General features: G+C 59.2%; 52 protein-coding genes and 1 pseudogene (2 of these 53 cut by a window edge). 13 read left to right on the top strand and 40 right to left on the bottom strand.

The window, feature by feature from the left end:
* Positions 1-888: the 3' portion of a dihydroorotase gene (locus AC1DVF_RS11500; protein ID WP_460089331.1), read on the top strand. It extends 444 nt beyond the left edge of the window; only the last 888 of its 1,332 coding nucleotides appear in the window; its start codon lies beyond the left edge, outside the window; it ends in the stop codon at positions 886-888.
* Positions 889-981: 93 nt separating this feature from the next.
* On the opposite strand, the gene AC1DVF_RS11505 is transcribed toward AC1DVF_RS11500, so the two are convergent.
* Entirely contained in the window at positions 982-1,500 is a 519-nt protein-coding gene (locus AC1DVF_RS11505; protein WP_034152149.1) for a DUF3617 domain-containing protein, read from the bottom strand.
* A 131-nt stretch (positions 1,501-1,631) separates the two neighbouring features.
* Between AC1DVF_RS11505 and cls the strand changes: the two genes are divergently transcribed.
* Positions 1,632-3,071, top strand: a complete 1,440-nt coding sequence (cls, locus tag AC1DVF_RS11510) for a cardiolipin synthase (protein ID WP_194935720.1) — start codon at positions 1,632-1,634, stop codon at positions 3,069-3,071.
* A 35-nt stretch (positions 3,072-3,106) separates the two neighbouring features.
* Here the strand turns inward: cls and cfaB are convergent, their stop codons facing one another.
* From cfaB to hflK (AC1DVF_RS11550), 8 genes are all read right to left on the bottom strand, one after another.
* Positions 3,107-4,294, bottom strand: a complete 1,188-nt coding sequence (gene cfaB / locus AC1DVF_RS11515) for a C17 cyclopropane fatty acid synthase CfaB (protein WP_477782475.1) — start codon at positions 4,292-4,294, stop codon at positions 3,107-3,109.
* Positions 4,295-4,378: 84 nt separating this feature from the next.
* On the bottom strand, positions 4,379-5,167 hold the full coding sequence (locus tag AC1DVF_RS11520) for an HvfC/BufC family peptide modification chaperone (protein WP_477782476.1): 789 nt from the start codon (positions 5,165-5,167) through the stop codon (positions 4,379-4,381).
* On the bottom strand, positions 5,158-6,003 hold the full coding sequence (bufB, locus tag AC1DVF_RS11525) for an MNIO family bufferin maturase (RefSeq protein WP_093429582.1): 846 nt from the start codon (positions 6,001-6,003) through the stop codon (positions 5,158-5,160). The genes AC1DVF_RS11520 and bufB overlap by 10 nt, the downstream gene beginning before the upstream one ends.
* 65 nt (positions 6,004-6,068) lie before the next feature.
* The gene (gene bufA2, locus AC1DVF_RS11530; protein WP_093429581.1) at positions 6,069-6,320 is read right to left on the bottom strand and encodes a BufA2 family periplasmic bufferin-type metallophore; all 252 of its coding nucleotides are present in this window, start codon (positions 6,318-6,320) and stop codon (positions 6,069-6,071) included.
* Positions 6,321-6,430: 110 nt separating this feature from the next.
* On the bottom strand, positions 6,431-8,338 hold the full coding sequence (locus tag AC1DVF_RS11535; protein ID WP_095049604.1) for a heavy metal translocating P-type ATPase: 1,908 nt from the start codon (positions 8,336-8,338) through the stop codon (positions 6,431-6,433).
* Positions 8,335-9,384, bottom strand: a complete 1,050-nt coding sequence (gene hflK, locus AC1DVF_RS11540) for a protease modulator HflK (RefSeq protein WP_093429579.1) — start codon at positions 9,382-9,384, stop codon at positions 8,335-8,337. Before hflK (AC1DVF_RS11540) ends, AC1DVF_RS11535 begins: the two co-directional genes overlap by 4 nt.
* Positions 9,381-10,427 (bottom strand): protease modulator HflC, encoded by a 1,047-nt coding sequence (hflC, locus tag AC1DVF_RS11545; RefSeq protein WP_093429578.1) that lies wholly within the window; start codon positions 10,425-10,427, stop codon positions 9,381-9,383. The genes hflK (AC1DVF_RS11540) and hflC overlap by 4 nt, the downstream gene beginning before the upstream one ends.
* A complete protein-coding gene (gene hflK / locus AC1DVF_RS11550) occupies positions 10,424-12,385 on the bottom strand; it encodes a protease modulator HflK (protein ID WP_477782477.1) in 1,962 nt (653 codons plus the stop codon). The genes hflC and hflK (AC1DVF_RS11550) overlap by 4 nt, the downstream gene beginning before the upstream one ends.
* A 210-nt stretch (positions 12,386-12,595) precedes the next feature.
* Between hflK (AC1DVF_RS11550) and lpdA the strand changes: the two genes are divergently transcribed.
* Positions 12,596-13,996 carry a dihydrolipoyl dehydrogenase gene (gene lpdA / locus AC1DVF_RS11555; RefSeq protein ID WP_099757579.1) on the top strand — a complete coding sequence of 467 codons (1,401 nt, stop codon included), beginning with the start codon at positions 12,596-12,598 and terminating at the stop codon, positions 13,994-13,996.
* 130 nt (positions 13,997-14,126) lie between these two features.
* Here lpdA and AC1DVF_RS11560 read toward each other — a convergent pair whose 3' ends face one another.
* Positions 14,127-14,600 carry an Lrp/AsnC family transcriptional regulator gene (locus AC1DVF_RS11560; RefSeq protein WP_095119717.1) on the bottom strand — a complete coding sequence of 158 codons (474 nt, stop codon included), beginning with the start codon at positions 14,598-14,600 and terminating at the stop codon, positions 14,127-14,129.
* A 144-nt stretch (positions 14,601-14,744) separates the two neighbouring features.
* Between AC1DVF_RS11560 and AC1DVF_RS11565 the strand changes: the two genes are divergently transcribed.
* On the top strand, positions 14,745-15,374 hold the full coding sequence (locus tag AC1DVF_RS11565; RefSeq protein ID WP_194935711.1) for a LysE family translocator: 630 nt from the start codon (positions 14,745-14,747) through the stop codon (positions 15,372-15,374).
* On the opposite strand, the gene AC1DVF_RS11570 is transcribed toward AC1DVF_RS11565, so the two are convergent.
* From AC1DVF_RS11570 to AC1DVF_RS11595, 6 genes are all read right to left on the bottom strand, one after another.
* Positions 15,371-17,509 (bottom strand): hypothetical protein, encoded by a 2,139-nt coding sequence (locus AC1DVF_RS11570; RefSeq protein WP_477782478.1) that lies wholly within the window; start codon positions 17,507-17,509, stop codon positions 15,371-15,373. The two genes, AC1DVF_RS11565 and AC1DVF_RS11570, sit on opposite strands and share 4 nt — an antisense overlap.
* Positions 17,496-18,680 (bottom strand): DUF3142 domain-containing protein, encoded by a 1,185-nt coding sequence (locus tag AC1DVF_RS11575; protein WP_186620289.1) that lies wholly within the window; start codon positions 18,678-18,680, stop codon positions 17,496-17,498. The genes AC1DVF_RS11570 and AC1DVF_RS11575 overlap by 14 nt, the downstream gene beginning before the upstream one ends.
* A gap of 135 nt (positions 18,681-18,815) precedes the next feature.
* The gene (locus AC1DVF_RS11580; protein ID WP_186620291.1) at positions 18,816-19,655 is read right to left on the bottom strand and encodes a class I SAM-dependent methyltransferase; all 840 of its coding nucleotides are present in this window, start codon (positions 19,653-19,655) and stop codon (positions 18,816-18,818) included.
* The gene (locus tag AC1DVF_RS11585; RefSeq protein WP_186620293.1) at positions 19,649-20,803 is read right to left on the bottom strand and encodes an acyltransferase family protein; all 1,155 of its coding nucleotides are present in this window, start codon (positions 20,801-20,803) and stop codon (positions 19,649-19,651) included. The genes AC1DVF_RS11580 and AC1DVF_RS11585 overlap by 7 nt, the downstream gene beginning before the upstream one ends.
* Positions 20,800-22,101, bottom strand: coding sequence for a glycosyltransferase (locus AC1DVF_RS11590; protein ID WP_477782479.1), 1,302 nt, complete (start codon positions 22,099-22,101; stop codon positions 20,800-20,802). The genes AC1DVF_RS11585 and AC1DVF_RS11590 overlap by 4 nt, the downstream gene beginning before the upstream one ends.
* Positions 22,095-23,672 (bottom strand): glycosyltransferase, encoded by a 1,578-nt coding sequence (locus tag AC1DVF_RS11595; RefSeq protein ID WP_225919955.1) that lies wholly within the window; start codon positions 23,670-23,672, stop codon positions 22,095-22,097. The genes AC1DVF_RS11590 and AC1DVF_RS11595 overlap by 7 nt, the downstream gene beginning before the upstream one ends.
* A gap of 426 nt (positions 23,673-24,098) precedes the next feature.
* Here AC1DVF_RS11595 and AC1DVF_RS11600 point away from each other — a divergent pair, with 426 nt between their 5' ends.
* The 8 genes from AC1DVF_RS11600 to AC1DVF_RS11635 are packed head-to-tail and all read left to right on the top strand — an operon-like array spanning position 24,099 to position 33,087.
* Positions 24,099-25,013, top strand: coding sequence for a GDP-mannose 4,6-dehydratase (locus tag AC1DVF_RS11600; protein WP_186620299.1), 915 nt, complete (start codon positions 24,099-24,101; stop codon positions 25,011-25,013).
* Positions 25,010-25,981 (top strand): GDP-mannose 4,6-dehydratase, encoded by a 972-nt coding sequence (gene gmd / locus AC1DVF_RS11605; RefSeq protein ID WP_093429566.1) that lies wholly within the window; start codon positions 25,010-25,012, stop codon positions 25,979-25,981. The genes AC1DVF_RS11600 and gmd overlap by 4 nt, the downstream gene beginning before the upstream one ends.
* Positions 25,982-25,984: 3 nt before the next feature.
* Positions 25,985-27,427 carry a mannose-1-phosphate guanylyltransferase/mannose-6-phosphate isomerase gene (locus tag AC1DVF_RS11610; RefSeq protein WP_477782480.1) on the top strand — a complete coding sequence of 481 codons (1,443 nt, stop codon included), beginning with the start codon at positions 25,985-25,987 and terminating at the stop codon, positions 27,425-27,427.
* Entirely contained in the window at positions 27,428-28,225 is a 798-nt protein-coding gene (locus AC1DVF_RS11615; protein WP_093429564.1) for an ABC transporter permease, read from the top strand.
* The gene (locus AC1DVF_RS11620) at positions 28,225-29,478 is read left to right on the top strand and encodes an ABC transporter ATP-binding protein (protein ID WP_477782481.1); all 1,254 of its coding nucleotides are present in this window, start codon (positions 28,225-28,227) and stop codon (positions 29,476-29,478) included. Before AC1DVF_RS11615 ends, AC1DVF_RS11620 begins: the two co-directional genes overlap by 1 nt.
* Positions 29,475-30,842 carry a glycosyltransferase family 4 protein gene (locus AC1DVF_RS11625; protein ID WP_477782482.1) on the top strand — a complete coding sequence of 456 codons (1,368 nt, stop codon included), beginning with the start codon at positions 29,475-29,477 and terminating at the stop codon, positions 30,840-30,842. The genes AC1DVF_RS11620 and AC1DVF_RS11625 overlap by 4 nt, the downstream gene beginning before the upstream one ends.
* Positions 30,826-31,956, top strand: a complete 1,131-nt coding sequence (locus AC1DVF_RS11630; protein WP_477782483.1) for a glycosyltransferase family 4 protein — start codon at positions 30,826-30,828, stop codon at positions 31,954-31,956. Before AC1DVF_RS11625 ends, AC1DVF_RS11630 begins: the two co-directional genes overlap by 17 nt.
* Positions 31,957-33,087, top strand: coding sequence for a glycosyltransferase family 4 protein (locus tag AC1DVF_RS11635; RefSeq protein WP_477782484.1), 1,131 nt, complete (start codon positions 31,957-31,959; stop codon positions 33,085-33,087).
* On the opposite strand, the gene AC1DVF_RS11640 is transcribed toward AC1DVF_RS11635, so the two are convergent.
* From AC1DVF_RS11640 to rpmH, 24 genes and pseudogenes are all read right to left on the bottom strand, one after another.
* Positions 33,008-35,053 carry a pyridoxamine 5'-phosphate oxidase family protein gene (locus tag AC1DVF_RS11640; protein WP_477782485.1) on the bottom strand — a complete coding sequence of 682 codons (2,046 nt, stop codon included), beginning with the start codon at positions 35,051-35,053 and terminating at the stop codon, positions 33,008-33,010. The two genes, AC1DVF_RS11635 and AC1DVF_RS11640, sit on opposite strands and share 80 nt — an antisense overlap.
* Before the next feature lie 45 nt (positions 35,054-35,098).
* Positions 35,099-35,725, bottom strand: a complete 627-nt coding sequence (locus tag AC1DVF_RS11645) for a glutathione S-transferase family protein (RefSeq protein WP_093429558.1) — start codon at positions 35,723-35,725, stop codon at positions 35,099-35,101.
* 105 nt (positions 35,726-35,830) lie between these two features.
* A complete protein-coding gene (locus tag AC1DVF_RS11650; RefSeq protein ID WP_093429557.1) occupies positions 35,831-36,757 on the bottom strand; it encodes a LysR family transcriptional regulator in 927 nt (308 codons plus the stop codon).
* 73 nt (positions 36,758-36,830) lie between these two features.
* Positions 36,831-38,663, bottom strand: a complete 1,833-nt coding sequence (gene glmS, locus AC1DVF_RS11655) for a glutamine--fructose-6-phosphate transaminase (isomerizing) (protein WP_460130457.1) — start codon at positions 38,661-38,663, stop codon at positions 36,831-36,833.
* Between the two features lie 2 nt (positions 38,664-38,665).
* On the bottom strand, positions 38,666-39,442 hold the full coding sequence (locus AC1DVF_RS11660) for a DeoR/GlpR family DNA-binding transcription regulator (protein ID WP_007911964.1): 777 nt from the start codon (positions 39,440-39,442) through the stop codon (positions 38,666-38,668).
* A gap of 149 nt (positions 39,443-39,591) precedes the next feature.
* Positions 39,592-40,953 (bottom strand): annotated as a pseudogene (glmU, locus tag AC1DVF_RS11665) (bifunctional UDP-N-acetylglucosamine diphosphorylase/glucosamine-1-phosphate N-acetyltransferase GlmU); the annotation flags it as partial.
* Positions 40,954-41,070: 117 nt separating this feature from the next.
* Positions 41,071-41,496 (bottom strand): F0F1 ATP synthase subunit epsilon, encoded by a 426-nt coding sequence (locus tag AC1DVF_RS11670; protein WP_093429554.1) that lies wholly within the window; start codon positions 41,494-41,496, stop codon positions 41,071-41,073.
* Between the two features lie 45 nt (positions 41,497-41,541).
* Positions 41,542-42,921: a F0F1 ATP synthase subunit beta gene (gene atpD, locus AC1DVF_RS11675; protein WP_007911961.1), complete on the bottom strand. Its 1,380-nt coding sequence runs from the start codon at positions 42,919-42,921 to the stop codon at positions 41,542-41,544.
* 27 nt (positions 42,922-42,948) lie between these two features.
* A complete protein-coding gene (gene atpG, locus AC1DVF_RS11680; RefSeq protein WP_008084419.1) occupies positions 42,949-43,809 on the bottom strand; it encodes a F0F1 ATP synthase subunit gamma in 861 nt (286 codons plus the stop codon).
* Positions 43,810-43,859: 50 nt separating this feature from the next.
* Positions 43,860-45,404, bottom strand: coding sequence for a F0F1 ATP synthase subunit alpha (gene atpA / locus AC1DVF_RS11685; protein ID WP_016984064.1), 1,545 nt, complete (start codon positions 45,402-45,404; stop codon positions 43,860-43,862).
* Between the two features lie 21 nt (positions 45,405-45,425).
* Positions 45,426-45,962 carry a F0F1 ATP synthase subunit delta gene (locus tag AC1DVF_RS11690; protein ID WP_007911956.1) on the bottom strand — a complete coding sequence of 179 codons (537 nt, stop codon included), beginning with the start codon at positions 45,960-45,962 and terminating at the stop codon, positions 45,426-45,428.
* 12 nt (positions 45,963-45,974) lie between these two features.
* Positions 45,975-46,445, bottom strand: coding sequence for a F0F1 ATP synthase subunit B (locus tag AC1DVF_RS11695; RefSeq protein WP_003229781.1), 471 nt, complete (start codon positions 46,443-46,445; stop codon positions 45,975-45,977).
* 59 nt (positions 46,446-46,504) lie between these two features.
* A complete protein-coding gene (atpE, locus tag AC1DVF_RS11700) occupies positions 46,505-46,762 on the bottom strand; it encodes a F0F1 ATP synthase subunit C (protein WP_003097235.1) in 258 nt (85 codons plus the stop codon).
* A 133-nt stretch (positions 46,763-46,895) separates the two neighbouring features.
* The gene (gene atpB, locus AC1DVF_RS11705) at positions 46,896-47,765 is read right to left on the bottom strand and encodes a F0F1 ATP synthase subunit A (protein WP_093429553.1); all 870 of its coding nucleotides are present in this window, start codon (positions 47,763-47,765) and stop codon (positions 46,896-46,898) included.
* A 16-nt stretch (positions 47,766-47,781) separates the two neighbouring features.
* Entirely contained in the window at positions 47,782-48,189 is a 408-nt protein-coding gene (locus tag AC1DVF_RS11710) for a F0F1 ATP synthase subunit I (protein WP_003229783.1), read from the bottom strand.
* Positions 48,190-48,337: 148 nt separating this feature from the next.
* Positions 48,338-49,210, bottom strand: coding sequence for a ParB/RepB/Spo0J family partition protein (locus AC1DVF_RS11715; RefSeq protein WP_034152184.1), 873 nt, complete (start codon positions 49,208-49,210; stop codon positions 48,338-48,340).
* Positions 49,211-49,219: 9 nt separating this feature from the next.
* Positions 49,220-50,017, bottom strand: coding sequence for a ParA family protein (locus AC1DVF_RS11720; RefSeq protein WP_008084406.1), 798 nt, complete (start codon positions 50,015-50,017; stop codon positions 49,220-49,222).
* Positions 50,018-50,035: 18 nt separating this feature from the next.
* Positions 50,036-50,680 (bottom strand): 16S rRNA (guanine(527)-N(7))-methyltransferase RsmG, encoded by a 645-nt coding sequence (gene rsmG, locus AC1DVF_RS11725; RefSeq protein WP_038359549.1) that lies wholly within the window; start codon positions 50,678-50,680, stop codon positions 50,036-50,038.
* Complete coding sequence (gene mnmG, locus AC1DVF_RS11730; RefSeq protein ID WP_093429552.1) at positions 50,677-52,575, bottom strand: tRNA uridine-5-carboxymethylaminomethyl(34) synthesis enzyme MnmG; 1,899 nt, start codon at positions 52,573-52,575, stop codon at positions 50,677-50,679. The genes rsmG and mnmG overlap by 4 nt, the downstream gene beginning before the upstream one ends.
* 552 nt (positions 52,576-53,127) lie before the next feature.
* A complete protein-coding gene (mnmE, locus tag AC1DVF_RS11735; protein WP_093429551.1) occupies positions 53,128-54,498 on the bottom strand; it encodes a tRNA uridine-5-carboxymethylaminomethyl(34) synthesis GTPase MnmE in 1,371 nt (456 codons plus the stop codon).
* 79 nt (positions 54,499-54,577) lie between these two features.
* Positions 54,578-56,257, bottom strand: a complete 1,680-nt coding sequence (yidC, locus tag AC1DVF_RS11740) for a membrane protein insertase YidC (RefSeq protein WP_477782486.1) — start codon at positions 56,255-56,257, stop codon at positions 54,578-54,580.
* Between the two features lie 2 nt (positions 56,258-56,259).
* Positions 56,260-56,505 (bottom strand): membrane protein insertion efficiency factor YidD, encoded by a 246-nt coding sequence (gene yidD / locus AC1DVF_RS11745; protein WP_010465488.1) that lies wholly within the window; start codon positions 56,503-56,505, stop codon positions 56,260-56,262.
* A complete protein-coding gene (gene rnpA / locus AC1DVF_RS11750; protein ID WP_042704971.1) occupies positions 56,498-56,899 on the bottom strand; it encodes a ribonuclease P protein component in 402 nt (133 codons plus the stop codon). The genes yidD and rnpA overlap by 8 nt, the downstream gene beginning before the upstream one ends.
* Before the next feature lie 16 nt (positions 56,900-56,915).
* On the bottom strand, positions 56,916-57,050 hold the full coding sequence (gene rpmH, locus AC1DVF_RS11755) for a 50S ribosomal protein L34 (RefSeq protein WP_003213577.1): 135 nt from the start codon (positions 57,048-57,050) through the stop codon (positions 56,916-56,918).
* Between the two features lie 566 nt (positions 57,051-57,616).
* On the opposite strand from rpmH, the gene dnaA reads away from it, so the two are divergent.
* Positions 57,617-57,671 carry the 5' portion of a chromosomal replication initiator protein DnaA gene (gene dnaA / locus AC1DVF_RS11760; protein WP_093429550.1) on the top strand. The gene runs 1,472 nt beyond the window's last position, so 55 of the gene's 1,527 nt are visible here — the first part of the coding sequence; the start codon lies at positions 57,617-57,619; its stop codon lies beyond the right edge, outside the window.

Consider the following 57,671-nt stretch of genomic DNA (forward strand, 5'->3'; position numbering starts at 1 on the left):
ATGGGCGCATCGACCGGCAACATGCTGGTGGACGATCCGAAGATCCTCGAGCGACTGTTCGCCGAGGTGCCGACGATCCTCTTGGCTCACTGCGAGCACACGCCCAGCATCAACGCCAATGCCGCCAACTTGCATGAGCTGTTCGGTGATCGTTTGCCCCCGGCTGCCCATGCGTTGATCCGTAATGCCGTGACCTGTTATCGCTCTTCTTCAATGGCGGTTGATCTGGCGAAACGTCACGGCACGCGCCTGCATGTTTTGCACCTGACCACGGCGCGTGAAGTGGCGTTGTTCGAGGACAAACCGCTGGCGCAAAAACACATCACGGCGGAAGTTTGCCTGCACCATTTGCTGTTTGATGATCGCGACTATCCCCACCTCGGCAACCTGATCAAATGCAATCCGGCGATCAAAACCCAATCCGATCGCGATGCACTACGCGCGGCACTGAACAGCAATCGACTCGATGTGATCGGCAGTGACCATGCACCGCATACCTGGGCTGAAAAACAGCGACCTTATGCGCAGGCACCTGCGGGTTTACCATTGGTGCAGCACGCTTTACCGGCACTGCTGGAGTTAGTGGCGGACGATGTGCTGCCAATCACTACGCTGGTGGCGAAGACCAGCCACAGAGTCGCGGATCTTTTTGCGATTCCCGATCGTGGGTATCTACGTGAGGGCTACTGGGCGGATCTGGTGCTGGTTGAGGCGCAGACGCTGGAGGTCGATCGGCAACCCATTCTGTCGCAGTGCGGATGGACGCCGTTTGCCGGGCGCAGCTTTCGGCATCGGGTGAATGCGACGATGGTGTCGGGGCAGATTGCCTGGCGGGAGGGTCGGGTGAACGAGGGATGTCGGGGGCTGGCGCTGAGGTTTATGCGCTGAATACGAAGACGCTTTCGCGAGCAGGCTCCCACATTAGACTGCATTTCAAAGGTGGGAGCGACGGTACGACGATTCGACCTGCTCGCGAAGCTTTTAAGCTCTTGGCTTCACAGCGCCGCAGTCCTGACCCAACCAAACCGCGCGAGTCTCCAGACTGCCCTTCTGATTGATCCCGATCGCATTGAACGTGCCGTTGGCCACGGTGGTGAATTCACGATCACTGAGGAACGTCGCCACCCCGGTACCCTGCGCTTTCGGGCAACTGAAACGGAATTTCCACTGGTTGCCCGTGCGGTCGGTAATCTGCTGTTTGCAGCCCGATTGCGGGTCGGCCAATGGAATATCGTTGGTCGCCACCTGCTCCGGCGTCAGACAGGCACGAATGCCCTTGCCGCCGATATTGATCCCGTTCTTCTCCAGCGCAGCACGCTGTTGCGGGGTCATCTGGCCTTGCAACTGGCCGAGGATCGATTGCACATCCATCGGCTGGTCATCGACCTTGACGTTGCTCGATGTCATTTCCCACAGCCCCGGCTGCAGCATCTGCGCCTGCGCAACCACCGGCAATGCCAAACCCAGGCCCAGCGCCAAACCCAGCAGACGAACGTTCATCGAAAAACTCCTGATCAGTAGTGGCCGTTAGACGTCGGCCGATTGCTTCGGTTCATGCCCCAATTAAATAGCGACATTCGCGGCAGAACATGGTCTGTTAAGCATTGAATCTTCCGGAGCAAGGCTGCCCCATGGATTATTTTGGACCGCACATTTTCGGTTATCTGATCGCCCTGATACACACCCTCGGTCTGATCGCCGCAATTCACGCGGTGCTCACCGTGCGCACGGCTCAAGGCTCGATCGCCTGGGCATTGTCGCTGATCTTCATTCCCTATCTCACGCTAATTCCGTACCTGGTGTTCGGGCGCAGCACCTTTGATGGTTACATCCAGGCACGACGCCAGGCCAACGAACAGATGCGTCAGGCCATCTCCGAGTTGAACTGGCGTCCGTGGGTGGAAGAAGCCCTGACCGCGCGTGCCTCGAATGCCTACGCTTCGTTACGCGCAATGCCCAAACTCGGACGCATGCCGTGTCTGGCGAATAACGAAGTGCAATTACTGGTCAACGGTGCAGCCACGTTCGAGGCGATTTTCCACGCCATCGATCAAGCCAGAGAAGCCGTGCTGATTCAGTTTTTCATCATCCACGATGATAGGCTCGGTCAGGGTTTGCGTGATCTGCTACTGAAGAAGGCCGCTGAAGGCGTATCCATCCATCTGCTTTACGACCGCATCGGCAGCCATGCCCTGCCCCACAGCTATGTGCAGACGTTGCGTGATGGCGGCGTCGAGGTCAAAGCCTTCGCCACACGCAGTGGCTGGCTCAATCGCTTTCAGGTCAACTTCCGTAATCACCGCAAGATCGTCGTGGTCGATGGAGTGGTCGGGTTTGTCGGCGGGCATAACGTTGGCGATGAATACATGGGTGAAAAACCACCGCTGGCACCTTGGCGCGATACGCATGTGAAGGTACGTGGCCCGGTGGTCGCCTGCATGCAGGAATCCTTTGCCGAAGACTGGTTCTGGGCTGCGCGCGCACTGCCGCCACTGATCCTGCCTGACGAGTACCCGGATGACGGCGTGCTCTGCCAATTGCTCGCCAGCGGCCCGGCGGATGCCTACGAAACCTGCTCGTTGTTCTTTGTCGAAGCGATCCACGCGGCGACCGAACGGGTGTGGATCACCAGCCCGTATTTCATTCCGGACGAAGCCGTATTCGCCGCACTGAGGCTGGCCGTATTGCGTGGCGTCGACGTGCGATTGCTGCTGCCGTCGCGTCCCGATCACCGCATCGTTTACGCCGCGTCCAGTCTCTACGCCTTTGAAGCCGTGCGCGCCGGCGTACGGGTATTCCGCTACGAACCCGGTTTCCTGCATCAGAAAGTGGTGTTGATCGACAGCGAGATCAGCGCGATCGGCAGCGCCAATCTGGACAACCGTTCGTTCCGGCTGAATTTCGAAGTGATGCTGCTGACCGTCGACAGTGACTTCGCCGCCAGCGTGGAGAACATGCTCAGCGCCGATTTCGCGCAAGCCTACGAGGTCGCCAAAGAAGAAAGCCGGGAGATCCACCGCCTGCAACAGGTCGGCATGCGGATCGCCCGGCTTATTTCACCGATTCTATGAAAGCCCTCACCGGTAAGAAAAGGACTGCTTAGCGGTTAAGGGTTGTAGATATCGTCGCGCGTCCACGGCAGTTCATGGCTGCCATCCGCATGCGCCTTCACCGCGAGGATCTGGTGCAGATTGATCCAGCCGCGCGCAAACGCATAAGCGCAGCCGGCCAGGTACAGACGCCAGATACGCAGCGCTTGATCCGGCACCAGTTTGCCAGCGGCTTCCAGGTTGTCCTCCAGCCGCTCACTCCAGTGGTCCAGCGTGCGCGCGTAGTGCAGGCGCAGGCTTTCGACGTCGACAATCTCCAGACCGGCTTCGCTGATCTCGGCCGATATCATCGCCAGGTGCGGTAATTCGCCGTTGGGGAAGACGTATTTCTCAATGAAATCCCCGGCACCACGTCCCACCGGGCGGCCGTCGGTGTGCTTGGCGGTGATGCCATGGTTCATCACCAGACCGCCCTCCTTCACCGCGCCAAACAGGGTTTTGCAGTACTCGGCCAGGTTGGCATGGCCAACGTGTTCGAACATGCCGACGCTGACTACCTTGTCGAAACGCCCGTCCTGAGGCAGGTCGCGATAGTCGAGCAATTGCAGTTCGACCTGGTCCTCCAGGCCTTCGGCTTTGACCCGTTCGCGGGCCAGTTCCAGTTGTTCCTTGCTCAGGGTGATGCCGAACACTTTCGCCCCGAACTCCCGCGCGGCATACCTGGCCAGCCCACCCCAGCCGCAACCGACATCCAGCAGATAGTCACCCGGCTGCAAACGCAGCTTGCGGCAAAGGTGGCGGAATTTGGCTTGTTGCGCCTGCTCGAGGGATTCGCTGCCGGTTTCGAAATACGCGCAGGAGTAGGCCATGTCGCTGTCCAGCCAGAGCTGGTAGAACGCATTCGACAGGTCGTAATGGTAGGAAATGGCTTTGGCGTCGGTTTCCTTGTCGTGCAAGGTACGCACTGGCTGACTGTCGTCATCTTCGCCGAGCAACGCGTTGCTCAATTCGTCGCAGACCCGGATGACCTCGCTGATCGAGCCCTCCAGTTCCAGCTTGCCTTCAACGAATGCCGCTCCGAGCGTGTCGAGGCTTGGATGGGTAAACTGGGTGACCATCGTCGGGTCCTTGACCACGATGGTGACGCTGGGCGCCGGCCCCAGATTGAACTCATGGCCATCCCAGAGTCGCAGGCGCAGCGGAAGCTGCAGATTCTTTAAGGCCGGTGGAAGTTGCGCGAGCATGGAAAATCCCCCTTGTTTCAGACGTCAGATCTGAGGGTAGACCATCCCGAAAAAATAGCAGGCTATCGATTTGATTAACCTTGTCTATCGTTGCAGACGCTCCAGCAAACCATCCTGTATCCACTGTTTCAACCAGGTAACCGCTTGAAGTGGCGCGCCCTCACCATAAGTGACTGCTAACTCGGCGCACAGTTCGGCGAAATTCCAGCCACCGTTGAGTATGCCCATGAGAGCTGTGGCTTCGGCTGGATCCAGGCTGCGGTAACTGCAGATCAATTGGTTGCGCCAGATCAGACAGATCTGTGGGATTTCGAACGGCGCGCTTTCAGGGAATTGCGCTTCTTCCTTTACCGAGCGCCATAAAGAAAGGCTGTTGAAACGGCACTCCAGCCGTTGCATGGACGGCACCGCTCTGACGCGTAATTCGGGCCACTCCTCCGGAGCCAAAGCCGCCATGGCCTCAATTGTCAGCGGCTCAGCGGCAGGTGCATCGAAAGCCAGGGTGAAGGCCCATTCGAGCGCAATCAGCTCGGCCAGCGGCGCGCTCTGTTCCGGCACCAGATGCTCGCGGACGAAGCCTTCGAAGCCTTTACCCAACCAGCGCAGGCTGAAGTGCGCAGACGGATACCGATAGATGTAAGCCATTGCGAGGCGGTCGAATTCCTCATCGCCCAGCCAGTGCAGGCTCGTGGGAAAGTCATTGCGCAACACGTCCAGCAAACGCGCCTTGTAAGCATTGTGGTAGATCGCCAGTCCCGTGCCGACATCCAGTGTCGGGCCACCGATCAGGCTCTCGCTCAACGTCGGATTCGCGTTGGGGTCTTCTTCGAGCAGAAACGCTTCAAACGCCAGTTGCCAGTCTTTCAGGAGCATGGTTGCCTCCGCGCAAGAACCTTGTTCCCGAGCTGACGGGCCGTTTGTAGTTCATCAAGCAGCGCTTCGAAGGGCGGAAAATGATCGTCGCGTTCCAGCAACGTGGCCACCGGGCCGAAATGTTCGAGTGTGCGTTGATAGAGCGCCCAGACCGGATCGCTCACCGGATGGTCGTGGGTGTCGATCACGTAATCGCCGTAATCGCTGTGCCCCGCCAGATGCAGTTGGCGGACTTTATCAACGGGCAGGCTGCTGATGAAGTCCCATGGATCGAAGCCATGATTACGTGAACTGACGTAGACATTGTTCACATCCAGCAGTAATTCGCAGCCGCTCACATGGCTGAGCAAAGCAAGAAACTCCCACTCGGTGAATTCGTCAGAGGCGCCGCGCACGTAACTGGAGACGTTTTCCAGCACCAACGGGCGCTGCAGAATGTCCTGAACCTGCATCACCCGAGCAGCAATGTGGACCAGGCTTTCTTCGGTGTAAGGCAACGGCAGCAAATCGTGTAGCTGATGGGCATTGCCGCGGCTCCAGCACAGGTGATCAGAAATCCATGCCGGTCGGACGCGTTCGGCCAATTGTTTGAGTTGTTTGAGGTAGTCAGGATCGAGGGCATGCGGCCCGCCGATGGACAACGATACGCCGTGCATCACCAACGGATAGCGTTCGGCGAAGGCATCGAGGTAATACAGAGCCTTGCCGCCCTGCACCATGAAGTTTTCCGAGACCACTTCGAACCAGTCGACATCCGGCGACTGCTCAAGGATCTGTTGATAATAAGCACTGCGTAAACCCAGGCCATAACCCAGAAAAGGAAAAGAGGCGGACATGTGCGGACTCCTGATAAAAAGTGGCCGCAGTGGCGCAAACCACTGCGGCAACACTTGCCGGTCAGTTATTCGCCGACCTTGCCACCGGCTTTTTCGCACGCCGCCTGAGTCATTGCCTTGAAGCCCTGGCCTTTGCAGGCGCCCATGCCTTTACAGGCGTGGTCTTTGGTTTTGCAGTCGTTCTGGCCTTTGCAAGCGGTCACGCCGTAGCAGTGAACGTTGGCATCGGCGGCCATCGCGTTGGAGGCAACACCGGCAAACATTGTGGCGGCAGCCAAAGCGAGAGCGGCACCAGCAGCAGCGGTCTTGATGGTCATTTTTCTTATCCTCGGTAATCGTCAGGGGTGTCGGCTGGAAGGTTGTTCAGTCCCGACATAGCACTAGAGAGAGCGGCCCCGACGGCGTTACAGAGGATCGAAAAATAATTTCAAAGATCGTTCTTGAGCTTGAGCAACGGCTCCTGAAAGCGCAGCAAGCGCCCGGCATTCCCGAGGACCAGCAACGTGCTGAGGTTGTGCAGCAGCGCGGCGATCATCGCCCCGGCGGCACCCAGCCAACCGAAAGCGGCAAACACGACAATGGCCAGCGTCCAGCCCAGGCCGATGATCACATTGACCTGCAACGTCCTGCGGCACTGGCGGCTAAGCCGCACACATGTACCGAGACGGCGCAGGTCACTGCCGATCAACACGATGTCGGCTGAGGCCAGCGCGATGTCCGCTCCGCCCGCGCCCATCGCTACACCGACCACGCCCGCCTTCAGTGCGAGGGAATCGTTGATACCGTCACCGACTACCATCGGCCGGAAACCATTGTTGATTTCCTTGAGTACGTGATTGAGTTTGTCCTCGGGCAGGGCTTGGGCTTGCACCTCATGCAAGCCGACCTCGCTGGCCAGCGATTGCGCCACGCTTTGGCGATCGCCGGTCAGCAGCAATTGCCGGCCAAGACCCAACTCGCGCAATTCGTCGAGGGCAAAACGCGCTTCCGGTTTAACCGTGTCGGCAAGCAACAACCAAGCGAGGAATGCACCGTTCAATGCCAACCCGGCAATCGGACCGTCGTGATCGGGAACCGTCGTCGTGGTGATGCCCAGTTGCGCGAACAACTCCGGTCGGCCCAACGCGGCTTCGCCTTGCGCGGTCATGGCCACTACGCCGAGGCCCTGACGTTCGTGGATATCACTGAGTGCCAAACATTCTTCCTGACTGACCAACCCTGCGAGCGCACGACTGACCGGATGACTGCTTGCCGCGCCAAGGCTGGCGGCAAGCGCGATGATCACGGACGAATCTGCACACGGATTATTGATCGACTGCAGGCGCAGGGTGCCGAAAGTCAGGGTGCCGGTCTTGTCGACCACCAGCGAAGTCAGGTCGGCCAGTTCTTCAAGGAACGCCGAACTGCGGATCAGTATGCCGTGACGTGCGGCCACCGCCACACCCGCAATCGCCGTGGCCGGAGCCGACAGCACCAACGCACACGGACAAGCGGCGACCAATACCGCAAGCATCGCTTGCGCATCGTGAGTGATAAACCAGGTCACTGCCGCCAGCAGCAAGACCAGCACCATATAGCTGCCAGCGTAACGTTCGAGCAACCGGGTGATTGGCGGTTTCGAGCGCTCGGCGTTCTGCATCAACGCAATGACCTTGCCCAGCGTCGACTCGCCACCGGTGCGCGTCACTTCAATACGCAACAGACCGTCGAGGTTGATCGCACCGCCGAACACCGACATGCCGACACCCGCCTCGACCGGCACCGATTCACCGGTAATCGATGCAGTGTCGAGACTGGCCTGACCGGATAACACTCGACCATCTGCGGGAATCCGATCACCGGCGCGCACTTCAACGGTGTCGCCGGCTTTCAACGTGCCGTTGTCCACTTCGATGATCGAGCCATCCACTTGCACCTTGCGCGCATGGCTGCGCGTCAGTTGGCCAAGGGCATGGATCGCCTCTTGCGAGCCGATGACGCTGCGCTCCTCCAGCACATGGCCGAAGATCATGATGATCGGCAGCAACGCCGCTGTCAGCAAGTCACCAGTCGCCCATGCACCGAGCATAGCCAGGGCAATCAGTTGATCGGTGATGCCGTGCAAGCTCGGATAGCGCAGGCTGTACCACGCCGAGCGCATTACCGGCACGCCAACCAATAAAGATGCAAACCCAAGCAGCAACTGACTGACACCGGTTTGCTCGGGCATCTGCCAGCGCCAGATCAGACCCAGACCAAGCAGGCCCAGCGCAAGCATGGCCAAGGTCAGTTGCCGTGCAGCACGGCGTTGTTCTGCCGAAGACAACAGGCTCGGTGCGGCGGTGGTCGCAGTCATTTACTGGCTCCCTGAATGATCAGACGGGAATCGTCTTTCGGGTCGACCGTGGTCACCGATCCGGCCTGGCCGAGTATTTTCGGCATGCGCTCGCGGTACAGGCGCAGGAGCATTTGCGGGTCGGTAGTGTTGGCCAGACTCAACACCGTGGCTGTGTCGGCTGAGGCTTTGGCCAAGCGCTCACCAGCCTGCGCGTGAGCGACTTGTAGCGTGCGGTCGGCCTGTTCATTGGCGGTCTGGGTGAGTTTTTCGGCGTCGGTGCGTGCATTGGCCACAGCTTTGTCGGCCTGCTGACTAGCGGTCAATACCGCGTTGAAAGCACTGACCGCCGGATCGGGCAGACTCGATTGCACATCCACCCGCGCCACTTCGATGCCGATGCCCTGCCCGCCTGCCTTCAACTCGGCCAAGCGTTTGTTGATGCCTTGCACCAGATCGCCACGCAGTTTTTCCCGACGTTCCGCAGCTTGATTGTCGGCGCCGATCAACTCCGGTCGAGCGACCAGAATGGTGTCCAGATCGCGTGCGGCCGTCAGCGCGACCGCGCTGCGCGTCACCAGACGATCCAGCGCCGGCAAGACATGCTCGCCCTGCAACACGAAGTCGTAAGGGTCAGTGACTTTGTAGAACACCCGCACATCCAGTTGCACCACGCCGGCATCACCGGTCAATAAATAACCGGATCCGGCCAGCGCATCACTCAGGGGGGTGGCAAAGGAAGCGACCCGATCGGCCTTCAGCGCCTCATCACTGCGCAACAGATTCTCGACGCGACGCTCGATCACCCGATCGGCTGCCGGCAGCAAAATCACCTGTTCGAATGGCTGCGGCCAAGCCAATAGCAGACCGGCATTCTGGATGCGATCCAGCGCGCCGAAATGCAAAACCACTGCGCGATTTTGCGGATCGATTTGCCGCACATTGGAAAACACCCAAACTAATGCCGCCAGGATCGTCACCGCGTACAAGGCAAAAAACGCCAAGCGCCCAGCTTGAATCCACGGACTGTTCAGCGAATGTGTTCCACGTGGAACTTCGTCATTCATGGCTGCGATCCGGTTTTGCTGTCGAGTGTCGGCGGGCCGTCGACCAATACTCGAAATGGCGCGGCGTCTGTACGCAGAATCAGTTTGGTGTCCGGCGTAACGATGGTGCCGAGGGTGTCCAGCGAGCGCAGCAAATTGTAGAGCTGCGGTGAGCTGGCGTAAGCACGGCCATAAATCTGCGCCGCTTCGACACGAGACTGCGCTTCGATCTCTGCCGCTTTTACCGTCGCGTCAGCCTGCACAATTCGCGCATCGCGCTCAGCTGCGGAACGGATTTGCGCGGCCTCACGTTTGCCGACCGCCGTGCGTTCAGTGGCAATTGTTTCACGCTCGGCGCGCATGCGATCGACCGTGGCAGTGAGTGTCACCGACGGCAAGGTCAAACGCTCGATGCCGACTTGCACAACCCGCACGCCATACGTCGCGAGCAATTGCTGATCGATCTGCTGGCGCAACTGCGCTTCGAAATCGGCGATACGCACCTGACTGGCATCGGTGTTCACCAGATTCGCCAGATCAAAACTGCTCGCGGTGGTTTCCAGCGCCGAGCCGACAAAGGTCCGAATCTGCCGCGCCGCTTCGTCCGGCTGATTCTGCACCGCACGCATGAAACGCTGCACATTGTCCGCATCGCCCTGCACCTGCCACGCGACGTAGGCCTGCACAATGATGCGCAAGCCGTCACGGGTGCCGACATCCTGCAAGCCACTGGACGTCGTGCGCAAACGCAAGTCGACCGGAATCGCCGCCTCGAACGGCGCTGGCCAACGCCAGCTCAAACCCGGATCAAGCAACACCCGCGCAGGGTTACCAAAACGCGTGATGACCGTGGCCTCGCCCGAGCGCACTTGCACCAGGCTTGCCGCCGCGATGGCGAACGCCACCAGCAATAGGGCCCAACTCATGCGTCGCCACGGGAAAGGCCCTGCCTCTTCCGGCGCACCGTGGTGATGGTGATGATGCCCATGATGATGGTGATGTCCGCCGTTGCCATGATCGTGGCCGCTGTGATCATGCGGTTCGTGAGTATGCGACTGGCTCAATGGGCGACTCCTGGTTGAGCGGTGGTACGCGCGGGCGTCGGGTCAGCCGGCAGCGTGAAGGTCCGCAAGTCGATGGTCGGCGCATTGCTGCTGCCCCCGAGACGATGGTCGAGTACCAGCAACTTGGCCTTGCTCAGCCCTTGGCTGAGCTGACCGAGGTATTGCTCCAGCACGAAAGCCTGGCCGGCACTGGCGTAAGCTTTTTGCTCGGCGCTGAATTTCAGATCCGCCGCCTGCGCAGTAGCATTGATTTCCCGAGCATTGGCGCTGGCCTGATCGTGAGCCAGGCTGGCCTGCAATTGCGCCTGATTACTCGCCTCGGCCGCCGCGCCACGCTCGCGGGAGATCAATGCCTGCGCGCCGATCTGCGCGGCTTGCACGCTGTGATAGGCATTGGCAGCACCGGCCGGCGGGTGAATGGCTTCGACGACCGTGGCGAGAATCTCCACGCCACTGTTGAGTGTTTGCAGATCACGCTGCACCGCGCGACCAATCTCATCGCCCAGCCCTACCCGGTCTTGACCAAGTAAGCCGTCCAGCGTGCGCGAGGCAAAGTCGTGCACCAGAATCCGGCTGGCGGTGCTGCGAATCAGCGTTGGCACATCGGCGCTGTTATACGTCGCCGCCAGTGCGGCCTGATCGCTGAGGCCGATGCGATAGACGAAGCGCACGTCCATGTTGACGATCTGAAAGCTCTGCTGATCGCCACGGCTGCTGGCGATCACTTGCGATTTGTCGTTGACGTGGCTGGCGTCCCACAAACGGTTGGCGGTCATCGGTGCCGGACCCTCAGCAGGGTCGGCTTGCAGCGGGACCGGGTTGTCGCCGACGCTGGTGGCCAGTTCATGCACCACGCCGTTTTCGATGATCCGCACCCGCCCCAGCGGCCAGGGTAAGCCGCTGTGCAACCCCGGGCCGAATACCTGCACCGGTTTGCCGAAGCGCTCATAAATACCGCGTCCCTGTAGCGGAATTTCATGGATCCCGGTGAGCAACCAACCCACTGCGGCTACTAGCACCAGCACCGGTAGAAAAGCACGGCGCATGTAGCTGAACGCCCAGATCTGGCGCAGATCGATGCCAAAACGGTTGTGCAATTCATGCTGCAACGCGAGTAAAGGTTGTGGCGGCCAGCGCAACATATCGGCGACAAAACTGCGCGCCAGCAGGCGCGGCTCAAGCTGCTCGCGACGAGGGCTGAACACTGACAGAACGGCGCGCAATAACAACTCGATCGCGACCAATCCCGGCAAGATACCGATCAGGACAGCGACACGAACTGGCCACACTGCATTCTCGCCAGCGAACAACAAACACAGTGCGCCTAGCACCAGGCTGATGATCGCCACACGCGTCAGTTGCGCGAGTGAAACCGCTTCGGGCCATTGCGCCGGGTTTTCCTGGGCCAGTTGCCGCTCCAGCACCAGCAGACCGAACGCCAGCAACAATGCCAGCGCTGCGCCCACCGTTGCCGATAAACCCACCGCAGCGGCCGGCAACGTCAGGTTCCACACTTGCTCGATGCTCAGCACCGCCAGCAGCGCCCAGCCCCCCAACCACAGCGTCGCCGCGCCGATCTGGCCGAGCAGGTGCAGGCTACGTTGGCTCAAACGGTCCAGCAGCCGCTCATACCACCCCAGCGGCGGGAATTGTTCCTCCCCAGCAAGCGGCGCCAGCACCACAGGATTGATCACCCGAGCACGCCATCGCGTCACCCACCACGCCGATTGCAGCCCGGCAACCAGCACCAGCAGCGCGGCGCTCTGATTGACCAGCAGCGGCAGCCACAATGATTGCGGGGCAAACAGCCCGACAAAGAACGCCAGCACCCACCCTGCCCCGGCCAATCCGCCGAAGCCGATCGCCCAGCGGCGCAGACGCCGGCTCTGCACGGCCGCCTGTTGAAAGCGCGGCAGTCCGGTCACGTGCGTGCCATCCATCTCCAGATCGACTTGCATATCACCCCAATTCATTAGCCCACACTGCATATCGTTACGATATAACGAAAAGCGTGAAATATTCGTACACAATTACGCTTATTCAAAGATGCCCAACCTGTCGCTTGGCTGAAGCCTTGACCGAAATGCCCGCAAACGCACATATTACGTTCGTAATTTTTATCCGAAACTGCTGTTAGCGATCTGCATCCATCCATCAGGAGCAAGCACATGAGCAACTATGACGTAGTGATTCTGGGCGGCGGCCCGGGTGGTTATAACGCGGCGATCCGCGCCGGCCAGTTGGGCCTCAGGGCCGCTTGCGTCGAAGGCCGGGCAACCCTCGGCGGCACCTGCCTGAACGTTGGTTGCATGCCGTCCAAAGCCTTGCTGCATGCATCAGAGCTTTACGATGCGGCGATGGGTGCGGAATTCGCCAACCTCGGCATCGAGGTCAAACCGACGCTAAACCTTGTGCAAATGATGAAACAGAAAGACGAAAGCGTGGCAGGCCTGACCAAAGGCATCGAATTTCTGTTTCGCAAGAACAAGGTCGACTGGATCAAGGGCTGGGGCCACATCGACGGCCCCGGCAAGGTTACGGTGACCGACGATCAGGGCGGCAAAGTCGAACTGACCGCCAAGGACATCATCATCGCCACCGGTTCCGAGCCCACTCCCCTGCCCGGTGTCGAGATCGACAACAAACGTATCCTTGATTCGACCGGTGCGCTTTCCCTGAGTGAAGTGCCCAAACACCTGGTGGTGATCGGTGCCGGTGTGATCGGTCTGGAGTTGGGCTCGGTGTGGCGGCGGCTCGGCGCGCAGGTCACCGTGGTCGAATACCTCGACCGCATCTGCCCGGGCGTCGATGGCGAGGCCGGCAAAACCCTGCAACGCTCGCTGAGCAAACAGGGCATCGCATTCAAGTTGAGTTCGAAAGTCACCAGCGCCACCGCTTCCGCCAACGGTGTGCAACTCAGCGTCGAGCCGGCCGCTGGCGGCACTGCCGAGTTGCTGGAAGCCGATTACGTGCTGGTCGCTATCGGTCGCCGCCCTTATACCCAGGGCCTAGGTCTGGAAAACGTCGGCCTGAGCACCGACAAGCGCGGCATGCTCGCCAACAAACAGCACCGCACCGAAGCCGCCGGGGTCTGGGTGATCGGCGATGTGACCTCCGGGCCGATGCTCGCGCACAAGGCTGAAGACGAAGCGATGGCCTGCGTTGAGCAGATCCATGGCAAGGCCGGCGAGGTCAATTACGACCTGATCCCCAACGTGATCTACACCAAACCGGAACTGGCCAGCGTCGGCAAGACCGAAGAACAGCTCAAGGCTGAAGGACGCGCCTACAAGGTCGGCAAATTCCCGTTCACCGCCAACAGCCGGGCGAAGATCAACCACGAGACCGAGGGGTTTGCCAAAGTCATCGCCGACGAGCGCACTGATGAAGTCCTCGGCGTACACCTGGTCGGTCCGAGCGTGAGTGAAATGATTAGCGAGTTTTGCGTGGCGATGGAGTTCAGTGCTTCGGCGGAGGACATTGCGTTGACGTGCCATCCGCATCCAACGCGGTCAGAGGCGTTGCGCCAGGCGGCGATGAATGTCGAGGGGATGGCGACGCAGATGTAAGCAAAAAAGTATGTGGTGACTGGGCGTCTGCTATCGCGAGCAGGCTCACTCCTACAGTTGATCGCGTTTGTTCAGAAGCACCGCGATCAATGTGGGAGCGAGCCTGCTCGCGATTGGGGACAACTCGGTCTCAGGCAGGAAGATGCCCCAGCGGCAACGCCCCCGGCGTCTTCACCGTGTGAATCGCAAAGTTGCTGCGGATGTCACTCACCCCCGGCAGTTTCAACAGGCAGCCGCTGAGAAAACGGTCATACGCACGCAAATCCGGCACCACCACTTGCAGCAAAAAATCCGACTCCCCCGACACCAGAAATGCTGAAATCACTTCCGGCAATGCCGTCACTGCGGTGTAAAACGCCTCGGCCTGTGCATCGTTGTGGCGCTCGACCTTGACCCCGACAAACACCGTCAGTCCCAGCCCGACTTCATCGCGATCGAGATTGGCCTGATAACCGCGAATCACCCCGGCCTCCTCGAGCATCCGCACCCGGCGCAGACACGGTGAGGCCGACAAGCCGATTTCGTCCGCCAGCTCGACATTGCTCAAGCGTCCGTTGCGTTGCAGCGCCGCGAGAATCTTGCGGTCGAAGGCGTCGAGTTTCATGGTTGGCAGATCCTGATAGTCGGGGCGTTGAAAACCAGCAGATTATGCCAAAGCAGCAGGCTTTTGAAGCGGACTACGCAAGCACCTGCCTCACCTTTCGGGCCTAGACTTGGCGCACCGAATCGACAACGAAAGGGCTGCAACATGGCGAGTCTCTGGCTGTTCTTCCTGGCATTGGCGGTGGTCTATCTGTTGCCCGGCCCGGACATGATCCTGCTGCTGCAAACCGGCGCTCGGCAGGGACGCGGCGCGGCGCTGGCCACCGCTGTCGGTCTGGGCATCGCCCGTGGTTGTCACGTGGCCCTTGCGGCGTTGGGGCTGGCGGCGCTGTTCAAAGCGGCGCCGTGGACATTCGAGGTGGTGCGATTGGCGGGGGCAGCGTATCTGCTGTGGATCGGCATTCAATGCCTGCGCAGCACCCTGCTGCCGAACCTGAATACCGGTGAAGCTGTCGACGCACACGGGCAATGGCGCGAAGCCGTCCGACGCGGTTTGCTGACCAACCTGCTCAACCCCAAAGCGCTGCTGTTCTGCTCGGTGTTGCTGCCGCAGTTCATCGTCAATGACGGCGTGGCGGTGCTAAGCCAGTTCGCCGTGCTGGGCATGCTGCTGGTCGGTGTTGGCCTGCTGTTCGACAGCGCCTACGCCCTCACCGGCGCCGCGCTGGGTCGTTGGCTGCAACACAGTCCAACGGCCCAACGCGTACAACAATGGTTGTTCGGCAGCCTGCTGATCGGTTTCGCCGTGCGCCTGACCTTCGTCCAGCAAGCTTAGCCTTTACGGACCTTGCGCTGGCGACGACTGATCAACAGCAACGCAGCACCCGCGACCAGCACAACCGCGCCGATCTGCACCGGCCACTTGTACGGCCGCAGCGATGAACGCACGGCATCCGTGACCTGGGTGACGTAACGCTTGTCGGCGTTTTCGAAGTCCGGGTACGGGCACTGATTGCCGAAATCCACCGCCCACGGGACAAACGGACCTTCCTTGATGTAACGCTGATACAGCGCGCTCTGATCTTCCAGGCTGCTGTTCCAGCCAGCGGCGTTGCACAGCACTGCGGCAAACGCCTGACTGGTGTGCGGCAGGTTGTCAGCGGCGCGCCCGGCCAGCGCGGTGGCGACGAAACGGTAGTGATAGCGCTGATCCGGTTTCGCTTCGCTGGCGACCTGACGTTGCACTTCGGCTTCGCTCACCAGCGGACCGACTTTCAGCTCGGTACTTTCCAGGCTGTAGTTGCCACCGAACGTGGCGTAGTCCGGCGCCATCTCGTAACCGAGAATATCCATGCCCCACTCGCGGGCTGTCCACGCCGCGTTGTACAAGGCACTGGCGCGCTTGGTCGGCCACCACGCGGCATCAGCCTTCAGCCGTTGTTCGCCGTAGAGTCGGGCCTTGTTTTGCAGGTCGGAATTGTCGAAATAAGCCACCGCGTCGGCGTAATGCCCTTCACGCAGCAAGCGTCGACCGAGCAGATTGCGCAGGCTGGCGGCGACCGGCAGCGGCACGTAGTTGTCACGCTCCTGCTGGGTCAACGCCGGCGGCGCCGGGACGTTGTCGTCGACGTATTTTTTCAATTCCTCGACCGTCAGCACGCGTTCGGCCACGGTCGCAGCGTCGAACCAATAGGTGCTGTTGCTGCGATACAACTGCACGAAGGCTTGCAGGTATTCGCCGCGCTGCAAGGCGAGAATCGCGCTTTCGCCCTCGACCCGGCACTTCGGCTGAACGGCTTCATACGCCCAGTCCGGGGTGCGCCGGTAACCCCAGTCTTCGCTCTGCGGGAAGGCCTGCGCGGCTTTCGAATAGGCGGCGGCCGCGGCATTTTTATCGCCGTCACGCACCGCCAGTTTCGCCCGTAGCCACCACGCCAATCCGCCGTCGCCGGCGTTCTCGAGAAAAGCCTTGGCCCCAGCGTAATCACCCTGTTGATAACTCATTGCCGCCAGACGATCAGCGTTGTCGAGGCTGCCACGGGTGCTGTTTTGCAGCAGCTTGACCAGTTTCTTCTCGTTCGGCGGCTCATCGCCAAACGACCAGCCTTGGCGGCTGACCAGCGATGCCGTGACCATTTGCTGCACGGCTTTGTGTTGCAGCAGCTCGGCCAGTTCGGCCTCGGGCAACTCCGCCAGTTCATTCATCAATTGCTTGAGCGAGGTGTAACCCACGGCCGAACCGTGCAGATTCTGTGCTTCATACAATTCGATGGCGCCGCTCCAGTCGCCTGCCGAGCGCAACACCCGCGCCTCTTCACCGAGGCTGGCAACACCCAACTCCAGCGGATCGCTGAAACCGTCGATGCTCAGTTGCCGGGCCTGGCGGAACGCATCACGCGATTGTTCCAGCGCCTCGACCGCATCCCCTCCTTCACTGCTCATCGCAAACCAGGTACGGCCCATCGAATACGCCGCCCACGTGCTGCGCAACGGACGCTGATCTGCCGGCAGCGCCAGCAGCTTGTTGAAATACTCGACGGCGAGTTGATGATCGCCCGTGGCAAACGCCACCGCACCGGCCACGTACAAACGGATTTCCGTCGGCAGACTGGCGCCCTGCACCTCGACCTGACGCGCATCGGTCAGGCCACGCAGTTGTTTGACCAACGCTTGCTGCTCGGCGCTCAGTCCGGCCTGCTCGGCCTTCTCCCGTGCCTCGGCGGCCGCGTTTTCCTCGCCGTACATATCGTTCGGATTGTGCGTTGCCGCGGTGACATTCTTCAGCCCGGCGATGGCTTTGCCGAGGCGACTGAGTTCGAAGTTGAAGTTGCCCTCAGGCAGATCCGCGAGGGTTTGCCCGCGATTGTCGAGCAGGCGCATGGGGAAATCCGGTCCGCAGGCCAGCGCCGAACCCAGCGGCAGGCAGAGGCTCAGGCAGAGCAGATGGCGGGGCCAGTTACGGGTCAACATGCGAACCTCCTTGATCAATATTGGCGCAACGCGCCCAACCGATGGCGCGTTGCCCACCCGCCGGCAAACGGCCGTCGCGCAGGCGGGTGAAGGTAAGCAGATCCGGGCCTTGTTGCAACGAGTAACCGGCGAGCGCATCGGCGCCTTCACAGCTTTGCGCCTTCAAGGTGATTTGCGCAGGCCAGGCACTGTCGAGGTTACCGGGGTTTTCGAGTTTGATGTCGTAGAGACCGTCGTGTTCGCTGAACGTCACGCCGAGCTGGCTGACGAGTTGATCACCCCGGGCCACCGCGCGCAGGGTGGTCAGGCTCCAGGCGCGGCGATCATTGGCCAGCGGCAAGCGAAACCAGATCAGCCCGGCCAGATGCGCCGGCGGGTCTTCGCGCAGGGTCTTGCCGAGTTGGCTCAACTGCAGCGGATCGGCGAGCAACTCCTGACGCTCACCGCCGCGCTCAAGTTGCACCTCGCTTTCCACCACCGGCGCCCCGCCGTCATCCGGCAACAGCGCGACACCGTAAGCCGGCAGCGCGAGATAAAAAGGTTTGTCGGTAATCCGTGCCCAGGCCTTGGCCCACTTCAACGCCTGATCAGGATCGAACAGACCCCGACGCGGATCGCTGACGGCGTGGACTTGCAGCACGCTGCTGTCGACGGTTTGCAGGAGTGTTGGCAATTCTGCGCTGTCGAGCCAGGCTGGCAGTGCAGTGATACTCAGCGCTAGTGAACTCGGCAATGCCGCACGCAGATGCTGGAGGAATTGCGCGTACGCCGGCAGACGCGCATTACCCGCGTCGTGATCGATCTCGACACCGCTCGGCGTCAGACCTTGCGCCTGCCAATCGGCAAGCACCTGCAGAATCTGCGCGGTGACCTGGTCCTGATCCAGCGACTTGAGCTGGCCGTCGAGACGAATCACCGCGATCAACGGACGGCCATCGGCTTTCAATAATTGCGCATCGATCCGCGCCCGGCGCCATCCGGCATTCGGAAAGGCCTGCAGCGCCAACACACGCAGCGTCGAGAAATCCTGGCGACTGTCAGCCAGCGCCGCCTCGTGGGCCGGCGTCCATTGGCGTTGCCAGATGTAGAGTTGTTGGTCGAGGGGGCGCGCGTCCTGCTGCTTGCAACCAGCAAGCAAAATGCCCAAGAACAGACCCACAATAAGCCGCATACCTTCCAACCTTCCGACACTACAAGGCTGCAAGGTTACACAAAAACCCTGTCGGAGCTGTCGAGTGAAACGAGGCTGCGATCTTTTGATCTTCTTTTTTCAGGATCAAGATCAAAAGATCGCCGCGTGCCGCAGCTACAGGGGTGCGGCGGGTTTACGGGCAATGATCACCTGGCTTTTCGCAACCACCGCATCCAGCGCCTGTTTGATCTGCGCGCCACGCGGCGAGTCCAGCACCGCTTGCCAGGTGTCGGCCCAGTGATTGAGCAGCGGATGATCCGGATTACTGAAATCGACCTTGGCTTCCCAGAACAGCAACATCCACATCGACCAGTAAAAACCGTATTGGCTGTGGCTGATGATCTCCAGCCCCGCTTCACTGACCATCGCCTTGAACTGGTCTTCGCTGATGATGCGAATGTGGTTGGGCTTCTGGAAATACTCGGCCGCGGCGATATCTTTTTGCAAATCTTCGGAGCTAGGGTGCGGCACGCTCAGCAAGTACAGGGCGCCTGGCTTGCCGACACGTACCAGTTCGGCAAGGAACTGCGCCGGGTCGTCGACGTGCTCGATGACTTCCGTGGAGACCACACGCGTGGCCGTGCCGTCGGCAATCGGCAGCGGATTGCAGTCGGTGACGTGGCATTCGATGTCCCGCGCCGGGGTATCGCTGAGACGCTGACGGGTCGCTTCAACCTTCGCTCCGTCAATGTCGGCAATGATGATCTTCGCCCCACGCATGCCGCAGAAATGCACGTTGCCGCCATCACCGCAGCCGACGTCGAGCAGGGTGTCATCGGCGGTCACCGGAAAGTCTTTGAACAGCTCGCCGGTTTCCTGGTTGAACCAGCCACTGAGCATCGCATCGTGCAGGCCGAGCATGTACGGATCGGTCTTCTCGGCGACCGCCGCGACAGGCTGCGCGGCGGCCGGAGCAGGCGTGCCCGCCGTGAGTTTCTTCAAAAGGCTCAGCATGAGGTGGCTCCAGAGGATGGGATGGCGGTTCGGGACGTGCCGAGGCGTTTGACCAGCGCAGCGCCACGGTTGCGCATCGGCATTTCGACAAGGCGATAATTCAGTTCACTGAGCAGCACGATCAGGCCGAACGCTAGCAACAGGGTGACGATCGGATGCCCGGCAGGGCTGGGCAAACCGGCGTTCTGCAAACGGAAGATCAGTTCACGCACCAGTTGATAGGCCGGAATGTGGATCAGGTACATGCCGTAGGAGCGACTGCCGACCCACGCCAGCACACGCTGTACAGCACCGGCAGGCATCAGGTAGTCGCGGTTGTACGAAGCGATCCACACCAGCAAGGCGCCGAGTACGGCAATCGATCCGATACGGTAAGGGGCAAAGGTGAAACGGTCGGTGGCCATGAAACTCAGCAGTGATCCGATGGCGATCAGCGCCGAAATGCCGACCCACGGTCGACGCAGGAAGGTCGGCTCCCAGCGTTGATAACCCGGCTGCGCGCTCCACATCGCCAACAACACCCCGAGGGCCAGCGCGTCGGTACGCACGACCATCAGCAACGGCGTGCGCACGGTCAGAATCTGCACCGCCACCAGCGCCAGCAACGCCCAGACCAGACGCTGGCGAAACAGCACAATCAACAGCGGGAACAGCAGATAGAACTGTTCCTCCAGCGCCAGGCTCCAGTAGACAAAACTGCTGCCGTACTCATAGTGAAAGAAACTGTCGGCAAAACGAAAGTTCGCGTACTGCAGCACCCCGGCCAGCGTCGCTTGCAGGTTCGCGGACAACGTCCCGAACGCGCCGGAACGATTGAGAAACACGCAGGCCAGCAACATCAGCGCCAGCCACAACCAGGCCGACGGCAACAGGCGAAACGCCCGGCGCAGCCAGAAATTGCGCGTTTGCTGCCAATATTCCCGGCGAGTCGTACAGCCTTGCAGCGTCGGAATCAGGCTACGGGCGATGACAAAACCGGAAATCGCGAAGAACAGATCGACGCCCCACCACGGCTGCGCCCAACCATGAATCTTCTCCAGCAACGGCACCGGGTCGGTGAACAGGCTGCCCTGCAGATGGTGGAACAGCACGCCCAGCACGGCAATGGCGCGCAGGACTTCAATGTCCATGATCCGTTTGCTGCTCATGCTTGGGGAGTTTCCATGGCCATGCAGCGCTGTTCGAACAACTGTGCGAGGAATACCTGCAGACGCTGTTCAGCCACGGCCTGACTGCAGAAACCTTGCAGGCTGCTGACGGCGTGTGCCGACATCTGTGCGTAACGCGCCGGATGGTTTTTCGCCACGTCGTAACTGGCTTTGTAGGCTGCACACAACGACGCCCAGTTGGTCACATAACGCAAGGTGCGAAAGGCCCGACGCGGGTCGTGCGGCCAGGCGGTCAGTTCGTCGGTGGACTCGATCAGAAAGGCATTGTCGGCGCTCAGGTAATCGATCATGGCCGTGGTGCGCGGCGCCACCGCCGGTTTGCCGCAGGACATGAACTCCATCAGCGGCAAGCACTGACCTTCGCCATACGAAGTGTTGACCACGTAACGGGTGGCCTGCACCAACCGCTCATAATCCGGATCGGCAAGGTAGCCATAGATCAACACGATGCGGCAGCGGTAGGACTGGTTTTTGTACAGGTGATGGAGGATGTCGCTGAGGGCTTCTTCGGCATCGTGGTGGGTCAGTTTCAGCACCAGCGTGGCATCTTCGACGTCGCGAAAACTCACACAGAAAGCGCTGAGCATGTCTTCCCAGTTCTTGCGCCCGTCGCCGGGGTTGAACACCGAGGTGTACACAACGCCGTCGAGCAATAGCTCCTGCTCGGCGACCGGCGCGGTGAAATCGATGCCGGGGCCACTGCGCAAATGGGCCGGGCCGAACGCATTCAGATCGAGCGTGCGACTGTCTGCTACCAGGCCTTTGATTGTCAGGCGCAACGGCTCTTCCCGCGGTGCCCCATGCAACTGCGCGCCACGCGCTGCAAAGCGATCCCACACCGGCGCCGGCACCGCAACGATCGGGTAGTCATCCGTCATCGCTTCGCGCACGGCGTTCACCGTGTAACTCGAATGAGTGATCGCCGCGCCACAGGCAGCCAACACCGTGCGCCAATCGTTGCGCGACTCAGCGGCAAACGGCTCGTTGGGGATGGTGCTGAATTCCCACGCAAACACCGGCAATGTCGGACACGCCAGGTGTACCGGGGTGCGATGTGGCGGCGAGAACGACAGAAACACACACGGCTCGCCCCGGCTCAGGCACTCCAGGTACAGCGCATCGACCTCAACCTGCGGATCGAGCACTTCCACCACCCGCCCGAGTCGTTCGAGTACCGGACGGTATTCCTTGAGCACAAAGTAATAGCTGTACTCCGAACGCCCGAGGTTCTGCGCGATGGTGTGCTGGTTGGTTTCCGAGTGAATGATGATCAGCATGAGGCGTTATCCGTCACGGGCGCGGCATCGGCAGTCCTGGGTGCCAGCGCGAAAAAGTCCGCCATGCGTTTTTGCACCGGGGCGAACGCGCAGTAATCGTGCATGCGTTCGATGGCGGCCATAGACATCCGCTGATAGTCCTGAGGCTGGGTCCTGGCCATCCGATAGCTGTGTTCGTAGGCGTTTTTCAGCGAGCCCCAGTCCGGGCGATAACGCAATGTGCGGTAGATGATGCGGGTGTCCTGCGGCCAGATCGTCAGCTCTTCGCTGGACTTGACCACGAATGCCACCGCGTCATCGATGTAGTCTTCCATCGCCGTGTGATCGGGGGCGATCACCGGTGTGCCGCTGGACATGAACTCCATCAGTGGCAGGCACAGCCCTTCACAGCGTGAGGCGTTCACATAGAAACTCGCGGCCTGATACAACCTGGCATATTGCGCATCGTCGAGGTAACCGTGCATCACCACCACCCGACAGGCGAACGGCGTTAGCTGCGCGAGCAAGGTCATCAACTCGCTGTAATAGGACGCCAGATCGTTCTGGGTAATCTTCAACACAAGCGTCGCGTCGGACGTTTCGCGAAACGCCCAACAGAACGCGGTGATCAGTTGGTGCCAGTTCTTGCGGCCATCCTTGGGATTGAACACGGTGACATAAACCACGCCGTCGACTGTGGTTTCGGCCACCGATGTGGTGTCCGGCAAGTTCAGCGTCACCGGTTCGACGACGGGTACCGGCAGCGGCCCACACACCGCCGGCAAGCGTTGTTCGAGCCAGCCGTGCAGCGTGTCTGGCACCAGATCGCGAATGCCTTCCCAATACCAGTTGTAGAGAAACTTCACCCGTGGCACCGGTTCTGCCTGCTCGAGTCCCAGATCCAGCGCCCATAGACGCAGGTAATGCCGGGCAATGACGAAGCGGCGTTTGAGGGTCAGCGGTGGCGGACGCGCGGCTTCGATTTCGGCCGCCAGCGCGGCTTCTTCTTCCGGCGTGATCGGCGTCGGGATCAGTGCGTCGGCGCAGAGGCCGAGGGTGCGAGTATCGAAAATGCAGCCCTTGATCGCCAGCGAGGTGCCTGGATTGACTGGCGCACCAGCTGCCTGCTGACGGATCGCCGCGAAGTTTTCCCACAGCGGCGTGGGCAATACCAACACCGGGAAGTCTTCGCCCATGGCACGACGGATGGCTCGAGCGGTGTGGCTCGACAGCGTAATAACCCGCCCATGGCGAGCGAGCATCTGCGTCCAGTCCTGGCGCGGGTCGTTGTCCCACTGTTCGTCAGGAATCGAGTCGAACTCCCAGGCCACCACACACACCGTCGGGCATTCGAGGTCGACCGGGGTTTTCTGCGGCGGAGTGAACGACAGGAACAGGCTGTCTTCGCCAGCGACGAGCAGTTGTCGATACAGCGGATCGACGTCGGCGGTGGACGCGACCACGTGCACGCGCCCAAGGCTTTCCAGCACCGGGCGATAGGCCTTGAGCACGAAGTAGTAACTGTATTCCGGACGCCCGAGACTCTGGCTGATGGAGCGGTCGTTGACGTCCGAGTAAAGAATGAAATTCATGGCATCCCACGATGAAGCTGCCATCCTGGCAACCTCATGCTATGACGACCGGGCGCTGGTTCAAGTCGGCATCGCTGCTGCTTGTCCATCATCCTCGGGAACGTCTTCGTTTTTGTTTTAGTGGTCAGTTTCACCCCGTTGCGCTACGCCCACGGCGAACCTTGGGAATAGCGACGAGGGCCATTCTAAACACATCCATCAACGATCCGGGAACCGCCGGACGGGAATAAATCGGACTACGCTAACGAGAACTGACCGGTCACGGTTTGGCCTGTTGAAATTGCTGAGTAATTGGCACAGATTGGTAACAAACAACTACAACAACTGACTTCGCCTGTCTTTCACCCGGTTTTTCCTACGGTCTGACAGACCTCTCCTTAAAGCCTGTGAGAAAGTGGCGCAAGTTCAAGACCAAGGGGTCGCTGTTTGAAAAAGCGTCTGTTCGTCACGGGTCTCAGTGGATTCGTTGGACAACATATTCAGTCATGTTTGGCCTCGCCTGACTCAGCGTGGGAACTGCTGCCTGCAGCTTCACGTTACGACCTGACGGATCCGGACAGCCTTGTCGACCAGTGGCCGCAAATGCCTGACGCGGTCATGCATCTGGCCGGCCAGACTTTCGTCCCCGAAGCCTTCCGCGACCCGGCACGTACCTTCGACATCAATCTGCTCGGCACCCTCAATCTGTTGCAGGCTCTTAAGGCCCGTGGTTTTCAGGGCACCTTCCTGTACGTCAGCTCCGGCGACGTTTACGGCCAGGTCAGCGAAAGCGATCTGCCGATCACCGAACGACAAGCGCCCTGCCCGCGCAATCCGTATGCGGTGAGCAAACTCTCGGCCGAGTTTCTCAGCCTGCAATGGGGTTTGAGTGAGGGCTGGCCGGTACTCGTCGCACGGCCGTTCAACCACATTGGCACAGGGCAAAAAGAAAGTTTCGTCATCGCCAGTGCCGCCCGCCAGATCAATCGCATCAAACAGGGCCTGCAAGCCCCGCAGCTAGAAGTCGGCGATATCGACGTGACGCGGGATTTTCTCGATGTCGGCGATGTGATTTCGGCCTATCTCGCGCTGCTGGAAAAAGGCGCACCCGGCCAGGTCTACAACATCTGCTCGGGTCGTGAGCAAAGCATCCGCAGCCTGATCGAGCAACTCGGCGACCTGGCCGAAGTGGAGATGCAACTGGTGCAAGACCCCGCGCGCATGCGACGCGCCGATCAGCGTCGCGTTTGCGGCAGCCACGCAAAACTGGCCAAAGCCACCGGATGGTCGCCAGCCATCACCACACAACAATCCCTGCGGACGATCCTGTCCGACTGGGAGACGCGAGTACGACAAGAATGACAAAAAGTGCACTCATCACAGGGATCACCGGCCAGGACGGCGCGTATCTGGCCAAGTTGCTGCTCGACAAGGGCTACAAGGTTCACGGCCTCGTCGCACGACGCAGCAGCGACTCGCGCTGGCGTCTGCGCGAAATGGGCGTCGAAGCCGACATCGTCTATCTGGACGGTGACATGGCCGATGCCTGTTCGGTACAGCGAGCAGTCATTCAATCAGCGCCGGACGAGGTCTATAACCTCGCCGCGCAGAGCTTTGTCGCCGCGTCGTGGAGTCAACCGGTGACCACCGGCATCGTCGATGGCCTGGGCGTTACCCACCTGCTCGAAGCGATCCGCCAGTTCAGCCCGCACACCCGGTTCTATCAAGCCTCGACCAGCGAAATGTTCGGTCTGATCCAGGCCGAGCAACAGGATGAAAACACGCCGTTCTATCCGCGCAGCCCTTACGGAGTGGCCAAACTCTACGGTCACTGGATCACCGTCAACTACCGCGAAAGTTTCAACCTGCACGCCAACAGCGGCATCCTCTTCAACCACGAATCGCCGCTGCGCGGCATCGAGTTCGTCACCCGCAAGGTCACCGATGCCGCCGCACGCATCAAGCAAGGCAAACAGCAGGAGCTGGCCTTGGGCAACATCGATGCGAAACGCGATTGGGGGTTTGCCGGCGATTACGTCGAAGCCATGTGGCTGATGCTGCAGCAGGACAAGCCTGACGATTTTGTGGTGGCCACCGGCGTCACCACTACCGTGCGGGAAATGTGCCGCATCGCCTTCGATCACGTCGGCCTCAACTACCGTGATTACGTGAAGATCGACCCGGCGTTCTTCCGCCCCGCCGAAGTCGAAGTGCTGCTCGGCAATCCGGCCAAGGCTCAGCGCGTGCTGGGCTGGAAGCCGAAAACCGACCTGGATACCTTGATCCGCATGATGATGGATGCGGACATGAAACGCGTCGCCAAGGAGTAGGCCATGCTGATCCCCGTGATTCTGTCCGGCGGTGCCGGCACCCGTTTGTGGCCGGTGTCCCGCGAGGGCCATCCGAAACCGTTCATGAATCTGCCCGACGGCCAATCGCTGCTGGGCAAGACCTATCAGCGTGCGGCAGCGTTGCTCGACGGCTGGGGCGACATCGTCACGGTGACCAACCGCGAGTACTACTTCCAGAGCAAGGATCACTATTGCGCCGCCCATGTCTCGCGTCATCGCGGGCATTTCCTGCTGGAGCCGACCGGGCGCAACACCGCGCCGGCCATTGCTGCTGCCGCGTTGTCGCTGCAAGCACTGCACGGTGACGACGCGATCATGGTGGTGATGCCCGCCGACCATTTGATCGTCAATCAGGACGCGCTGAAAACCGCGGTCGAGCACGCCGTCAATCTGGCCAAAGACGGTTATCTGGTGACCTTCGGTGTGATCCCGACGGCGGCGGAAACCGGCTTCGGCTACATCGAGACCGGTGCTCCGCTGGATGCCAAAGGCGCGGCGAAAGTGCAGCGTTTCGTCGAGAAACCCGACCTGCAAACTGCCACGCATTATCTGGAGAGCGGCAACTTCCTGTGGAACTCAGGCATGTTCTGCTTCACCACGGCCACCGTAATTGCCGAGCTGCAATTGCACGCGCCCGAACTGCTCGAGCAGACCCGCGCCTGCCTGGCCGCCAGCGCGCCGATCGAAACCGTCGGTTGCCTGCAGCAAGAACTGTCGCCGGCGCTGTTCGCAGAAATCACCGACATTTCCATCGACTACGCACTGATGGAGCGCTCGGAAAAAGTCGTGGTCGTGCCGGCGGGTTTCGACTGGAGCGACATCGGTTCGTGGGGCGCCGTCGCGGCCCTGGTACCGGCCGATGCCGACAACAACCGCGCCAGCGGTGAAGCGATCTTTATCGACAGCCATAACAATTTCGTCCAGAGCGATGGCCGGCTGGTAGCGACAGTGGGTGTGGATAACCTGATCGTGGTCGACACCGCCGACGCGGTGCTGGTGGCCCACGCCGACCGTGCGCAAGACGTACGCCGCGTGGCCAAGCAACTCAAGGACAAATCCCACGAAGCCTATCGGTTGCATCGTACCGTCAGCCGCCCGTGGGGTACTTACACGGTTCTCGAAGAAGGTCCGCGCTTCAAGATCAAGCGCATCGTGGTCAAGCCTGGCGGCAAGTTGTCGCTGCAAATGCACCATCACCGCAATGAACACTGGGTAGTGGTCGAAGGCATGGCCAAGGTCACCAACAATGGCAGCGGTACCCATCTGGTGGCGAAAAACGAATCGACGTTCATCGCTGCCGGCCACCGCCATCGCCTTGAAAACCCAGGGGTGATCGATCTGGTGATCATCGAAGTGCAAAGCGGCGAATACCTGGGAGAGGACGACATCGTCCGCTTCGAAGACCAATACGGCAGGACGGTTTAAATGCTGCTTTCCCTGTATCGCTCGTTGCATGGCTACCGGGGTTTCATCCTCGGCAGCGTGCAGCGAGAGTTTCAAGCGCGATACCGCAATTCGCTGTTCGGCGCCTTGTGGCCGATTTTCAATCCGCTGTCGATGATCATTGTTTACACCGTGATCTTTTCCCACATCATGCGCGCCCGCTTGCCGGGTGTGGATGACAGCATGGCCTACAGTGTTTACCTCTGCGCCGGGTTGCTGGCGTGGGGACTGTTTTCCGAAATCACCCTGCGCAGCCAGAACATGTTTCTGGAAAACGCCAACCTGCTGAAGAAAATCAGTTTCCCGCGTATCTGTCTGCCAGTGATTGTGCTGTGCAATGCCGGGATCAATTTCGCGATCATCATCAGTCTGTTTCTCGGCTTTCTGCTGATCACCGGGCGCTGGCCGGGCATGGCGCTGCTGGCGCTGATTCCATTGATCGCCCTGCAAATGATGTTCTGCGCCGGGTTAGGCATGGTGCTCGGCGTATTGAACGTGTTCTTCCGCGATGTCGGCCAGCTCTTCGGCATCTGCCTGCAATTCTGGTTCTGGCTGACGCCGATCGTTTACCCGATCACGATCCTGCCGGAATGGGTGCAGCGCCTGTTGCAACTCAATCCGCTGACCAACCTGTTCAGCAGTTATCAGAACCTGTTTCTCTACGGACAGTGGCCGGTCTGGAGCTCGCTGCTGCCGATCTTCGTTACGGGCGTGCTGTTTTGTCTGATCGGTCTGCGGCTGTTTCGCCAACGCGTTGGCGAAATGGTGGATGAACTCTGATGGGGCATATTCGCGTCACCGGCCTGAGCAAGGCCTACAAACAATACCCCAACCGCTGGAGCCGACTGGCTGAGTGGCTGATTCCGTTTTCGCCAATCCGCCACCACCAACACTGGGTGCTGCAGGACGTCGAATTCGAAATCGCCCCCGGTGAAGCGGTGGGCATCGTCGGTGCCAACGGCGCGGGCAAAAGCACCCTGCTGAAGATGATCACCGGCACCACCCAACCCACCACCGGCAAGATCGAACTGCAAGGCCGCGTGGCCGCGCTGCTGGAACTGGGCATGGGGTTCCACCCGGATTTCACCGGTCGCCAGAACGCAATCATGGCCGGTCAGTTGCTGGGCATGCAGCTCGAAGAAATCGAAGCACTGATGCCCGAGATCGAGCATTTCGCCGAGATTGGCGACGCCATCGACCATCCGGTACGCACTTACTCCAGCGGCATGCAGATGCGCCTGGCGTTCAGCGTTGCCACAGCCCGGCGCCCGGACATTCTTATCGTCGACGAGGCACTGTCGGTGGGCGACGCCTACTTCCAGCACAAAAGCTTCGAACGCATCCGCAGTTTCCGCAAATCCGGCACCACGCTGCTAATCGTGTCCCACGACCGCTCGGCGATTCAATCGATCTGCGATTCGGCGATTCTGCTCAAGGATGGCCGCATGGCCATGTACGGCAAACCGGAGCCGGTGCTCGATTATTACAACGCGCTGATGGCCGAACGCGAAGGCCAGATCGTGCGACAGGAAATGCTCGCCGGCGGCGAAGTGCAAACCGTCTCCGGGACCGGCGAAGCAGCGATTCTCGGCGTGCGCCTGCTCGATGAAAACGATCGCAGCATCGACGCCGCCGAAGTCGGTCAAGCGGTGGTGCTCGAAGTGAAAGTTGAAGTGCGCAAGGACATCGAACGGCTGGTACTGGGCTTTATCCTCAAGGATCGTCTGGGCCAGATGATGTACGGCATCAACACCCATCGCCTCGACAAGGCGCTGACCGACCTGCACGCCGGCGAGCGTTTCACCTATCGCTTCGCTTTCGTCATGGGGTTGGGCAAAGGCAATTACTCCGTGTCGTTGAGCCTGTCGCGCCTGGACTCTCACCTCGATCGCAATTTCGAATGGCGCGACTACGGGCTGGTGTTCCACGTCATCAACAATCGACAGGAAGATTTCGTCGGCTGTTCATGGCTGGGTGCCAAGACCACCATCTTGCGCGACACCGAAGTCCGGCCTGTCGAGCGCTTGCCATGACCCGCTTGCTCGTCGAATGCACCCATGTGTTCAAACACCCGACCATCAACTCGGGAATTCAGCGGGTGGTGCGCAACGTCATCAAGCAACTGCCTGCCAGCGCCGCAGGCGTCGAGTGCATGCCGGTGGTGGTGCTGAATAGCGAACTCTATCGCGTGCTGCAACTGGCATCGCTCGATACGCCTTTTTTCAACAGGCTGGAAACCTTCGGTGGACGCCTGGAGCGCCTCGCTCATCGCTTCTGGCAGTGGCATCAGCGTCGTGATGCGCAACTCACCTCGAAACTGGCACGGCGGATTCTGTATGTCGGCTACCGGCTGACGATCTTCGGCGCGTTCGGCCTGCCGATCCGCCTGATCCGACGAATCAATCGCAGGCAATTGCTCAAACGTTGTTCACCGTTACAACACCAGCCGGGCGATCAACTGGTGTTGCTGGATTCATCCTGGCACTCGGATTTTTTCGCCCACGTCGAGCGACTCAAACGCGACGGCGTCGGCATGATCGCGGTGATCTACGACTTGATCCCGCTGACCCATCCGCAGTTTTACGACACGCGTCTGGTCGAGGTTTTCAGCGAGTGGTTCGACTGGATCACTCGCACGGCCGATGGCTACATGGCGATTTCCGCCACGGTACGCGATCAGGTGCGTGAAGAATTGCAGCGCAGAATCGGTGTCGAGCAGACCAGCAAGCGCTGGTTCGATTTCTTTTACCTGGGTTCCGAACTGGATCTGCATACCGACCAGGCAACGGTCGAGCCGCGCCTGAAGCAATTGTTCACGACAACCGAGCCGGTTTACCTGATGGTCAGCACCATCGAGCCACGCAAAAACCATGCGTATCTGCTCGATGCCTTCGAGCGCGCCTGGGCCACTGGCTCAACGGCCCGGCTGTGCATCGCCGGGCGGATCGGCTGGAAATGCGAGGCCCTGCTCGCCCGGGTGCGCAATCATCCCGAGCTGAATCAGCGTCTGTTCATGTTCAACGACCTCAGCGACACCAGTCTTGAACACGCTTACGCTCACGCCAGTGCGCTGGTGTTCCCCTCATTCGTCGAAGGCTTTGGTTTGCCCTTGGTGGAAGCCATGCAGCGTGGCCTGCCGGCGATGGGCAGTGATATCGCGGTGTTCCGTGAAATCGGCGGCGGGTTCATGGCGTACTTTGATCTGCAGGATCCGCAAAGTCTTGCCGACCTGATCAATCAATTCCAGCGCAGCGGCCAGTTCCCCGCTGCACACGATGTCGCGGACTGGCAGTGGATCGGCTGGCGCGAAGCCAGCCTGCAACTGGCCGAACGCAGCGTGCGTAACGTTCTGCAAGCGCCGGCGGCGCCAGCGAGGCTGCATGCGCATTGCCCTTAACGCACGAATTCTCCAGGCGCCGCGTACCGGCATCGGCCACTACGTCGCCGAACTGGTCAACGCCTTGCGCAGCGAGCCTGATATGGATGTGAAGTTGTTCCACGGCTGGGGCTGGAGTTCGGCGCTGCCAGAAGCGGCCATGCCCGGTTACTCGCGTCTGACGCCACTGCTGCGGCAAATCCCCGGTGCCTATCAGGCGCGCCGCTGGCTGGAGCAGAAACGCTTCGATCAGGGGCGCGCGCAAGGTATCGACCTCTATCACGAGCCGAGTCTGTGGCCGCTGGCCTTCGACGGCCCGACCGTAATCACCCTCCACGACCTGACACACCTGCATTTCCCCGAGACCCAGCCCCCGGCGCGGCTCAAGGAAATCGAGCGTCGATTGGCTCAGGGTGTGCAACAGGCGCAGGTGATTCTCACCGACTCGCAAGCCATTGCTGAGGAAGCACAAGCTTATTTCGGCCTGCCTGCCGAGCGTTTTGTGGTGGCGCCACTGGGCGCCGCCGAGCGCTTTCATCCACGCGAGGCGAGCGCCATTGACGCGGTGCTCAAGGCGCACGCGGTCGAGGCGCGGGAATATTTCCTGAGTGTGGGCACGCTGGAGCCGCGCAAGAATCTTGGCCTGGCACTGCGTGCCCATGCCCTGTTGCCGGAGGCTGTGCGCCAGCGCTTTCCGCTGTTGATCGTCGGTATGGCCGGTTGGGAGCGCGAACAGTTCAGCGAACCCTTGCGTCAGGCACTGGCCAGCGGGCACGTGTGCCTGCTCGGTTATCTGCCCGATGAACAGGTAGCGCAGCTGTTGGCCGGTGCCCGGGCGCTGATTTTTCCGTCGCTGTACGAAGGTTTTGGTCTGCCGGTACTGGAGGCCATGGCCAGCGGCACACCGGTGGTGCTCACGCGTTCTTCAGCGATGCCGGAAGTCGCGGGCGCGGCGGGCAACTATATTGAAGATGACGATGCAGAAGGCCTGCGTGACGCGCTGAGCCGACTGATCGACGATCAAGCGCATTGGCAGGCATGCCAAGAAGCCGGGTTGCAGCAGTCGCGGCTTTTTTCCTGGGAGCGTTGTGCACAGGCCACGGCCGGTGCCTACCGCCAGGCCATGGGAGGTTGAATGCGGGTTCTTCATTTTTTCAAGACATACCTGCCTGACTCGGTCGGCGGCATTGAGCAAGTGATCTTCCAACTCTGCGAGAGCGGCGCCCAACACGGCATCGACGGCCAGGTGCTGACGCTTAGCGCCGACCCCAATCCACCTGTGGTGCAACTCGGTCAGCACGAAGTGCACCGCGCCAAACTGGATATTCAATTCGCCTCCACCGGTTTTTCCTGGAGCGTGTTCAAACAGTTTCGCGAAATGGCGGCCGAGGCCGATGTAGTCAACTACCACTTCCCGTGGCCGTTCATGGACCTGGTGCATTTCGCCAGCACGACGAATAAACCGAGCGTGGTGACGTACCACTCGGACATCATTCGCCAAAAGCACCTGCTCAAACTCTATCGCCCGTTGATGAATCGCTTCCTCGCCAGCGCCGACCGCATCGTTGCCGCTTCACCGAACTACCTGCACACCAGCGATGTGCTGCAGCAGTTCCAGGACAAGACCCGGGTGATTCCCTACGGTTTGAACAAGGCCGGTTATCCACAGCCTGATGCCGAACGAATGAATCGCTGGCGCCAGCAGGTTGGGGACAAGTTTTTTCTGTTTGTCGGCGTGATGCGTTACTACAAAGGCCTGCACATCCTGCTTGAGGCCCTGAAAGACGTGGACTATCCCGTGGTCATTGTCGGCGCCGGGCCTCTGGAACTGGAACTGCACGCTCAGGCTCGGGCGCTGGGCCTGCGCAACATTCATTTCCTCGGGCGCCTGGGTGACGAAGACAAAGTCGCACTGCTGCAACTGAGCTACGCCATCGTCTTCCCTTCGCACCTGCGCTCGGAAGCGTTCGGCATTTCTTTGCTGGAAGGCGCGATGTACGGCAAGCCGATGATCTCCAGCGAGATCGGCACTGGCACCAGCTACATCAATATTCACAACGAAACCGGGCTGGTGGTGCCTCCGAGTCATCCACAGGCGTTTCGCGAGGCGATGCGCACACTGTGGGAAGACCCGGTGCGTGCCGCCGCGATGGGGGTGAAAGCCGAAGCGCGTTACCGGCAGTTATTCACAGCCGATGACATGGGCCGCAAGTGGACAGAGCTGTATCAGGAATTGCTGGAAGAGAAATCCCTGTCTTACGCTTAATGCTATTCAACACAGATTCATTGTAGGAGTGAGCCTGCTCGCGATAGCGGTCTGTCAGCAACAATGAGGTACCGCACGACCCACCACGGCAACTGAACTCCGGGCGTAGTCCGCGACTTTCTGCCAGTTCCAGCAAACTGCCGCCATCGGGTTGCCAACGTGCCTCTTTCGCCGAGCGCTCAAACACCACCGGCACCGAAGTGGTCGCTGCGGGCGGTTGCTCGATCACGATCGCATCCGGATCGGCCTGACGTTTCAGGGTCGACGGGCCAAAGGTTTCCGCGTGAATCTGCGTGTCGCGCACATCCAGTTCGCGCAGGGTGTCGTACAACCCTTGGGTAAAACCACCGGGGCCGCAGAGCACAAAGTCGAGCTGGTCGAAATCCTCGGCCTCCAGCAGGTTCCTCAGCACCGCGCCGTCGATGCGCCCATGCACATCGAAATCCTCGCCCTCTTGCAGATCGGCTTCCGGCTGGCTGAGCAGACGCAGCACTCGTACAGAATCGCCTGCGGTTTCGAGCAGACGATCCAGCTCCCTGCGAAACGGCTGATCGGCGAGGCTGCGCGAACTCTGCAGCAACAATGTCGGACGAATCCCTCGAGTGCGTAAGCCTTGGTAAACCACCTCACGCAACATCGACAGCAACGGCGTGATGCCTACTCCGGCCGCCAACAGCACCAACGGTCGGTGCTCCAGTGGCGCGACAGTGAAATGCCCTTGCGGTGCCCGCGCCTCCAGTACATCACCAACGCGAATCTGCTCATGCAGGTGCGAGGAGATCAGCCCTTCGCGCTTCACGCTGATCCGGTAGAAACCATCCGATGGCGCACTCGAAAGACTGTAGGTGCGGATATGCACCTCACCGTCGAGGGTAAAACGCAGCGGCAGATGCTGGCCGGCGAGAAACACCGGCAAACCGGCGCCGTCGGTCGGCTCCAGATAGATCGAGCGGATGTGGCGGCTCTCCGCTTCGATCTTCGCCACGCGCAGCGGCCGCCATTGATTACCCAGTGCCTGCGCCTGCAAACGGGCGTCGGCTTCGGCCCAATTACCGGTCAGCAGGCTGGTCGGCGACATGCCTTCGAAGCGCCAGCGCAACGCCAGAGCTGCCGGACGCCGCACCAGTTTTTCCACCTCAAATGTCCACAGCCGTTCCGCACCTTGAAAGGCCTCGATCTGCGGGTCATCGAGAAGGATCTCGGTACGCCCGCTGAGTTGCAGCAGATCACCTGTGGAAAAGTCGATGAACAGCAAGCCGGCCTTGGGATTGAGCAGCAGATTGCCGAGGGTGTTGAAATGCAGGTTGCCGGCAAAGTCAGGGATGGTCAGACGATTGCCTTCCACCCGTACGAAACCGGCCTGGCCACCCCGGTGAGAAACATCCACCGCACGCTGGCCGTCGACATCGACATAACTGGCGACAAAAAACGTATCAGCGCCAGCGATCAGCGCTATGGCTGCATCATCGAGGCCGCTCAGATGCTCAGCCGGGCGTGTCTGCGGATCTGTCAGCGGCACCCGCTGAAACTGCCGCAGTTGAATGTACTGCGGGCAGTTGCCGAAGGCCTGATCCACGCTGACGTCAAAACCATCAGCGCTTAGATTGCCGACATGGCCGTTGAGCCGATTGCGCCGGCGGGTGTGCAATTCGATGCCGAGCAAACCGATCGGCTCGCCATTGCGCAGTTGCGCCGGGTCATCGGCAGCAGGCTGGCTGGCGAAATGCAAATGCTCGGGATCCGGCGACCGGGCAAACCCCGGCGCACCTTCGAGCACACTGGCCCACGGCATCCCCTGCGCATCGACTGCGCCGTACAGCATGAAGGGCAGTTGCTGATAGAACTCACGGTGCTGATCCGGCATCCAGGTGCGAATCACCTTACGCCCGAATGCTTCCATACGATCGGCAACGCCGACATGGGCCTGCAATTGCTGTTCGCCAGCGTGCCACGGTGAACGTTCCATCACGACCTCTCCCCTGCACCGTCGGCGCAGTGTCGATTGCGAAAATCAGGCAGTGGTTTGCAGACCGGCAACCGTACGCGGCATGCCGACGAAACCAGGCAAGGCTTCAACCCGCGCCAGCCAGGCGCGGACGTTGCCGTAGTCGTCCAGCGACACGTTGCCTTCCGGTGCGTGGGCGATGTAACTGTAGGCAGAAACGTCGGCAATGGTCGGTTCGTCGCCGGCCAGGTACGCGGTTTTGCCCAACTCGATGTCCATCACCTTGAGCAGGTTATGCGCCCGGGTGATTGCCTCGTCCGCATTCAGTTGTGCGCCAAACACCGTGACCAGTCGCGCTGCAGCGGGCCCGAAAGCGATAGGTCCGGCTGCGGCCGACAACCAGCGCTGCACACGTGCGGCGCCGACAGGATCCGTTGGCAACCAACGGCCGTTGCCGTATTTCTGCGCCAGGTACACCAGAATCGCGTTGGAGTCGGCCAGCACCACGCCGCCGTCATCAATCGCCGGTACTTGGCCAAAACTGTTGATCGCCAGATACGCCGGCTGCTTGTGCTCACCCTTGGCCAGATCGACGAAAACCAGCTCGGTCGGCAGTTGCAGCAGGGACAACATCAGCTCGACACGGTGGGCGTGGCCGGAACGTGGAAAGTTGTAGAGTTTGATCGCTTGCATGGTCGACTCCGCTGAACAGGGGCGCCACTGCGGGAATGAGAGCGCCGATGGAGGCCATCTTGCGCTGATCGCAAAAACAACAGAATAACCAGTAACTGCAATCGATTATTTCATTGGGTGCAATAACGCAGCGCCTTTCAAAGCAGGATGTTCGCGCAAAGCGTTGGCGGTGAAATCGACAAAACTGCGGATCCGCGCCGGCGCCTTGCGCCCGCCCTGATACACCACATGGATCGGCAATGTCGGCAGTTCAAATTCAGCGAGGACGATTTCCAGCTCACCGGTCGCGATTTTGCTGGCAACTTGATAAGACAGCACCCGAGTCAAGCCCAGCCCCATGCAGGCTGCGGTAATCGCTGCCTGATTGGCGGTCACGATCAGACGCGGCTCAGGACGCACGCTAAGCGGTTCACCCGCGTCGAGAAACGGCCAACTGCGTTGCTGGCCAATCGCTGAAGTCGCCACCACTGGCGCGCCCGCCAACGCGTGGGGATGAGCCGGTCGGCCATATTTGGCAAAGTAGTCCGGCGAGCCGCAAATGACCCTACGCACCTCACCCACGCGAACAGCATGCTGACTGCTGTCCGGCAGATCACCGATACGCACCGCCACATCGATGCCCTCCTCGACCATGTTGACGATCCGATCGACCAGTACCGCATTGATCGTGACATCCGGATACTGCGCCAGATAACGCGCCATCAGCGGCGTCACAAACAAATCACCGAACAACACCGGCGCTGTGACCGTCAGTTGCCCACGCGGCTCGGCATGACTGCCCGCTGCCGAATCCTCGGCTTCCTGCACCTCAGCGAGAATCCTCCGACAATCCTCCAGATAACGCTGCCCGGCTTCGCTCAAATGCACACTGCGCGTAGTACGAATCAGCAACTGCGTGCCGATGCGCAACTCCAGCGCCGCCACCGCACGCGTGACGCTGGCCGCTGACAAACCCAGACGCCGCGCGGCAGAGGAAAAGCCTTGCTCTTGGGCGACGGTGGTGAAGATGTGCATTTCCTGGAAGCGATCCATGGTGCCTCTCGAGTCAGATACAAAAATCGCAGCCGAAGCTGCGATTTTTGCGCGTAGGTCAGCTGTGGATAACTTATTCCACCGTCACCGACTTCGCCAGGTTACGCGGCTGATCGACGTCCGTGCCCTTGAGCACCGCCACGTAGTACGACAGCAACTGCAGCGGAACCGTGTAAAGGATCGGTGAGAGGATGTCGTGGATGTGCGGCATCTGCACCACGTGAGTGCCTTCGCCGTTGGTCATCCCGGATTTTTCGTCGGCGAACACGATCAGTTCACCGCCACGGGCGCGGACTTCCTGCAGGTTGGATTTGAGCTTTTCCAGCAGTTCGTTGTTCGGCGCGACGGTAACCACCGGCATGTCGTTATCCACAAGCGCCAGCGGGCCGTGTTTCAGTTCGCCGGCCGGATAGGCTTCGGCGTGGATGTAGGAGATTTCCTTGAGTTTCAGGGCGCCTTCCATTGCTACCGGGAATTGCGCACCACGACCGAGAAATAGCGTGTGGTTCTTCTCGGCGAACAACTCGGCGATTTTTTCCACCGTGCTGTCCATGGCCAGTGCTTCGCCGAGACGGGTTGGCAGGCGACGCAGTTCTTCGACCAGACGCGCTTCAACGCCGTCGGCCAGTGTGCCGCGCACTTGGCCCAGCGACAGGGTCAGCAGCAACAGGCCGACCAACTGCGTGGTGAAGGCTTTGGTCGAGGCGACGCCGATTTCGCGGCCGGCCTGGGTCAGCAGGGTCAGGTCGGATTCGCGCACCAGTGAGCTGATGCCAACGTTGCAGATGGCCAGGCTGGCGAGGAAGCCCAGTTCCTTGGCATTGCGCAGCGCCGCCAGGGTGTCGGCGGTTTCGCCGGACTGCGAGATGGTCACGAACAAGGTGTCCGGCTGCACCACCACTTTGCGGTAGCGGAATTCGCTGGCGACTTCGACCTGGCACGGGATACCGGCCAGTTCTTCGAGCCAGTAACGCGCGACCATGCCGGCGTGATAGCTGGTGCCACAGGCGACGATCTGCACGTTGCGCACTTTGGCGAACAGCTCGGCCGCTTGTGGGCCGAATGCTTGCACCAGCACCTGATCATTGCTCAGGCGACCTTCGAGGGTGCGTTGTACAACGGCCGGTTGCTCGTGGATTTCCTTGAGCATGTAGTGGCGATATTCGCCCTTGTCGGCGGCTTCGGCACCGTCGCTGTACTGCACGGTCTGGCGCTCGACGGCATTGCCGTTGACGTCCCAGATCTGCACGTTATCGCGGCGAATTTCGGCGATATCGCCTTCTTCCAGGTACATGAAGCGGTCGGTGACCTGGCGCAGCGCCAACTGGTCAGACGCGAGGAAGTTCTCGCCCAGACCCAGACCGATCACCAACGGGCTGCCACTGCGCGCGGCGACCAGACGATCCGGCTGTTTGGCATTGATCACGGCCAGACCGTAAGCACCGTGCAGTTCCTTGACCGTCGCTTTAAGCGCAACGCTCAGGTCTGGCTGGTCCTTGAGCTTGTGGTTGAGCAGGTGGGCAATGACTTCGGTGTCGGTGTCCGAAGTAAACACGTAACCCAGCGCTTTCAGTTGTTCACGCAGGGCTTCGTGGTTTTCGATGATGCCGTTGTGCACCACCGCGATGTCGCCGGAGAAATGCGGGTGCGCGTTACGCTCGCAAGGAGCGCCGTGGGTGGCCCAACGGGTGTGAGCAATGCCGAGACGGCCCACCAGTGGGTGTTCGGCCAGCGCCGCTTCGAGTTCACTGACCTTGCCCGGGCGACGCATGCGCTCGAGGGTTTCGTCGTTGGTGAAGACCGCGACACCGGCGCTGTCATAGCCACGGTATTCAAGGCGCTTGAGGCCTTCGAGCAGGATGGCGGTGATATTACGTTCAGCAACTGCGCCGACAATTCCACACATGCTTATTTCTCCTGACTGACAGCCGCGCAAATCACGGTGATACCGCGGGCCTGTATCTGATCGCGCGCTTCGATAGGCAGGCGATCATCGGTAATGAGGGTATGGACGCTGCTCCACGGCAGTTCCAGATTGGGGATCTTGCGACCGATCTTGTCGGCCTCGACCATGACGATGACTTCTCGCGCCACCTCGGCCATGACCCGGCTCAGTCCCAGCAATTCATTGAAAGTCGTCGTGCCGCGCACCAGATCGATACCGTCGGCGCCAATGAACAACTGGTCGAAGTCGTAAGAGCGTAGTACCTGCTCGGCGACCTGGCCCTGAAAGGATTCCGAATGCGGATCCCAGGTGCCGCCGGTCATCAACAGCACCGGTTCGTGCTCAAGTTCACTCAGGGCGTTGGCGACGTGCAGGGAATTGGTCATCACCACCAAACCCGGCTGCTGGCCAAGTTCGGGGATCATCGCGGCGGTGGTGCTGCCGCTGTCGATGATGATCCGCGCGTGTTCGCGGATGCGTTTCACCGCCGCGCGGGCGATGGCCTGTTTGTACTTGGAAACGCTCTGCGCGGTTTCCGCGACGAGTTCCTGCGGCATGGTGATCGCCCCGCCGTAGCGGCGCAGCAACAGACCGTGGCTTTCCAGGGCGGCGAGATCCTTGCGGATCGTAACTTCCGAGGTTTCGAAGCGCTTGGCCAGTTCATCCACACTGACTTCGCCCTGCTCGTTGAGCAAGGCGAGGATGTTGTGACGGCGTTGCGGCGTGTTGCGTTTCGACATGGCGACTTAAGTTTCGTTTCGAAAGATAACGGAAGCAATCAAAACCTATCGGCTCTAAATCGTCAAGCGGCAGCAAGGCTTTTTTGAAAACGACACAAACAAAAATGTGGGAGCGAGCTTGCTCGCGAAGGCATCGTGTCAGTCCAGCTCTTCTTGATCTTCTCCGGCCGCTTCCAGCCGTCGATATTTCTCTGCCGCGCTCGGCCCACGGCCAACTGCGCGTTATCCACATTCTGCGTAATCGTCGAGCCGGCCGCCGTGGTTGCACCGTCGGAGATATCCACAGGCGCGACCAGCGAATTATTGGAACCGATGAACACATCTGCACCCAGCACGGTTCTCCACTTGTTGGCGCCATCGTAGTTGCAAGTGATGGTGCCGGCGCCGATGTTGGTACGCGCACCGATCTCGGCATCGCCTAGATAAGTCAGGTGTCCCGCCTTGGCGCCTTCGCCCATGCGGGCATTTTTCAGCTCAACGAAGTTACCCACATGCGCGCGTGCTTCAAGCACGGTGCCTGGACGCAGACGCGCGAACGGGCCGGCGTCACTGCCCTCGCCCAGTACGGCACCTTCGATATGACTGTTGGCTTTGATGACCACGCCTTTGCGCAGGGTGCTGTCCTTGATCACGCAGTTCGGGCCGATCACCACGTCATCTTCGATGACCACATTGCCTTCGAGGATCACGTTGATGTCGATCAGCACATCGCGACCGACGGTCACTTCACCACGCACGTCAAAGCGCGCCGGATCACGCAAAGTGACGCCTTGCGCCATCAACCGACGACCAGCGCGCAACTGGTAATGACGCTCGAGCTCAGACAGCTGCTTGCGGTCATTGGCGCCCTGCACTTCCATCGGGTCGTGTGGTTGCTCGGTGGCGACCACCAGACCATCATTGACCGCCATCTCGATCACGTCGGTCAGGTAGTACTCGCCTTGAGCGTTGTTGTTCGACAGACGGCTCATCCAGTCAGCCAGACGATTGGCCGGGACAGCAAGAATGCCGGTGTTGCCTTCAGTAATTGCGCGTTGCGCTTCGCTGGCATCTTTGTGCTCAACGATCGCGGCCACCTTACCGTCGGCATCGCGCACGATGCGGCCGTAACCGGTCGGGTCATCCAGCTCGACGGTGAGCAAGCCCATCTGTCCAGGCACGACATGCTTGAGCAGACGCTGCAGGGTTTCGACTTCGATCAGCGGCACGTCCCCGTAGAGGATCAGCACGGTGTCGGCAGTAATGAACGGCACCGCTTGAGCGGTGGCGTGGCCGGTGCCGAGTTGCTTGTCCTGCAGGACGAAATTCAGATCGTCGGCAGCCAGTCGCTCGCGCACCACGTCGGCACCATGACCAATCACCACATGAATGCGTTGTGGATCGAGTTGCCGAGCGCTGTGGATAACATGACCCAGCATGGAGTTGCCGGCAATCGGGTGCAGCACCTTCGGCAGGGCCGAGCGCATACGGGTGCCTTGACCGGCCGCGAGGATAACGATTTCAAGAGACATGACTGGCTACCAATCCTGGGTGGTCAGCAACTGCGACCGGGTTGTAAAAATCGGAAAAGAAAAAAGGGTAGCCGAGGCTACCCTTTTTTATCAATCGCACAACAAGCGGCTGACGGATTAACCGCCAAACTTCTTGCGGATCTGCTGGACGGTGCGCAGCTGAGCTGCAGCCTCGGCCAGCCGCGCGGACGCAGCTCCGTAGTCGAACTCGGCGCCACGTTCATGCAATGCCTTCTCGGCAGCCTGAACGGCTTGCTGAGCGGAGGCTTCATCCAGGTCGGCAGCACGTTGCACGGTATCGGCAAGTACCTTGACCATGTTCGGCTGAACCTCGAGGAAACCACCGGAGATGTAGAACACCTCGGCTTCCCCGCCTTGCTTGATCAGGCGGATCGGACCTGGCTTCAGATTAGTGATCAGCGGCGCGTGACCCAGAGCGATACCAAGATCACCCAGTGCACCGTGCGCAATCACCATCTCGACCAGGCCGGAAAAGATTTCCCCTTCCGCGCTGACGATATCGCAATGGACTGTCATAGCCATCTGATTGCCTCAACCTAAATTAGCGCCCGTTGCCGGGCGCCGGGATTACAGTTTCTTGGCTTTCTCGATCGCTTCTTCGATGCCGCCAACCATGTAGAACGCTTGTTCTGGCAGGTGGTCGTAGTCACCGTTGAGGATGCCTTTGAAGCCAGCAATGGTGTCTTTCAGGGAAACGTATTTACCCGAAGCACCGGTGAAGACTTCAGCCACGAAGAACGGCTGCGACAAGAAGCGCTGGATCTTACGAGCACGGTTTACCAACTGCTTGTCGGCTTCCGACAGCTCGTCCATACCCAGGATCGCGATGATGTCCTTCAGCTCCTTGTAACGTTGCAGAACGTACTGAACGCCGCGAGCGGTGTCGTAGTGGTCCTGGCCGATTACGTTCGGGTCCAGCTGGCGCGAAGTCGAATCCAGTGGATCTACCGCTGGGTAGATACCCAGGGAAGCGATGTCACGGGACAGAACGACGGTGGCGTCCAAGTGGGCGAAGGTGGTCGCTGGCGACGGGTCGGTCAAGTCATCCGCAGGTACGTATACCGCTTGGATCGAAGTGATCGAACCTTCCTTGGTCGAAGTGATACGTTCTTGCAGAACGCCCATCTCTTCAGCCAGGGTCGGCTGGTAACCTACTGCCGAAGGCATACGGCCCAGCAGTGCGGATACTTCAGTACCGGCCAGGGTGTAACGATAGATGTTGTCGACGAACAGCAGAACGTCGTTACCTTCGTCACGGAACTTCTCGGCCATGGTCAGGCCGGTCAGTGCTACGCGCAGACGGTTACCCGGCGGCTCGTTCATCTGACCGTAAACCAGGGCCACTTTGTCCAGAACGTTGGAGTCCTTCATCTCGTGGTAGAAGTCGTTACCCTCACGAGTACGCTCACCCACACCGGCGAACACGGAATAACCGCTGTGCTCGATGGCGATGTTACGGATCAGTTCCATCATGTTTACGGTTTTGCCTACACCGGCACCACCGAACAGACCGACTTTACCGCCTTTGGCAAACGGGCAAACCAGGTCGATAACCTTGATGCCGGTTTCCAGCAGGTCGTTGCCGCCTGCCTGTTCAGCGAACGAAGGCGCTGGACGGTGAATGCCCCAACGCTCTTCGGTGTCGATCGGGCCAGCTTCGTCGATCGGGTTACCGAGGACGTCCATGATCCGGCCCAGGGTCGCTTTACCGACCGGTACGGAGATGGCTGCGCCAGAGTCGGTAACTTCCAGACCGCGCTTCAAGCCCTCGGTGGAACCCATCGCAATGGTGCGAACCACGCCGTCGCCCAGCTGTTGCTGAACTTCCAGAGTGGTTTCAGCCGCGCTCACTACTTTCAGCGCGTTGTAGATGCTCGGTACGCTGTCGCGTGGAAATTCCACGTCGATAACGGCGCCGATGATTTGAACGATACGTCCGCTACTCATAGCTGGATCCTCTGAATATTTGAACCGTTAAACCGCGGCAGCGCCGCCGACGATTTCCGAGATCTCTTGGGTGATCGCAGCCTGACGCGCCTTGTTGTAGATCAGCTGCAAATCGCTGATCAAATCACCGGCGTTGTCGGTAGCGTTCTTCATCGCGATCATCCGCGCAGCTTGTTCAGCCGCGTTGTTCTCGACCACCGCCTGGTAGACCTGCGACTCAACGTAGCGGACCATCAAGCCGTCAAGCAGCTCTTTGGCATCCGGTTCGTAGAGATAGTCCCAGTGGTGCTTGAGATCCTGATCCGGGGTGGCCACCAGTGGAATCAACTGCTCCACGGTAGGCTGTTGCGTCATGGTGTTGATGAACTTGTTGGACACCACGGACAGGCGGTCAATACGGCCGTCCAGGTAGGCATCCAGCATCACCTTGACGCTGCCGATCAGATCATTGATCGACGGCTCTTCACCCAAGTGGCTGATAGCTGCAACGACGTTACCGCCGAAGTTGCGGAAAAAGGCCGCACCCTTGCTACCAACAACACACAGATCAATCTCGACGCCGTTTTCGCGGTTTACCGCCATGTCCTTGACCAGGGCCTTGAACAGGTTGGTATTCAAGCCGCCGCACAGACCACGGTCACTGCTCACCACGACATAACCGACGCGCTTGATAGCGCGGTCGATCATGAACGGGTGGCGGTATTCCGGGTTGGCGTTGGCCAGATGCCCAATAACCTGGCGGATACGCTCCGCATAAGGACGGCTAGCAGCCATGCGCATTTGTGCCTTGCGCATTTTGCTGACCGCCACTTTTTCCATGGCGCTGGTAATCTTTTGCGTGCTTTTGATGCTCGCAATCTTACTGCGAATCTCTTTTGCGCCTGCCATGTAACACCTATCAGGTTAGCAAGCGGGAGCCTCGCGGCTCCCGCTGCGGCTTACCAGGTTTGGGTGGCCTTGAACTTCTCGATACCGGCTTTCATGCCAGCGTCGATTTCGTCATTGAAGTCACCTTTAACGTTGATCTTGGCCATCAAATCGGCGTGATCGCGGTTGAAGAAAGCAATCAGCGCTTGTTCGAAGCTGCCGATCTTGGCGATTTCAATGTCAGTCAGGAACCCACGCTCAGCGGCATACAGCGACAGCGCCATGTCAGCGATCGACATTGGTGCGTATTGCTTCTGCTTCATCAGCTCGGTAACGCGCTGACCATGCTCAAGTTGCTTACGGGTCGCTTCGTCCAGGTCAGAAGCGAACTGGGCGAATGCCGCCAGTTCACGGTACTGAGCCAGAGCGGTACGGATACCACCGGAGAGCTTCTTGATGATCTTGGTCTGAGCGGCACCACCCACACGGGATACCGAAACACCGGCGTTCACTGCAGGGCGGATGCCCGAGTTGAACATGGCCGATTCCAGGAAGATCTGACCGTCGGTGATGGAAATCACGTTGGTCGGAACGAACGCGGAAACGTCGCCAGCCTGGGTTTCGATGATCGGCAGTGCGGTCAGGGAACCGGTTTTGCCGGTCACTGCGCCGTTGGTGAACTTCTCTACGTATTCTTCCGAAACGCGGGATGCGCGCTCCAGCAGACGGGAGTGGAGATAGAACACGTCGCCTGGGTATGCTTCACGGCCTGGTGGACGGCGCAGCAGCAGGGAAATCTGGCGGTAAGCCACTGCTTGCTTGGACAGATCGTCATAAACGATCAGCGCGTCTTCACCGCGGTCGCGGAAGAATTCACCCATGGTGCAACCGGAGTACGGTGCCAGGAATTGCAGCGCAGGAGATTCCGAAGCACTGGCAGCCACGATGATCGTGTTGGCCAGGGCGCCGTTTTCTTCCAGCTTGCGAACCACGTTGGCGATGGTCGATTGCTTCTGACCGATGGCTACGTAGACGCAGAAAATGCCGCTGTCTTTCTGGTTGATGATCGCGTCGATCGCCAGAGCGGTTTTACCGATCTGACGGTCACCGATGATCAGCTCACGCTGGCCACGGCCGACAGGGATCATGGCATCGACAGCCTTGTAGCCAGTCTGTACAGGCTGGTCTACCGACTTACGCCAGATCACGCCCGGTGCAACTTTCTCGACCGCGTCGGTCTCGGTGTTGCCCAGTGGACCTTTGCCGTCAACAGGGTTACCCAGTGCGTCGACTACGCGACCCAGCAGTTCCTTACCAACCGGAACTTCGAGGATGCGGCCAGTGCACTTGGCGCTCATGCCTTCAGCCAGAGACTGGTAAGCGCCCAGTACAACGGCACCTACGGAGTCTTGCTCCAGGTTGAGGGCCATACCGTAGACGCCGCCCGGAAACTCGATCATCTCGCCGTACATAACGTCGGCCAGACCGTGAATCCGCACGATGCCGTCAGATACGCTGACGACAGTGCCTTCGTTACGGGCTTGGGAGGTCACATCGAGCTTGTCGATGCGGCCCTTGATAATTTCACTTATTTCGGAAGGATTGAGTTGCTGCATTGCTCTGCTGCCCCTTCAAACTCAAGATTTCAATGCTTCGGCAAGTTTCGCGATTTTGCCGCGAATCGAGCCATCGATAACCAGGTCGCCGGCGCGGATAACGACACCACCTATTAGGGCAGCATCCTCCGCAACTTGCAGGCGCACTTCCCGGTTGAGTCGTGCACTGAGAACCTTGGCGAGTTTGTCTTGCTGTTCTTGGTTCAATGCAAAAGCACTGGTCACTTCAACGTCTACCGACTTCTCTTGTTCGGCCTTGTACAGGTCGAAAAGAGCGGCTATCTCCGGCAGAAGCGGGAGACGGTCGTTTTCGGCAACGACATTGATGAAGTTCTGTGCCTTGGCATCAAACTTGTCGCCGCACACGTCAATAAACGTGGCGGCCTTTTCTGCGCTCGTCAGTCGCGGGGCCTTGAGCACGCGCTGCATGGTGTCGTCTTGCGACACCGCTGCAGCCAGGCCGAGCATGGCTGACCAATTGGCCAGTTGCTGGTGGGCCTGAGCGTGCTCGAAGGCCGCCTTAGCGTAAGGTCGGGCCAACGTGGTCAGTTCTGCCATGATCGCCCTCGCTTAGATTTCAGCAGCCAGTTGGTTAACCAGCTCTGCGTGCGCGTTTTGATCGATTGTGGCACCCAGGATCTTCTCGGCGCCGCCGACAGCCAGCAAACCCACTTGGGCGCGCAGCTTGTCTTTGACACTGTTCAGTTCCTGTTCGATCTCGGCTTGAGCCTGAACCTTCACACGGTCAGCGTCGACACGGGCCTTTTCAACGGCCTCTTCGACAATCTGGTTACCGCGTTTCTTGGCTTGCTCGATGATTTCAGCTGCCTGAGCTTTCGCTTCGCGCAGTTGCTGACCCGCTTTTTCTTGGGCCAACTCCAGGTCGCGAGCTGCACGGCTGGCAGCGTCCAGACCATCAGCGATCTTCTTTTGACGTTCGTGCAGAGCAGCGATGACCGGAGGCCATACATACTTCATGCAGAACAGTACAAAAATCAGGAACGCAACGGACTGGCCAATCAGGGTCGCATTAATGTTCACGCCAACACCTCGCAGTTACGTTGTCCATCACATCAAATTACTCGGAAGAATCCGGGTAATTAGCCAGCGATCTGACCAACGAACGGGTTCGCAAAGGTGAAGAACAGAGCGATACCAACACCGATCATGGTTACGGCGTCGAGCAGACCGGCAACGATGAACATTTTAACTTGCAGCATTGGAACCATTTCTGGCTGACGCGCTGCGCCTTCCAGGAACTTGCCGCCCAGCAGGCCGAAACCAATTGCGGTACCCAGTGCGCCCAGGCCGATCAACAGTGCAACAGCGATAGCGGTTAGACCAACTACAGTTTCCATCTTTCCTCCCGACTTTTACGTCGTATGGTTTAGGTTTTTTAGATTAAAGCGGTAAAACAAATCGTTTCAGGTGCCCTGTGAAGAGCCCCTTCCCGTTTGACCGGGAAGGACATCAGACTAGTCGAGACTGGCCTTAATGGTTTTCTTCGTGCGCCATCGACAGGTAGACGATGGTCAGCATCATGAAGATGAACGCCTGCAGCGTGATGATCAGGATGTGGAACACAGCCCACGCCCACTGCAGAACAACGCCCAGGCCGCTCAGCCAGAGCAGGCCGCTGCCGAACATCACAGCGATCAGAATGAACACCAGCTCGCCGGCATACATGTTGCCGAACAGACGCAGAGCCAGAGAGATCGGCTTGGCGATCAGGGTCACGAATTCCAGCAGGAAGTTCACCGGGATCAGCAGGGCTTGAACGAAGATGTTCTTGCTGCCGAACGGGTGCAGGGTCAGTTCGCCGATGAAGCCGCCGAAGCCCTTGACCTTGATGCTATAGAAAATGATCAGTGCGAAAACCGAGAACGCCATGCCCAGAGTCGCGTTCGGGTCGGTAGTCGACACGGCGCGGAACGGGATGTGGTGGTCGCCGGTGATCAGGATGGCCAACTGAGGAATCCAGTCGACCGGTACCAGGTCGACGGCGTTCATCAGGAACACCCAGACGAAGATGGTCAGTGCCAGCGGTGCAATCACCGGGCTACGGCCATGGAAGCTGTCTTTCACGCTGCCATCGACGAATTCGACCAATACTTCAACGAAGTTCTGCAAAGCACCCGGCTGACCCGAAGTCGCTTTCTTTGCCGCCATGCGGAAAAGAAGTACGAAGATCAGACCCAACGCGACCGACCAGCCGAGGGTATCGACGTGGAAAGCCCAGAAGCCCATTTCTTTGGCTTCTGCTGCGGTATGGGCAAAGCCCCAGCCGCCGTTAGGTAGCTGACCGAAGGTCAGGTTCTGCAAGTGGTGCTGGATATAGCCCGAAGCGGTTGTTTCTGCCATGGTTGCCTCAAACGCCCTAAGGTCTCGAAAGTCTTGTTCTCATCAGCAGGGGAGCGAACCAGCTGACCGACTGAGTCAGCACGAACGCGCCGAATACAGCTATCGGCGCCAGTGGCTTCACACCTGCAAACACCAGTGCAAAGAGCACTGCCGTCAAAATCAGTTTGCCTGCCTCGCCGGCATAAAAAGACCGGACGATGGACTGGGCTGCTCGGGCGCCGGAAAACCGAAATGCCTTGTGAGCGAAATAAACATTGGGCAGCAAGGCTATCAGGCCTCCGCAAAGTCCCGAGTATCCGGCAACGACTCCGTGCCATTGCCAGAGCGCCAAAGCGGCAATGAGCAAAATGACAAATTGAGCCATTAACACCGGAAAAACCGCCAGGCGATGGAACGGCAGGCGGTTTGGCTTGCGGGTTTCCATCACGTTTGCTCTCCAATGGTCGGCTGCCAGAATTCAATAACTTGGCATAATTTGTGCCGACAAAATGCGCGCAGAGTATAGGGGCGGTTCTGCCCCTATTCAACTGTCAGGTAGTGATTTCCGACTGCGCGCTACATGAGGAAATGTTTCAGCGGATGTGTGCGAGCACACCTTGAAGCTCATCGAGAGAGTTGTAACCGATCACCAACTGGCCCTTTCCCTTCTTCCCATGGCGAATCTGCACCGCAGAGCCTAGGCGCTCGGCCAGACGCTGTTCGAGGCGGGCGATATCCGGGTCGGGTTTGGTTGCTTCCACAGGCTCCGGTTTGCCACTCAACCACTGGCGAACCAGTGCCTCAGTTTGGCGCACGGTGAGACCGCGTGCGACAACATGTCGCGCCCCTTCCACCTGCTGATTGTCCGGCAGACCGAGCAAAGCACGGGCATGCCCCATTTCCAGGTCGCCATGGGACAGCATGGTCTTGATGACTTCCGGTAGTGCAATAAGCCGCAACAGGTTAGCCACAGTGACGCGGGACTTACCCACAGCCTCGGCGACCTGCTGCTGCGTCAGCTGGAATTCCTGCTGCAAACGCTGCAGGGCCACCGCTTCTTCGATCGGGTTGAGGTCTTCGCGCTGGATGTTCTCGATCAGCGCAATGGCGATTGCGGTTTCATCCGGCACATCGCGGACCATCGCCGGGATGGTTTCCTGCCCGGCTTGCTGACTCGCGCGCCAGCGACGTTCACCAGCGATGATCTCAAAGCGGCCACCGCCAATCGGGCGCACCACGATCGGCTGCATGACGCCTTGCGCCTTGATCGACGCTGCCAGTTCTTCCAGCGCCTGCGGATCCATGTCGCGGCGCGGCTGGTATTTGCCGCGCTGCAGCAGATCCAACGGCAAGTGCTGCAGTTCGCGGGTGTCAGCTTGCGCCGCTTGTTCTTCCAGCGCGCTGACGGTCGGACCACTCAGCAGTGCATCCAGTCCACGTCCGAGACCTCGTTTCTTGACGGCCATGGGGATTCCTTAAGTTGCCTGAGCGGCGGCGATGCGTGAGTTTTTGCGCTGACGGCGAACCATCTCGCCGGCCAGGGCCAGATAAGCCAGGGCGCCGCGCGATTGCTTGTCGTAGGCCAGCGCCGGCATGCCGTAGCTCGGCGCTTCGGCCAGGCGGATGTTGCGCGGGATCACCGTGTCGTACAGCTGATCGCCGAAGTGCTCCTTGAGCTGCGCCGAAACGTCGTTCATCAGGCTCAGGCGCGGGTCATACATGGTCCGCAGCAACCCTTCGACTTTCAGGTTCGGATTCAGCAGTTCAGCGATGCGCTTGATGTTATCCACAAGGTCGCTGAGACCTTCGAGCGCAAAGTACTCGCACTGCATGGGGATAATGACCCCGTCAGCAGCAACCAAGGCGTTCAGCGTAAGCATCGACAGCGACGGCGGGCAGTCGATCAGAATGTAATCGTAGTTTTCGCGGATTGGCGCCAGCGCGCTGCGCAGACGGCTTTCCTTCATCTGCATTTCCAGCAGCACGACTTCGGCCGCCGTCAGATCGCGGTTGGCCGGCAGCAGTTGGTAACCGCCATGTTCGGAATAGTGCATGGCCTGAGCCAGATCACATTCGCCGATCAGCAGGTCGTAGACCGAGTTTTCCAGGCCGTGTTTATCCACACCGCTACCCATGGTGGCGTTGCCCTGTGGATCGAGATCGATCAACAGCACCCGGCGCTTGGTCGCGACCAGGGATGCTGCGAGGTTGATGCAGGTGGTGGTCTTGCCCACACCACCCTTTTGGTTCGCTATCGCGAATACCTTAGCCATTCTTGCTTGTGTTCCCAATCATGCCGTGCGGCGCAGTATCAGCAGATGGCGTTGGCCTTGGCAACCGGGTACGGCCAGGGCGTGTTCGCTATCGAGTTTGAAGTCTGCCGGCAATGCTACCAGCTCATCGGCCGGATGAACGCCCTTCATTGCCAGCCAGCGTGTATCGGCGTCGCCTAAGTGGCGAGTCCAGTTGGTGAAGTTTTCCATGCTGCTGAACGCCCGGGAAATGATCCCGTTGAACGGCTGCGCAGGCTGGAACGCTTCGACACGACTGTGGATAACTTGCAGGTTATCCAGTTTGAGTTCGAGTTTGACCTGGGTCAGAAAGCGGGTTTTCTTGCCGTTGCTGTCCAGACAAGTCACTTGCGAGTCCGGATACAGGATCGCCAACGGGATTCCCGGCATGCCGCCGCCGCTACCGACGTCGAGCCAACGGCCGTTTTCGATGAACGACATCACGCTCAGGCTATCGAGCAGGTGACGCGAAACCATTTCGTCCGGATCACGCACCGCAGTCAGGTTGTAGGCCTGGTTCCATTTGATCAACAGGGCCAGATAACCCAGCAGCAATTCATGCTGGGCTTCAGTGAGGTTGACACCGAGCTCGCGGGCTCCTGTGGATAACTCTTCGGCGTGTTGCGAAGTGACCTTAGAACTCAAGCGCTTTGCTCCAACTGACGGCCCGCGCCGCGTTTTTTCAAATGAATCATCAACAGCGAAATCGCTGCCGGGGTCACACCCGGGATCCGCGAAGCCTGGCCCAGCGTCTCTGGTCGAGTCGCGCCGAGCTTGCTCTGGATCTCCTTGGAGAGACCGGAAATGTTGGTGTAATCGATATCCACAGGCAGTTTCGTGTCTTCACTGGCGCGCAGACGGGCGATTTCGTCCTGTTGACGATCAATGTAACCGGCGTATTTGGTCTTGATTTCAACCTGTTCGGCGACCTGTGGATCTTCGGCACCGTTGCCGGTCACTTCGACCAGACCAGCGTAGTCGATTTCCGGACGACTCAAGAGGTTGAGCAAGTTGTATTCGTGAGTCAGCGGCGTGCCGAATTTTTCCGCGATCGCATCGCCCTGCTGCGTATTCGGGCGAACCCAAGTGCTTTTCAGGCGCTGTTCTTCGAGTTCGATGCTTTCGCGTTTCTTGCAGAAGGCTGCCCAACGTGCGTCATCGACCAATCCGAGCTCGCGACCTTTTTCGGTCAAACGCAGGTCGGCGTTGTCCTCGCGCAGTATCAGGCGGTACTCGGCACGGGAAGTGAACATGCGGTACGGCTCTTGGGTACCGAGGGTGATCAGGTCGTCGACCAACACACCGATGTACGCTTCATCGCGACGCGGACACCAGGCTTCTTTGCCCTTGGCGCGCAGTGCCGCGTTGGCCCCGGCCAGCAAACCCTGGGCGCCAGCTTCTTCGTAACCGGTGGTGCCGTTGATTTGTCCGGCAAAGAACAGACCGCCGATGACCTTGGTTTCGAGGCTGTACTTCAGGTCGCGCGGATCGAAGTAGTCGTACTCGATCGCATAACCCGGACGCACGATGTGCGCGTTTTCCATGCCGCGAATCGATTGCACGATCTGCAATTGCACATCGAAAGGCAAGCTTGTGGATATTCCGTTCGGGTACAGCTCATGGGTGGTCAAACCTTCCGGTTCGATAAACACCTGATGGCTTTCCTTGTCGGCAAAGCGGTGGATCTTGTCTTCGATCGACGGGCAGTAGCGCGGGCCAATGCCTTCGATCTCACCGGCAGCGGAATACATCGGCGAACGGTCGAGGTTCGCCGCGATGATTTCGTGGGTGCGGGCGTTGGTGTGAGTAATCCAGCAACTGACCTGACGTGGATGCTGTTCTTTGTTACCCATGAACGACATCACCGGGATCGGCGTATCGCCTGGTTGCTCGGTCATTACCGAGAAATCCACAGACTTGCCGTCGATACGCGGTGGTGTGCCGGTTTTCAGGCGACCGACACGCAGCGGCAGTTCACGCAGACGGTGAGCCAGTGCGATGGACGGCGGATCACCGGCACGACCGCCGGAAAAATTCTGCAAACCGATGTGGATAAGTCCGCCGAGGAACGTACCGGTGGTCAACACCACGGAATCGGCGAGAAAACGCAGACCCATTTGCGTGACAACACCACGGACTTGTTCCTGCTCGACGATCAGGTCGTCAGCAGCTTGTTGAAATATCCACAGGTTCGGCTGGTTTTCCAGAATTTCGCGGACAGCGGCTTTGTACAGAATCCGGTCAGCTTGCGCACGGGTCGCCCGTACGGCCGGGCCTTTGCGGCTGTTCAACACGCGAAACTGAATGCCACCCAAATCGGTAGCGGTGGCCATCGCGCCGCCGAGGGCATCGATTTCCTTGACCAGATGGCTTTTGCCAATGCCACCGATGGCCGGGTTGCAACTCATGGCACCGAGGGTTTCCACGTTATGCGTCAGCAACAGGGTTTTTGCCCCCATACGTGCTGAGGCCAGTGCTGCCTCGGTACCGGCATGACCGCCGCCGATGACGATCACTTCAAAACGGGAAGGGAAATCCACCACGCACCTCGTGCCTGCTTAAGTAGGTAATTCAGGAATAGTTTGAGATCAGGTTTCTGAACCTGGTCGACAAGTATAGGGACTTCGCCCTTCCTAAAGAACCCTTTGCACAAAATTTAACCAGCTGTGGAGAACTCGAGGTTAAAAGAATAAAAAAGAGAGAAATTTATAAAACCTTTGTTTTTATGTTTATTTCTACTGAGGCTACTTTCTGTGGATAGATTGATACAGGCCTTTATATTCAATATGTACAGAGATTCAAAACCCTGTGACCATGTGCCAATGAGGGCCTTGGATAACCGATTTAAGCCTGTGGATTAAAGGGTTGGTTATCCACAGAGGGGGTTATGTCCAGTTTTCAGGCCCTGTTATCAACTGCCCTTAGTGGCAGTTATTCACAGGGCTTAATCCACAGAAATACGGTGAATGAAGAAATAACAGGCGCGAGAAATCCGCTCAGGGAGACGAAATCTGCCCGGCACTGGAGAAAGGTTTGAGAAAGAGGAGGCGCAGACAGGTCGCGAATGGACCTGTCTGTGGAAAGCGGAGGGTTTATTTACCGATACAGAAGCTGGAAAAGATCCGTCCCAGCAGATCATCAGAGCTGAATGCCCCGGTGATTTCCCCTAGAGAGTGCTGAGCCTGACGCAGGTCTTCGGCCAGCAACTCGCCCGCACCCGCCAGAGTCAGTTGCGCACGACCGTGTTCAAGGGCTGCACTGGCATGGCGCAACGCTTCCAGATGGCGACGACGAGCACTGAAGCTGCTTTCCGAAGTCTGCTCGTAGCCCATACAGGCCTTGAGGTGATCACGCAGGAGTTCCAGGCCATCACCTGCAGATTTGGCGCTCAGACTGATCGTCACGTGGCTATCTTCACTGACTTCCAGGGAAATGGATTCACCAGTCAGGTCTGCTTTGTTACGGATCAACGTAACCTTGGCCGGATCCGGGCGGGTTTCGAGGAATTCAGGCCACAAGGCAAACGGATCCAGTGCTTCCGGAGCGGTTGCATCGACCACCAGCAGGACGCGATCCGCTTCGCCGATGGCTTTCAGTGCGCGTTCAACGCCAATCTTTTCCACCTGGTCTTCGGTATCACGCAAACCTGCGGTATCCACAACGTGCAACGGCATACCGTCGATGTGGATATGTTCACGCAAAATATCGCGGGTGGTGCCGGCAATCTCGGTGACGATCGCAGCTTCGCGACCGGCTAACGCATTCAACAGGCTGGACTTGCCGGCATTCGGACGACCGGCAATCACCACGGTCATGCCATCGCGCAACAACGCGCCCTGCCCGGCTTCGCGCAATACTGTGGATAATTCATCACGGACTTTGTCAAGCATGCTCAGCACATGGCCATCGGCGAGGAAGTCGATTTCTTCTTCCGGGAAGTCGATGGCGGCTTCGACGTAGATGCGCAGGCCGATCAGTTGTTCGGTCAAGTTATGCACACGCTGGGAAAACGCACCTTGCAAAGACCGCAGGGCATTGCGCGCCGCCTGTGCAGAACTCGCCTCGATCAAATCGGCAATCGCCTCGGCCTGGGCCAGGTCGAGTTTGTCATTGAGGAACGCGCGTTCGCTGAACTCCCCCGGACGCGCCAGACGGCAGCCCAGTTCCAGGCAGCGTTTGAGCAGCATGTCCAGAACGATCGGCCCACCGTGGCCCTGCAATTCCAGAACGTCTTCGCCGGTGAACGAGTTTGGCCCCGGGAAATATAGAGCCAGACCTTCATCGAGCACTTGCTGGTCATCACTGAAAAATGGCCCGTAATGGGCGTAACGCGGTTTCAGCTCGCGGCCGCTTATAGCTTTGGCTGCAACACTGGCCAGCGGCCCGGAAATACGAACAATGCCCACACCGCCGCGACCCTGAGCGGTGGCGACGGCGGCGATGGTTTCACGAGGTGTGCTCATAAACCGGAATCCAGACAAAAGTGGCAGATAGCAAAACGCCCCACTAGGGGGCGTTTTGAGTGGTTATCCACAGTGTAAATCAAGCGGCTGCTTTGGTAGCCCGTTCGATCTTACGTGTGATGTACCACTGTTGGGTTATGGACAGGCAGTTGTTCACAACCCAGTACAGCACCAAACCTGCAGGGAACCACAGGAAGAAGAAGGTGAAGATGATTGGCATCATTTTCATGACCTTCGCCTGCATCGGATCCGGCGGAGTCGGGTTCAGCTGCTGCTGGATGAACATGGTTGCGCCCATGATGATCGGCAGAATGAAGAACGGATCCTTGATCGACAGGTCAGTGATCCACAGCATGAACGGCGCCTGGCGCATCTCTACGCTTTCCAGCAGAACCCAGTACAGCGAAAGGAAAACCGGCATCTGCACGAGGATCGGCAAGCAGCCGCCCAGCGGATTGATCTTCTCTTTCTTGTACAGCTCCATCATGGCTTGCGACATTTTCTGCCGGTCATCGCCATGTTGCTCTTTCAATGCAGCCAGTTTCGGTGCAACGGCACGCATGCGCGCCATCGATTTGTAGCTGGCAGCCGACAGAGGGAAGAAAAGACCCTTGATCAGCATGGTCAGGAAGATGATCGACCAGCCCCAGTTACCAACGATCGCGTGGATGTGTTGCAGCAGCCAGAAGATTGGCTGGGCAATGAACCACAGAATGCCGTAGTCGACGGTCAGTTCCAGACCTGGGGACAACTCTTTCAGTACAGCCTGGCTTTTCGGACCGGCGTACAGCACAGCGCTGGTTTCAACTTTGGCACCCGGAGCAGCGGTCAGTGTAGGACCGGTGTAACCGATGATGTAGTTGCCTTTGCTGTCTTTACGGGTCTGGACGATGTTGTTTTCGCCCTTGGCCGGAATCCACGCGGTCACAAAGTAGTGTTGCAGCCAGGCTACCCAACCACCGGTGACGGTTTCTTTCAGCTGTGCCTTGTCCATGTCCTTCATGGACACTTTCTTGTACGGCTCCGAACTTGTCCACAGGGCAGCGCCCAGGTAGGTCGCGGTGCCAGTAGCAGTAGTGGACGAAGGGTCAGCGCTGTTATCACGCTTCAACTGAGCAAACATTGCGCCGTTCCAAGGCTGAGCGCTCTGGTTATCCACAATGTAGGAAACGGCTACGTCATACAGGCCGCGTTTCAGGGTGAAACGCTTGATGTAGTTGACGCCGTCCTTGCTGAATTTCAGGTCGACGACCAGTTGGTCCTGACCGTCAGCCAGTTGATAAGTCTTCTTCTCCGAAGAGTAGACCGGACGAYCGGCCGGATTTGCATCCGGGCCATTGGTGCCGATCAGGCCGCTTTGTGCCAGATAAACACGTTCGCCGCCGTTATCGAACAGCTGGAACGGCACATCAGGACGATCCTGACGACGTGGATACAAAGGCAAGGTCAGTTGAGCAACATCACCACCTTGTGGATCGATCGCCAGATCGAGCACGTCAGTTTTGATCTGGATCAGATCCTTGCTGGCGGCTACCGGTGTTTCGGCAGGTGCGCTGGTATCGCTAGCGGCGCGCGGAATATCGTCACTGGCGGCAGCATTATTGCCAGTGGCGGTGTCCGGCAAACCGGATGTAGTCGTACTGGAAGCAACATTCTGAGTCGGCAGGGCAGCCTGACCATAGTCCTGGTTCCATTTAAGGACCATAACGTAGGCCACGATTGCCAGGGCGACGATCAGGATCGTGCGTTTGATATCCATGATTACTCGGCCATCGAAGAAGAACGGGAGGTAGGGATAGGTGGAACCGGGTCATAACCACCGGGATTCCACGGATGACAGCGACCTAAACGACGAAAGGTCAGCCAGCCACCGCGCAGAAGGCCATGATTTTCGATGGCTTCATACGCGTAGCAGGAACAACTGGGGTAGAAACGACAGTGACTGGCCATCAAAGGACTAATGGCATAGCGATAAAACTGGATCGGAACGAGGGCCAGTTTACGCATCTGGACTGTCTACCCCTACAGTTTCGGTTTTGACTTCTGGAACTGGCTTGCTGCGTGCCAGACGCTTCCAGAGCTTGCCGAAATGCTGAATCAATTCGGGGTTTTCTACATCGCCCAGACCTTTGCGCGCGACGATAACGATGTCCCAGCCGACCAGTGAATCCTGGTGCAGACGGAACGATTCGCGCATCAAACGTTTGAGGCGATTGCGCTCAACGGAGAGCTTTACGCTCTTTTTCCCGATAACCAGCCCGAGACGGGGGTGATCAAGATCGTTGTTGCGTGCAAGGAGCAGGAGATTTTTCCCCGGAACCTTGCCGGTAGGGGAGTCAAAGACTGCCTTGAAATGCCGGGGAGTAAGCAGACGCTTTTCCCGACTGAAGTCCTGACTCACCTCCAGTACCGGATTATCAAACTGCCAGACGCGCACGACCTTTGGCGCGGCGACGCGACAGGACAGCACGGCCGTTCTTGGTAGCCATGCGAGCACGGAAACCGTGGGTACGGGCGCGTTTGATGGTGCTTGGTTGGAAAGTACGTTTCATGTCGTGTTACCTGGTTCGTCCACAACGGGCCGGAATGGCCCCCGTTTTAAGAGACCGGGGATTCTAGAGAAAGCAAGCCTTCAGGTCAATTTCCAACCAGCGTTTCCTTATAAATAGATCTCAGGGCTGTCTCTGGCTGAAAGCCTGTCTGCCAAACATAAAAATAAAGAAGGGAATTATTTAAAGCTTTTCTGTATAGCTTATAAAAGCTAGGAATGCCTCCTTCTGTGGATAAGTGCTATCAGCCCTTATTTCGCCTGATGTACAGAGAATGACAACTACAGTGGAAAACCGTGTTCAGCCTGTGCTGCACTATCGGATAACCTGTGTGTGGAAAGGCCTGTTATCCACAGGCAGGTTATCCACCGAGTTCAGCCCCCAGTTGTCCAGTGCCCTTAGAGGCGGTTATCCACAGAGCTTATTCACGCACCGTTGGTCGCTTTTTCATCGGTTAACACATTGATAAATCATGGTCACCGGGCAACCTGCATGTGGATAAGTGGACGGCTCGCCGCTACAATGGCCGCTTGTTTTTGCCTCACCGGCTTTCAACTTAGGGGATATCCGTGTCAGTGGAACTTTGGCAGCAGTGCGTGGAGCTTTTGCGCGAGGAGCTGCCTG

This window comes from Pseudomonas sp. P4_D7 (assembly GCF_056401755.1).

What these genes read in the sequence shown, in the direction of transcription:
- AC1DVF_RS11660 (WP_007911964.1), bottom strand. Translation starts at nt 39,442, where the DNA reads ATGTCGAAACGCAACACGCCGCAACGCCGTCACAACATCCTCGCCTTG.
- atpA (WP_016984064.1), bottom strand. Translation starts at nt 45,404, where the DNA reads ATGCAGCAACTCAATCCTTCCGAAATAAGTGAAATTATCAAGGGCCGC.
- AC1DVF_RS11585 (WP_186620293.1), bottom strand. Translation starts at nt 20,803, where the DNA reads ATGAGCAGCAAACGGATCATGGACATTGAAGTCCTGCGCGCCATTGCC.
- AC1DVF_RS11590 (WP_477782479.1), bottom strand. Translation starts at nt 22,101, where the DNA reads ATGCTGATCATCATTCACTCGGAAACCAACCAGCACACCATCGCGCAG.
- AC1DVF_RS11650 (WP_093429557.1), bottom strand. Translation starts at nt 36,757, where the DNA reads ATGGATCGCTTCCAGGAAATGCACATCTTCACCACCGTCGCCCAAGAG.
- AC1DVF_RS11720 (WP_008084406.1), bottom strand. Translation starts at nt 50,017, where the DNA reads ATGGCTAAGGTATTCGCGATAGCGAACCAAAAGGGTGGTGTGGGCAAG.
- rpmH (WP_003213577.1), bottom strand. Translation starts at nt 57,050, where the DNA reads ATGAAACGTACTTTCCAACCAAGCACCATCAAACGCGCCCGTACCCAC.
- AC1DVF_RS11630 (WP_477782483.1), top strand. Translation starts at nt 30,826, where the DNA reads ATGCGCATTGCCCTTAACGCACGAATTCTCCAGGCGCCGCGTACCGGC.
- atpE (WP_003097235.1), bottom strand. Translation starts at nt 46,762, where the DNA reads ATGGAAACTGTAGTTGGTCTAACCGCTATCGCTGTTGCACTGTTGATC.
- cls (WP_194935720.1), top strand. Translation starts at nt 1,632, where the DNA reads ATGGATTATTTTGGACCGCACATTTTCGGTTATCTGATCGCCCTGATA.
- AC1DVF_RS11595 (WP_225919955.1), bottom strand. Translation starts at nt 23,672, where the DNA reads ATGAATTTCATTCTTTACTCGGACGTCAACGACCGCTCCATCAGCCAG.
- hflK (WP_093429579.1), bottom strand. Translation starts at nt 9,384, where the DNA reads ATGAATGACGAAGTTCCACGTGGAACACATTCGCTGAACAGTCCGTGG.
- AC1DVF_RS11635 (WP_477782484.1), top strand. Translation starts at nt 31,957, where the DNA reads ATGCGGGTTCTTCATTTTTTCAAGACATACCTGCCTGACTCGGTCGGC.
- AC1DVF_RS11560 (WP_095119717.1), bottom strand. Translation starts at nt 14,600, where the DNA reads ATGAAACTCGACGCCTTCGACCGCAAGATTCTCGCGGCGCTGCAACGC.
- AC1DVF_RS11710 (WP_003229783.1), bottom strand. Translation starts at nt 48,189, where the DNA reads ATGGAAACCCGCAAGCCAAACCGCCTGCCGTTCCATCGCCTGGCGGTT.
- AC1DVF_RS11645 (WP_093429558.1), bottom strand. Translation starts at nt 35,725, where the DNA reads ATGCAAGCGATCAAACTCTACAACTTTCCACGTTCCGGCCACGCCCAC.
- hflK (WP_477782477.1), bottom strand. Translation starts at nt 12,385, where the DNA reads ATGCAAGTCGATCTGGAGATGGATGGCACGCACGTGACCGGACTGCCG.
- bufB (WP_093429582.1), bottom strand. Translation starts at nt 6,003, where the DNA reads ATGTCCGCCTCTTTTCCTTTTCTGGGTTATGGCCTGGGTTTACGCAGT.
- AC1DVF_RS11610 (WP_477782480.1), top strand. Translation starts at nt 25,985, where the DNA reads ATGCTGATCCCCGTGATTCTGTCCGGCGGTGCCGGCACCCGTTTGTGG.
- AC1DVF_RS11570 (WP_477782478.1), bottom strand. Translation starts at nt 17,509, where the DNA reads ATGTTGACCCGTAACTGGCCCCGCCATCTGCTCTGCCTGAGCCTCTGC.
- AC1DVF_RS11690 (WP_007911956.1), bottom strand. Translation starts at nt 45,962, where the DNA reads ATGGCAGAACTGACCACGTTGGCCCGACCTTACGCTAAGGCGGCCTTC.
- mnmE (WP_093429551.1), bottom strand. Translation starts at nt 54,498, where the DNA reads ATGAGCACACCTCGTGAAACCATCGCCGCCGTCGCCACCGCTCAGGGT.
- atpG (WP_008084419.1), bottom strand. Translation starts at nt 43,809, where the DNA reads ATGGCAGGCGCAAAAGAGATTCGCAGTAAGATTGCGAGCATCAAAAGC.
- glmS (WP_460130457.1), bottom strand. Translation starts at nt 38,663, where the DNA reads ATGTGTGGAATTGTCGGCGCAGTTGCTGAACGTAATATCACCGCCATC.
- AC1DVF_RS11640 (WP_477782485.1), bottom strand. Translation starts at nt 35,053, where the DNA reads ATGGAACGTTCACCGTGGCACGCTGGCGAACAGCAATTGCAGGCCCAT.
- yidD (WP_010465488.1), bottom strand. Translation starts at nt 56,505, where the DNA reads ATGCGTAAACTGGCCCTCGTTCCGATCCAGTTTTATCGCTATGCCATT.
- bufA2 (WP_093429581.1), bottom strand. Translation starts at nt 6,320, where the DNA reads ATGACCATCAAGACCGCTGCTGCTGGTGCCGCTCTCGCTTTGGCTGCC.
- AC1DVF_RS11580 (WP_186620291.1), bottom strand. Translation starts at nt 19,655, where the DNA reads ATGCTGAGCCTTTTGAAGAAACTCACGGCGGGCACGCCTGCTCCGGCC.
- AC1DVF_RS11535 (WP_095049604.1), bottom strand. Translation starts at nt 8,338, where the DNA reads ATGACTGCGACCACCGCCGCACCGAGCCTGTTGTCTTCGGCAGAACAA.
- AC1DVF_RS11625 (WP_477782482.1), top strand. Translation starts at nt 29,475, where the DNA reads ATGACCCGCTTGCTCGTCGAATGCACCCATGTGTTCAAACACCCGACC.
- AC1DVF_RS11505 (WP_034152149.1), bottom strand. Translation starts at nt 1,500, where the DNA reads ATGAACGTTCGTCTGCTGGGTTTGGCGCTGGGCCTGGGTTTGGCATTG.
- AC1DVF_RS11520 (WP_477782476.1), bottom strand. Translation starts at nt 5,167, where the DNA reads ATGCTCCTGAAAGACTGGCAACTGGCGTTTGAAGCGTTTCTGCTCGAA.
- lpdA (WP_099757579.1), top strand. Translation starts at nt 12,596, where the DNA reads ATGAGCAACTATGACGTAGTGATTCTGGGCGGCGGCCCGGGTGGTTAT.
- atpD (WP_007911961.1), bottom strand. Translation starts at nt 42,921, where the DNA reads ATGAGTAGCGGACGTATCGTTCAAATCATCGGCGCCGTTATCGACGTG.
- gmd (WP_093429566.1), top strand. Translation starts at nt 25,010, where the DNA reads ATGACAAAAAGTGCACTCATCACAGGGATCACCGGCCAGGACGGCGCG.
- AC1DVF_RS11615 (WP_093429564.1), top strand. Translation starts at nt 27,428, where the DNA reads ATGCTGCTTTCCCTGTATCGCTCGTTGCATGGCTACCGGGGTTTCATC.
- AC1DVF_RS11565 (WP_194935711.1), top strand. Translation starts at nt 14,745, where the DNA reads ATGGCGAGTCTCTGGCTGTTCTTCCTGGCATTGGCGGTGGTCTATCTG.
- AC1DVF_RS11620 (WP_477782481.1), top strand. Translation starts at nt 28,225, where the DNA reads ATGGGGCATATTCGCGTCACCGGCCTGAGCAAGGCCTACAAACAATAC.
- cfaB (WP_477782475.1), bottom strand. Translation starts at nt 4,294, where the DNA reads ATGCTCGCGCAACTTCCACCGGCCTTAAAGAATCTGCAGCTTCCGCTG.
- AC1DVF_RS11670 (WP_093429554.1), bottom strand. Translation starts at nt 41,496, where the DNA reads ATGGCTATGACAGTCCATTGCGATATCGTCAGCGCGGAAGGGGAAATC.
- AC1DVF_RS11575 (WP_186620289.1), bottom strand. Translation starts at nt 18,680, where the DNA reads ATGCGGCTTATTGTGGGTCTGTTCTTGGGCATTTTGCTTGCTGGTTGC.
- AC1DVF_RS11715 (WP_034152184.1), bottom strand. Translation starts at nt 49,210, where the DNA reads ATGGCCGTCAAGAAACGAGGTCTCGGACGTGGACTGGATGCACTGCTG.
- atpB (WP_093429553.1), bottom strand. Translation starts at nt 47,765, where the DNA reads ATGGCAGAAACAACCGCTTCGGGCTATATCCAGCACCACTTGCAGAAC.